Raw genomic sequence first — 40814 nt, 5'->3', positions numbered from 1 at the left:
CTTCGGCGGCGGATCGTCATAAGGAAATTTTTCACGAAAATCATAAGGATAGAGTAAATGTTTAATATACAATACGACTGCAGTAATTATAACACATTCCGGGTAAAACATTATATATTTCATATTCCGTTATATCCCCGCATAGTCAGAAAAGCGCAGTGCGTACCTGCCACTATAGCCGTACTGTAACGATAACCACGCCACATAATTAAAAAAATCTGTATATGTTTCGATGTCTTCATAGACATTCATAATTTGTCCGGTTGTACTTTTTACTTCAAAAATTTTGTCCATACCTGTCCTCCCACATATAATACTCATATTCTTTATTTTATTATAACATTATTTGTTATAGTTGCAATGGTGGTGCCTAGTATATGCAAGGAATATCTAATCATACTTATCAGGATCTGATTCAGGATCTATCGTTCATCATCAGGAAAACCGAAAATAAGTGCAAATTTCACGTTATCAGAGTTGGAGCATCTACTATACAAAAAACGTACTATGCTTAGAAAGGTATATTAAAAATGAAGACTTTAGATGAACTAATTTGCTTTGTATGTAGGACTTCTATATAATTCATTTGTAGTGTCACTTGATATTTTTTCTTTTAAAAGCCAATATGGCTTTCCGGAGAAAGGTGAAAATTTATGACGAATGAGATGCTTATTTGGAATGAAAGAATACGGCTTTTTGAATCCGGAAAAATCGGTGGTACGGGAAGAATGATAGAACTTCATGCGGAAGATGGCACGGTGAAAAAAATGGAAGAGCCAGAAAAAATTCACAGTTACAGCCGGTGGCAGGAATACGGCTATCAAGTGAAAAAAGGAGAAAAAGCGGTCAGCACCATTGAAATTTGGAAGTATGCACAGAAAAAAGGAAGATTCAGACAAAGACGGAGAAGATGCTGAGGGAAGCGAAAGAGTGTTTAAAAAGAAAGCATTTTTCTTTCGGTTTTCACAGGTAGAACCAATACGGAGGGCAGAAGATGAATGTGAAAAAGTATGATGTTAGAGTAAGGGAAAGCCGGATACCGTATCTTGTAGCGGTAGGAAAGACAAGGATTACCGATGAAGATATGTACTAGTCTCCAAAACGGATAGCAGATGTGATAGGGACGGTATACCATGCGGACCGATTGCCGGAAGAGCATATGTTTTTGCTGTCGTTCATAACCATCCGAGTGGAGACCCAAGTCCAGCAGATGCAGATATTAAAATAACAGAACAAATTGCCATGGCTGCCAAGGTATGCGGCGTCGATATGTGCGACCATATCATTATAGCCGGGGCACGGAAAAATGCGTATTTTAGCTTTCGTGAGAATACGGGTATTTTGCAATAATTCGCACAGGCTAAGTGATGCGGGTACAGGGGAGCCCCTGTGCCCGCGAGGGAACCCCCGATGCTCCCCGGCCCGCCTGGGCCGCGCCCGTTCCCTCGACCCTCCCGTAAAAACTTTTTGCTAAAAAGCTATCAAAAATCCATATATATTTGACAATTATTGCGGAAAAGAGTATTATTCAAATTGGATTTTGTTACAAAGATAAGGTCAATAAAATTAAGCGCATATATAATGAGAATATGGGATTCCTTTTATGTTACAGTGGGACCACACACTTTCAAAGTGTATTCGCATGAGGGGAGAAATACCATGAAAAAGAAAAAGTTACTGTCGTATATCTTGTCTACAAGTCTATTGATTTCTCTTACATCCAATCCAGTTTTGGCTATGACTGGGGGGGCAAATATCGATCAAGAGATAACATCTGTACAGGAAAATCAAGATAATAATTCCAATCAAAACAAAAAAGATCAGGAGTCAGATTCAAAGGATATTTCAGATTCCAAAGACCAGGATGATGAACCATCATCGGATACTCCGGATAAATCGGAAGAAGACTCTGATAGCGGGGACAAAGAATCTGATCAGGACAAGGGTTCAGATAAATCTGAAAAAGGATCTGCTGCTGATGATCTGAATAAAGATCATAAACAGGATGATCCGGAATCGGAGTCAGATAAAGGCAAGGATTCCACAGATTCTGACAAATCAGATAAGGAAGATGATAAAGATCCGGTAAAAGAAGATTCATCTGAGAAAAAGGATGATGTATCCGATTCAGATTCCACAGATCAGGAAAAGAAAGATACTGAGAATGAAGATAAAACTGGTGAGAAACAGGAAGATGATTTAGAAACATCTTCTGGTAAGAGTGATTCTTCATCAGAGACCAAAAAAGAAGAGGAAGAAGCAGATCCGGATTGTGCCCAGTTGGAAGGCTGCGTGAATGGGAAACACGATAAGGATTGTCCTTTGTATGAAGAAGATGTGGATTTGCTTCCAGATCTGGAATGTGCGCATCTGGAGGGATGTGTTGGCGAATTCCACGACAAGGATTGCCCGCTTTATGAGGAGACGGATCCTGAGAAAGAATGTCAGCATCTGGCTGGCTGCGTGGATGGTAAACATGATCCAGATTGTCCATGTTATAAAGAAGCAGATCCGTTGATGCTTGCTCGTGGCGTTCAGGTATCGGATGTAATCTATCTTGATGCGTCCGGAGACGATACAAATAATGGTACAAGCGCAGAGACAGCTGTTCAGACCTTAGAAAAAGCTTATGAAATAGCTGAGGATGGAGATACCATTTATTTGCTTTCTGATATTGTGTTACATCAGCCAACGGTATTAACGGGTGATAAGTCTGTGACCATTGAAAGCGCTTCTGATGATGAAACACATACAATTACATATGCAAGTGCCACTTCACCTAAACCAACAGATGAAAATTACATGATCAAGATAGGTAATGAAGCAGGCACCCAAGTTCAAACGCAAGTGGTACTTGCGAATTTGGTGATAGATGCTAAAACCCAGGATATGCGGTGTCTAAGAGTTTGCTCTGGCGCCAGTCTGACTCTGGAGGATGGCGCAACCGTAACAAATGGACGGGCAATCTCTCAGGATGCAGACACGGGATGTAACGACTGGGGCGGTGGTATTGTGGTAGATGGCAATGCAACGCTGACGATGGAAGATGGATCTGAAATTACAAATTGTTCTGCAGAGTGGGGCGGCGCAGTTTACGTAAGCGGTGAAATGGTAATAAATGGAGGCGAGATCAGCAATAATACAGCAGTTGGAGATATTTTTAAGATTAATGGAGCAAATAGATCTGCAAGTGCACATGGTGGTGCTATTATGGTCCGGGCATGTAAGGCAGATTATGATAACACTTATAATGAACCGGCGAAACTTATCATGAATGGAGGAGAGATTAAGGATAATGCGGCTACTGCGGATGCCAGTGCATTTGGTGGTGCTATAGCAATCCTTGGGGCACCACATGCATCGAATAAGCCAAATGTGTTTGAAATGTCAGGAGGCTTAATTTCAGATAATCATGCGGTTGATGGTGGTGCGATATCTGCTTATATTGCGGATAATTATTGGCAGGGAAATGTAGAGATTCAGATTTCAGATGATGCTACTATAGAAGAAAACAAAGTAAGACGTTCTGGTGGTGCCATCTATTTGAATAGCAATAATGCAGGAAACTATACAAATAAACTGGAAATAACAGGTGGTACTATTTCTGAGAATAAGGCTGTCAATAGTGGAAGCAAAGGCGGCGGTATTTATTTATCGGGACAGGGTGACTTGCTATACCTGGTAGATGGTAAAATTGAGAATAATGAGGCAGGTATGGGTGGAGCCATCTCGATTAATTCATCAGGAGAGAAAAAAGCGAAAGCCTGTGTACTTGGGGGTACAATTGCGGATAACAAAGCTACAGACGGATATCCAGCGCAAGATACTCAGCCGGAACGGTATTATTATGGCAATGCGATTGATCAGAATGGTGAGTTGTACCTAAATGGCATAAGTGCGGATATCCGTGGAGACATCCGGATTAAATGTGATGCAGTTGGAAGTAGTATTTTCACAAATCGCTTTGTAACATTAGTTGGCGCGTCGGAAGATATGAATGATTATGAACTTTCTTCTGATCAGGCTGGATCGGTAGATGGAAGAGCGGTTGTTGTGCCTGGTAATGTTACGTATGATGGAATGGATTATGAGGTTGCGGATGCTGAGCCGTATGTGTCCCATTTTAAGCAGAACCATAAGAGAATCGTTACTAATACGGATTATAAGAATCAGGTTCCAACAGGTACGAATCATGAAAAGAGCCTGGTTCTGTATGGAAAACATGCTGTGGAAATCACCCCGATGGATATTACCAGTTACGTCGGTGGAAATGGGTATGATGGTGTGATTGGTTCTGATGGTCAGTTTGCTACAAATGATCTTCCAGAGATCGGATTTTACCTGACACTTCCGGATGAATTAAATGAGCTGCTTGGAAGTACGCAGGAAGAACCGAAAGACCTTAGTGACTATGTTGCCCTGACTTATAACGACAGTTCTAACCGCACAACGCGTGACTGGGCTTTACAGTTATATGGAGAAGAGGACAGCAGTCTGGCAAAGGTAGATGGCCAGCATGTTTATATTTACAAGCTGATGTCGAGTAAAATAAATGGCACGGCTGAGCAGATACCGCTTCGTATGCAGTTTACGGATGAAGCTGGCAATGTTATGGTAGATTCCAAATTCCCTGTCAATGATACAGACCAGTTCCGTGACTATAAAGTTGATTTTTATTCCGGAGATTTGGATGCAAAGTTTTATAACGTTACCGTCCAGGTTAATGGCAGCACGCAAACATATCCGGTCATTTTGAACAGCGGAAGTTTGAAAGTACGTGGAAACAAGGATCAGACCTATCGGGATATTTCCGATACCATGCCAAGTGTGGATCCGCAAAACAAAGGAGTTATCCTGGCAGAGACAGCACAGGATAATACGCAGTATTTCATTAATAAAAGCAATGTGAATGCAGACCCTGTAGGAGTAAAACTTCTGGTTGATCACAGCCTTGATGATACGCTGTTGACTGCTTACCTGAATCAGAATAAAAATGCGGATGGTAAATATGTTTATCAGTTCAGGTACCTTGACCTGGTTGATACACATAACGGAAACGCATATATGACGATGGCAGGTGGTCAGAAGATGAACATTTACTGGCCGGTTCCGGAAGATGCGAAAGAAGATTCTACATTCCATATTGTGCATTTCGGAGGATTGAACCGAGAGAGCAATGCGGATATGAATGATTTACTGAGAAATCATATTCCGGAAGAATTATCCAGTGAAAAAGTTTTCATTGACGGTCAGGCGTTCATTAAGTTTTCGGTTGGAAGTTTTTCACCGTTTGCCTTGATGTATGAAAATGGCAGCACATCCGGTAATGGAGGAAATTCCGGTAACAGCGGCACATCGAATGGAAATAATGGTTCTTCTGGTGGAGAAAGCAGTTCATCTGGCAGTGGAAGCAGCGGTGGTCACAGTTCCAGCGCTGGATCCGTTACTGCAGGAACCACACAACAGGAAAAGCCGGAAGAAACTAATCTGGCAGAAAATGTATCTGCAGTGGATAATACAGACGAGATAAAAGAAGAAAATCAGGTTGAAACTGCACTTCCAAAAACAGGTCAGTCAGATAACTGGTCTGCAGTGCTTCTTTTCAACAGCGCAATCCTTCTTCTTTTCACCTGTTTTTTTAAGAAAAAAGAACACTAACAAAAAAATGAAGCTGGGCAGCAAAAGTTGCTGCTCAGCTTCTTACAAAGCAAAAGAGCGTATATATTGCGAGAATATGTGATTCCTTTCTTCATTGGGACTATTTAATTTCAAAATACATACATTCGGAGTAAGAAAGGAATAATATGAAAAAGAAAAAATTATTATCGTACATCTTAACTACAAGTCTACTGATCTCTCTTACTGCTAATCCGGTATTATCCATGGCCGAGGAAACAAATCTGAGCCAGGAAATTACGGTTGATCAAGATAATCCTGATCAAGATTCTAAATCCCAGAACATTTCATCAGAAAAAAATGCAGACTCAAAAGATAAAAACGAGAACGATGGATCAGACCGTGGTGATGAAATAGAACCGTCTGAAGATGGAAAAACAGAAGATCTGCAGGAAGATGAAGACAAAGCCAATTTATCTTCTGGAAAAGATGAAAAGCCGGATCTGAATGGATCGGATGGTGACCAATCAGAAGAATCGAAGAAAGATTCGATAAATGATTCTTCTGAGGAAGACTCTGATCAGGCAGATGCAGACTATGGCAGATTGGACGAAGATGAAAATATTGATCCTGATTTTAGTCAGCCAGTTGAAAATCCAGAGGAATCTTCTAGTGCTGCAGGTACTACTGCAAATTCTGGAAGTACTTCGGGCGGTTCTGGAACATCGAAAAAGAATGATGCTGATTTAGATGAATGTGAGCATTTAGAAGGTTGCGTGGATGGCAAACATGATCCAGAATGCCCGTTATATGAAGGAGAAGTGGAACTGCCGTCAGAAGCCGAATGTGCGCATCTGGAAGGGTGCGTTGGTGAACTTCATGACAAGGACTGTCCGCTCTATAAGGAGCTGAATGCTGCACTTTCAGCAAAACTTCCTTTGGCAGTACAAGAAAATATTTATGAAGATGTTTATATCACTGTTGATGGAGTCGAGTATCGGTTTGATTTTTATCCAGATACTCACGAAGCAACATTGACAAGGATAACAAATCCAAATGCAACTACAGACGTTGAAATACCGGAAAAAGTAAGTTATCACAATGAAAATGAGAGCGATGATGAAGAATATACGGTAACAAAATTAAGCCTTAGCTTTTGGGCGCCTACGTGTAAAAATGTTACTAAGCTGAATATACCAGACACCGTAGAAACATGTAACAGTTATTTTAGATGTTTTTCTAACTTAGAAGAAATTACAATTCCAGGATCGGTAAAAACATTTTCCGGAAGCTTTCAATCTATGAACCATTTGAAAACTATAACTTTTGAAGAAGGTGTAGAAGAACTTGCCGGAAATTTACCGTTAAGGAATTGTGCTGTAGAAACAATTCATTTACCAGATAGTTTAAAAAGAATCACTGTACCTGGTGCGTTTTCTGGTGCTTCAAAATTAAAAACGATAGAACTTCCAGAAGGAATTGATATTCGTGAAGGAAGCTTATTTGCAGAAGATAGTTCACTTGTTTCAATAACATTGCCTGCGTCAATTACAAAAATCAATGATTCCATGTTTAAAGATTGCAGTAGTCTGGAGACTGTAACTGCAGAAGGAACCATTACAGAAGTAGGTCAAGAGGCATTTGAAAATAACACAAAGCTGACCAATATTCCAGATCTTAGTCAGGTCACATCCATGGGGACTTTTGCATTTTCTGAATGTAATAATCTGAAAGGCGAAGTTAATTTAGCAAGTTTGAATGATATTCCATATCGTGCTTTTTTAAATACACCCATTGAATCGGTTGTTTTGAGTGACAGTCTGCAGAAGATTGATGATGAGGCATTTTCAGGTACTAAAATAGCCTCGATCACATTTCCGGAATCACTGACAGCCATTGGAAGTAAATCTTTTGCAAATACTCTGCTGAACCAGGATACCTTAATCATTCCGGATAATGTGGCAACGATTGGATCGTCTGCGTTTTCTGGCGCAACCATCAAAAAACTTGTTTTGGGAAGTGGTTTGACTAATACATCAAATAATGAATTTGCAGGGATAGATGGATTGGAGTCTGTAACGGTTCAAAATAGTTCAGATGTATTGAATCTTTCCAATGCAGGTCTGCCGCAAAATGTAACCATAAATTATACGATTCCATCTATTTCAGATACAGTAGGTGATACGATTTCCAGTGAGGCAGGTGCTCCAAGTCTGCAGAAAGCTGTAGACACTGCAGCGGATGGAGAAACCATCAAAATTAAAAAAGATATTAAGCTGAGCAGTCAAGTTACGATTCCACAAGGAAAATCGATTACAATTACTTCTGATGATGATTATACGATTGTCGGCGTAAAAGACGGTACTAAGCCGGAAAATTTATTTGAAGTGTTAGAAGGAGCAAATGTTATTTTTGCCGGGAAACTTATTTTATCAGGTAGGTATAATGATAAGAGCATTATAAAGAATCATGGTACCGTAACGATTACAGATGACGTAACCGTTCGGGATGCAACCATAAAATATGATGAAACCGGTGCGCTGGAAAATAGTGGGACCAATGCGAAACTTGTTATTTCAGGCGGGCAAATCACAAACAACAAAATCATAAATCATGCGGAGTATAGTGCGACAGTCCTGATCAAAGATGGTGCTGCTTTTGAAATGACTGGTGGCAGCATTCAAGATAATAATTCTGTTAATGCAAATTACTCCCATTCCACTGGTGGCGTGTTCTTTTTTGGTGCGAGCAAAGGGGAAATGTCAGGAGGACGCATTCAAAGGAATATTGGACATCGCGGCAGCGTTGTAGTTCTTAGCAATGACCGCGATGCTGATCAGCAAGCAGCGTTTACGTTATCTGGTGATGGATTGATCACAGAAAACAGTGGTACTTCCGGTAATAATGTTGATGCAGGTGGGGCTGTATTTATAGAAAATAATGCAGTATTTGAGATGACCGGTGGAAAGATAACGAATAATCATTTCATTCAAGGCGGCGGAGTTTGTGTCGTGGATGATGGAGTACAAGACAGCACAATTGAAGAATATGGCACTGCGTTTGTAATGAATGGAGGTACAATATCTGGAAATCACGCATCCACTGGTGGCGGAATTTATAGTTTTTCTAACGGAACCGTTCTCAATTCTGGAAAAATAGTAAATAATACGGCAGGTATTTCAGGCGGAGGTATTTATTCCGAGGGAACACGTAATAACGGCTACAGTTCTATGCATTTATATAATGCGATTGTTACAAATAATACAGCCCAACAGGGAGGTGGCCTGTGGTTTTGCGCAACTGGTACCACAACCCTGAATATCAAAGATGGTATTGGCATCTTTGAAAATAAAGCGGTGGAATCAGATGATAAAGCAGCCGGTGATGATCTGGTATTTAGTGTTTTCGGTAATGGCGATCCTGACTATACAGCTACATTATCAAGTCGTATGTTAGGTGGCGGTGCGATCCAGTGGTATCCGGATGGCAAAATATATAATGGAGTCACCTCATCTTATCCAAGCGTGATTTCTGATATACGCTATAATAAAGATGATCCAACAAGTACAGCATTGGAGTCTGGAAAACTGGCAGATATTCAGACGAGTCAGGCTTTAAAAACGATAATGTCTGCGGATGCACAGAATCTGGCAGAGAATGAAGCACAGTTATTCATAGAGGGAAATACAGCAAAATATGGCGGAGGCATCGGTGCAAACGGAGGTATTATTGTAGGAGAAGATGATACGATTGATATATCGGTCAAAAAGGTCTGGAACAATGCCCCGCTTCCGGAACGCCGGATTCGGTCACGGTTCGCCTGATAAATGAGGGACATGTGATTGACCGGGCTGTTTTAAATGCAGCAAATAACTGGGAGTATCAGTTTGAGGATCTTCCGGAAGGATATTCTTATTCTGTATCAGAAGTTGTTCCTGCAGATTATACGCCAACGGTATCTGGAAATCAGACAGAAGGATTCCAGATATTGAATACCTATACTCCTGGAACACCTGCAGAACCGGAAAAACCGGATAATGGAGGAACAAATCCTGGAAATTCAAATCATGGATCAGGAGGTTCTGGTTCAAGTGGCTCTGGCAGTTCAGGAGGATCTGGAAGCAGTACAAGAACGGCACAAGTTGTTGAAACAACTCCGGTTGAACCGGTAAAAGAAGATATACAGCCGGTTCCAGAAGATATTCAACATGAAGATTTTGCTTCCGAAGCTAATATTGCGCTTCCAAAAACCGGACAGGCACCTAACCAGTCCGCACTTGTATTTTTCTCCAGCGCATTGCTTTTACTTGTTACATTGATTTTCAAGAAAAAAGAAGACTAATAAAGAAACTTATGATTTTCAGATCCTTATGGGGCTGGTAATAGGAAAGTGCTTGTGTGAGAATATCCATCAAGCACTTTCTTAGTGTTGCGTTAACATATCAAGCAGTATAATCATTACGGACTGTTTGTCAACAAGATTTACAATTTTGTTTTATGGGGGAAGGGATGAAAACGATGAAAAGATCGACGATGTTGTTTTATGTTATGTTTTTTGGGACTCTTGTTATCGTTCTCATTTCCTGCGTCAGCTGCGGATACAGCAGAAAAGGTTGTACGGGTTGGATGGTATGAAGATTCTTACAATGTTACAGTGGGATTTTTAACTTGTACTTCACGATCATGCAAATTTATTTGAATCTTAATATTGATTATATAAAGAAATTTGTGTATAATTTTGTTATCATATAAGGGGGTGTTTTTATGCCAACAATCAAATCCAGTGCTGATCTAAGAAACAATTACAATGAGATTTCAACTCATTGCCACACTTACACTGAGCCAGTTTTTATCACTAAAAACGGAAAAGGTGACCTTGCCGTGATGAGCATTGAAGCCTACGAAGCACTAACAAGCCGCTTTGAGTTATACGATCAGATTAATGAAGGAATGGATGATATTAAATTCGGAAATACACGACCGTTTTCAGACGCATTATCAGAGATCCGGAAAGGACGTCGTAGATGAGTTATACAATCCACATCACTGCAACAGCAGAGAGAGATCTTCTGAAAGCAGCCGACTATATAGAATTTTCCCTTAAAAATCCGGATGCTGCAGACCACTTACTGGATACTGCAGATGAACAAATTTCTTCTTTAGCTGAAATGCCTCAGAGATATCAGCTCGTAGATGATCCGGTCTTATCCAGTTGGGGAATCCGTTTCATAAAAGTCAATAACTATCTGGCATTTTATACTATAGATGAAAATAAACAGTTAGTAATCATCGTGCGTTTTCTGTATCAAAAAAGTAACTGGGCTTTTATCCTTCATCACGGGGTTCCGCTTCAATAAAACCAAATGGCCAACTTAAAAAGAAAACAGGCTATCTCTTCGGAGATAGACCTGTTTTTTTATGGATTTTTCAAAAAGGGCGTGTGAAAAAATGATTTCTCATTTTTTTACACGCCCTTTTTGGTTATACAATAAGATATGCAACACGCAGTTCAGAAAATTCCTACCTACGACAATTTCCAGATATCCTTGTTGTACTGTGCGATTGTCCGGTCGGAGGAGAAGAATCCAGCCTTGCTGATGTTAACGAGCATCTTCTTCGCCCATTCGGTGCGGTCGGTGTAAGCGGCATAGGCCTCTTCGCGGGTCTTTACGTAATCCTGGAAATCCGGGAAGGTCATGAACCAGTCTTTGTTTAACAGCTCTTTGTAGAGACGTTCCAGGTTTTCTTTCTGGCCGATCTTAAGCAGTTCTTTTCCGACGATGAAATCGACAGCGGCTTTTAAGTCTTTGTCTTTCTCGTACCAGTCTTTGGACGTGTAGTCACCGCGCTCGTAGCGGGCAATGACCGTCTCGGAGGATTCGCCGAAGGTGAAGATATTATCTTTGCCGACCAGCTCTGCAATCTCTACATTTGCGCCGTCCATGGTGCCAAGGGTCAGGGCACCGTTTAACATGAATTTCATGTTGCCTGTTCCAGATGCCTCTTTGGAGGCCAGGGAGATCTGCTCGGAGATGTCGCAGGCCGGAATGAGCTTTTCAGCCAGGGTTACATTGTAGTTTTCCACCATGAAAACTTTCAGGTGTGGACTTACCTTTGGATCTTTGTTGATAAGTTCCTGCAAACATAAAATTAAGTGGATAATGTCCTTTGCAATAACGTAAGCGGGAGCTGCTTTGGCACCAAACAGTACGGTAATTGGTGTTTTCGGGATCTTTCCGGCTTTGATCTCTAAGTATTTGTGGATGACATAGAGGGCATTCATCTGCTGGCGTTTGTACTCGTGCAGGCGTTTTACCTGGATATCGAAAATGGAATCCGGGTTTAACACCAGCCCCTGGGTCTCTTTTAAATAGGAAACCAGCTGTGCTTTCTTTTTGGTCTTCACCTCCAGAAGCTTGTTCAGTACAGCCGGATCGGACACGAAAGCGCCCAGTTTTTCCAGCTCCATGGCATCTTTTTTCCAGCCTTCCCCGATGAGAGAGGTGATGAGGGCAGAAAGCTCTGGGTTGCAGGACATGAGCCATCGGCGGAAGGTGATGCCGTTGGTCTTGTTGTTGAAGCGCTCCGGATACAGCTTGTAGAAGTTGTTCAGCTCCGTATTTTTCAAAATCTCGGTGTGCAGGTAGGCAACGCCATTGACGCTGTAGCCGTAGTGGATATCCATATGAGCCATGTGCACCAGTCCGTTCTGGATGATGTAGGTGCTCTCGTCCTTTACGGTAGCGCGGATGCGGTTGTCCAGCTCGCGGATGATCGGCATCAGCTGCGGAACTGCTTTTTCCAGGAAAGAGATCGGCCATTTTTCCAGGGCTTCTGCCAGAATGGTATGGTTCGTGTAGGCGCATACTTTGGAAACGATGGAGATCGCTTCATTCATTAAAATGCCGTGCTGGCCTAAAAGGCGGATCAGCTCCGGAATGACCATGGACGGATGGGTATCGTTGATCTGAACGGCAGCGTACTCAGCAAGGTCATGCAGGTTGGAACCGCGGGCGATACACTCGTCTAAGATCAGCTGGGCTGCATTGCTGACCATAAAGTACTGCTGGTACACGCGCAGCAGGCGTCCTTTGTCATCGGAATCATCCGGGTAGAGGAAGAGGGTAAGGTTTTTCTCAATCTCGGTTTTATCGAAGTCGATGCCATCTTTGACAATGCTCTCGTCCACGGATTCCAGATCAAAGAGGCGCAGGCGGGTGGAGTGGTTGTCGTAGCCGGTCACATCCATATCGTAGAGGCAGGAGGTAACTGTAAAGCCGCCGAACGGAACCTGGTAACTGGTCCCGGTTTTGGTCAGCCAGCTTTCTTTTTCCATCCACGGGTTCGGGGTTTCCTGCTGGAGATGCTTTTTATCAAAAACCTGCTTAAACAGGCCGTAATGGTAGTTTAAGCCGACACCATCGCCGTTTAAGCCGAGGGTGGCGATAGAATCTACAAAGCAGGCAGCCAGACGGCCAAGACCGCCGTTTCCAAGAGATGGCTCCGGCTCCAGTTCCTCAATCTCTGCAAGGCTCTTGCCAGCAGCTTCCAGTTCTTTTTTGACTTCATCGTAAAGCCCGAGGTTGATGAGGTTGTTGGAGAGCAGCTTGCCGATCAGAAACTCTGCGGAGATGTAGTAGAGTTTGCGCCTGCCGGAAGCAGGCTTCTGACTGGAAGTGTCCGGTTTCCCGGCAACATCGTTTTCTTTCTCTTTCGCAAGTTTTTTTACCTGCTCCAAAAGGCAGAGGTAGATTTCCTCATTGGTGCAGGAAGCCAGTGGCTTCTTATATTTTTCTTTTACAGCGTTTGTCAGATTCATGATGGTTAAAAACTCCCTTCTCTGAAGTGTGAGGCATGTTGCTGTTCGCAGGTAGGAATTTTCTGAACAGTAACGAATGGATCACAGAAACAAAAATTTGTTTTTATTATAACAAAGTCATGCCGGATTGTGCAACCCAAATTGCAGACAGAAAGCCAGGCAAAAACCAAGTGAAAAGTCAGATTGCCAGTTCGGCATGAACAGGCAGTAAAATTAAAAATCTCCAGGTTTTACAGAGTCTGGCAGCATGGACCGATAGCGGCGTTTTCCTTTCTGCTGCTGATAATCCGCCTGAATGTGTTCGCAAAGTTCCGGACTGGAATACAGCTGTTTTGCAGCAGTAAATAAAATCCGTGCTGCATAGTGCATCCCCTTATGGGCCAGAGGACTTTTTCCCTGGCTACGATCTGCCAGGTATGCAGGGCGCAGCCAGTGGCTGCGGTTGCGACACCAATGAGACCGGTGGGAACCTGCCAGCTCACATCGCCTACATCGGTACTGCCAAGGTTGATGGTCTGGTCTGCAGGAAGAATCTCTGTATCAATCGAAGCGAGGGCAGAAGCAGCTTCTTCTCGCATGGTCTGGTCTATGGAAGCAGCGTCAGCGGTGCCGGACAGCTCCGGCAGCAGCATAAACTTCGCTGCATACGCATAATCTTCCTCCGTATACTCGGGTTTTTCCGTTTCCTGCATCGCCGCCATCATTAGCTTTTCCATAGCCGGAACCGATAACAGATCTGCATAAGCACTGACCGTCCGGTAAGAAACCTTGGTTCCGGTCATCAGTGCAGCCCCTTTTGCCACGTCGCTGACGCGGTCATAAAGCTCGGCAACGTAGGAGCTTTCCGGTGCCCGCAGGGCGTAGAGAAGGGTGGCAGCGGCAGGAACGATGTTCGGTGCGTCACCGCCGTCGTTTAAGTAGGCGTAGTGCATGCGGGCATCCGTTTTTACATGTTCCCGCAGGTAATTGACACCCACATTCATCAGCTCACAGGCATCCAGAGCGGAGCGGCCGAGCTCCGGGTGGGCGGCAGCGTGGGCGCTTTTTCCGGTGAAGTCGAAGATGACGCGGATATTGGCCAGAGCTTCTTTGATCAGGCCGGTTTTGGAACCAGGGTGCCAGGCCAGGGCAAAGTCCAGAACGTCAAAACAGCCGGAGCGGGTCAGGAATGCTTTTCCGGCACCGCCTTCCTCTGCCGGGCAGCCGTAATAGATCACGGTTCCGCTAAGCTGTTCTTCTTCCAGCCAGTCTTTGATGAGGCAGGCAGTCTCCATGGTGCCGGTACCGAGCAGGTTGTGTCCGCAGCCGTGACCTGCTGTGCCGGGGCGGTCTGACTGGCGTTCACAGGCATTGGCCGTCTGGTTCATGCGGGGTAGGGCATCGTATTCGCCCAAAAGTCCAATCACGGGGTGACCGGAGCCGAAGCTTGCGGAAAATGCGGTGGCAATACCGCCAAGATTTCGCTCTATAGTGAAACCATTTTTTTTCAGAAAATCAGCCTGCAGTGTGCTGGAACAAAATTCCTGGTAACGGGTTTCCGCAAAGTCCCAGATCTGGTCGCTGATGGATTCAAATTGCTGTTCAAACTGTTGTCTGTTCATGATGAAAAGAAACCTCCGGCTATATGATTTTTGTCTGAATCTTTACCATATTTTCTGTGCCATATTATAGCATTTCTGTTTGGGTTTGAAAACCGGGACTTTGCCGGCGCTTCGCATTTCAGAACGGCAAAAGCTGCTGTCCAGACGGTATTGTACGGAAGTTTCAGTTCAGAAAAATTCCGTCGCGGAACAGTAACATTTTGTATCTGTTGTTGTGTACATTTTCGTTATATAACATTTACAGAAACGAAAAAAGTTGTTACAATAAAATGATAATCAGAAAAATAGTTAGGCTGACTATCTAAAAAGGAGCGTGCAGATGATGGGAATGGAAAACAATGTATATGGGGAACTTTTGCTGGGCCTTCAGTTGGAAAACCAGAAAATTCTTCTGACCAGCCTGCAGGAAGACGGTACACTGGAAAAGCATATTTATGAGCCGGGAAGAGAGGAAGAAGCTGTCGAGGCATTGGCACAGCAGGCAGCGTTTGAAAAGAAGGTATGCATTCTGGGATTTGAGCAGGAGCAGAAGCGTGCACAGGGCAGCGAACCGTACCGTACGAAAGAAAACGGGCAGGATGACAGACCAGATTGTGCGAAAAACACCTGTCATGGTAGCGGAACGGATGATGCGAAAGACGCCGGACAGAATGGGAAAAAGTGGATCGCGGAGCCGTTTTGCAGGGAAAACCGTATGCTGATCTTTGGCGGCGGTCATGTTTCCCTGGCTCTTGCAGAGTTTGCAGCCCGCACCGGGTTTTCCGTGACGGTGACCGATGACCGGCCAGCCTTTGCCAATAAGCTGCGTTTCCCAACCGCAAAGGAAGTGCTCTGTATGGATTTTGAAGCGGCAATTGAAAAGCTTGGTGTCAATTCATCGGACTTTGCGGTTCTCTTAACAAGAGGCCATCGTCATGATGGTGTCTGCCTTAAGGCACTGGCCAAACAGCCGCAGACCGCATATCTTGGCATGATCGGTTCCAGAAAGCGCGTCCGGGAATTAAAGGATACGCTGGAGGAGGAAGGCATCAGCAGAGCGTGGCTGGACTGGATCCACACTCCGGTCGGACTGGATATCGGTGCAGTGACACCGGAGGAGATCGCAGTGGCAATCCTTGCAGAGACCATTCAGGTAAAGCGCAAACCGGAGACAGAGGGCGGCAGAAAGGTATCCCAGTCGGATATTGATATGGAAGTCATTCATGATCTGGCAGAGCCGGATGAAAAGTTCGCGGACCAGAAAAAGCAGTGATCACTATTTTGGGCACCAAAGGTTCGACACCGAGAAAAGCCGGAGCCAAGATGATCGTTTATGAGACCGGCCTTATTCAGGGAACCATCGGCGGCGGCTGTGCGGAGGCAAACCTGATGCAGCATGCCAGAGAGGTTATCCGCGATGGTATTTACCAGATCCGGCATGTGGATATGACCGGGAAAGCAGCAGAGGAAGAAGGCATGGTCTGCGGAGGCGTGATGCAGGTATTGATCGAACGGGATGATTTCTAAAAAAATGTTAGGAAAACTTTCAAAAAATTAGATAAGTGATTGCATTTCCAGGTAAAACAGATTACAATAGAAGCATCTGAAAAGCCGGTTTGCCGGAAGGCAGGCCGGTTAAAAAAGTGAATCGTTATTTTTTTGAAAAAATAACGGTGGTTCTATAGAATAGCCTGGTAACCAGAAGGACGTGAAACAGTTACCGGTTTCAAATATTCACATGGAGATTGGGAGGAGCTATACATGAAGCTGATAAAAACAGTCGATGCAGAGGGAGCAGTTCTCTGCCATGACATCACACAGATCATCCGCGGTGTAACAAAAGATGCGGTGTTTCGTAAGGGCCATATTGTAACCAGAGAAGATATTCCGGTACTTTTGAGTGTCGGAAAAGATACCCTTTATGTATGGGAAAAAGAAGATGGCATGCTTCATGAGGATGAAGCAGCCGAAGTGCTTTGTGAAATCTGCAAGGGTGAGCATATGGACCGTTCCCAGCCGAAGGAAGGCAAGATCGAGCTGACTGCGGCCTGCGATGGTCTTTTAAAGATTGACGCAAAGGCTTTAAAAGAGGTCAACGCCTTTGGCCAGATGATGATCGCCACCCGCCATGGCAATTTTGCCGTGAAGAAGGGGGACAAGCTGGCAGGTACCCGCATTATCCCGCTGGTCATTGAAGAAGAAAAAATGAAAAAGGTCAAGGCACAGACCATGGAACTGACTGGTGGAAAGCCAATCCTGGAACTGAAACCGTTCCAACACAAACAGGTTGGAATCATCACCACCGGAAACGAAGTGTTCCATGGACGCATCCAGGACACGTTCACACCGGTGATCGTGGACAAGCTGGCGGAGTTTAATGCCGAGGTGACCGATCATGTGACCTGGGATGATGACGATAAAAAAGTAACAGCCAGTATCCTCGACATGATCGAAAAGGGCGCGGACATTGTCATCTGCACCGGAGGAATGAGTGTAGATCCGGATGACAAGACTCCGCTTGCGATCAAAAATACCGGTGCACGCATCGTATCCTATGGTGCGCCAGTGCTTCCGGGAGCCATGTTTTTACTGGCTTACTATGACCGCATGGAACAGGGAAAGAACCGCAGAACCGTCATTATGGGACTTCCGGGCTGCGTGATGTATGCAAAGCGCACCATCTTTGACCTGGTACTTCCGCGTGTCATGGCAGATGATGAGGTTACGGCGGACGAGCTTGCAGCGCTCGGCATGGGGGGCTTATGCTTAAACTGTCCGGTCTGCACGTTCCCGAACTGTGGATTTGGAAAGGGGTACTGATATGGAATTTACCCATTTTGATGAACAGGGCAATGCCCGCATGGTGGATGTCACCGAAAAAGGCGAGACGGTCCGCGAGGCGGTTGCCAAAGGCCGTATCCGCGTGAGTGCGGAGTGCTTTGGGAAAATTAAAGAAGGCACCATGGCAAAGGGGGATGTGCTCGGCGTGGCACGCATTGCCGGGATCATGGGAGCCAAGCGTACTTCGGAGCTGATTCCGCTCTGCCATATTTTAAATCTGACAAAGCTGAATGTGGATTTTGTCATGCATCCAGAAACCTGCGAGATCGAGGCGATCTGTACGGCCAAGACCACAGGAAAGACCGGCGTGGAGATGGAGGCACTTACCGGTGTATCCGTGACGCTGCTTACCATTTACGATATGTGCAAGGCTGTGGATAAGGCTATGGAGATCGGAGCGATTCATCTGGCTGAGAAGACCGGAGGAAAGAGCGGGCATTTCATAAACCCCAAAGAGCAGGGTGGTGAGCAGGCATGAAAGATGCCCATGGAAGAGAAATCAAATATCTGCGAGTTTCTGTGACAGACCGCTGCAACCTGCGCTGCAAATACTGTATGCCAAACGGGATCGAGTGTGTGGGACACAAGGATATCCTGAGCTTTGAGGAAATCCGGAAGATCGCAGCGTGCGGGGCAAAGCTTGGCATTACCAAGATCCGCCTGACCGGCGGGGAGCCGCTGGCGAGAAAGGGATGCCCGCAGCTGATCCGCATGCTGAAAGAGATTCCGGGCATGGAAAAGATTGCCATGACGACCAACGGGACTTTGGTGAGAGCGATTCTCCCGCAGCTTGTGGAGGCAGGACTGGATGAGATCAACATCAGCCTGGATACGCTGGATGCGGAAGCGTTTGCCCAAATTACCGGACAGGATCTTCTGCCGGAAGTACTTAAGAGTATCGATGCGTCACTTGAAGCGGGGCTTAAGGTGAAGGTCAATGCAGTATCCATGCCGGATACCGACTGGCGGCGTATGGTCTCGCTGGCAAAGGAAAAACCGGTTGATGTCCGCTTTATTGAGCTGATGCCCATTGGAGCTGGAAAACAGTCGAAGGGACGCAGCAACGAGGAACTCTTAGAAGAGATCAGCAATGAATACCCGGAACTTCAGGCGGATAACAGCGTACACGGAGCCGGTCCGGCTGTCTACTATAAGATCCCAGGGTTTCAGGGAAGCATCGGGCTGATCAGTGCCATGCACGGAAAATTCTGTGCTTCCTGTAACCGGGTGCGTCTGACATCGACCGGCTTTCTAAAGACTTGCCTTTGCTATGAGGACGGCGTGGATCTGCGAAAAATCCTGCGGAAAGCAGAGGATGGAAAGACAGCAGAAACCGGAACGGGCAGGGAATGGAACAAGGCTGTGGATGAGAGCGTGGAGGGGAATGCCGTGGTGAGAGCATCGGGCATGGAAAATCCAGACATGGAGAATCGGGAACTTCTGGATGCCATGGGCCGTGCCATATACGGCAAACCTGCCGGACATTGCTTTGAGCATCCGGATCAGATCACGGAAGCGCATGGTATGAGCGCAATTGGAGGATGAGAAAATGGAATTTGGAAAAGAGGGGGTAGTGAAGGCCATCTGCATCAGTCCGGCCCGGGGAACGGAAAAGCATACGATCCCGGAGGGACATTTCATTCCGGATTTCGGAATCGAGGGCGATGCGCATGCTGGAACATGGCATCGTCAGGTGAGTCTTCTTTCCTATAATAAAGTAGAAGAGTTCAATAAAAAAGGAGCAAACGTAGGGGATGGCGCATTTGGTGAGAATCTGGTGGTGGATGGAATTGATTTTCGTGCCCTGCCGGTTGGAACCAGGCTTTATGCCGGAACCGTGGAGCTTCGCATGACCCAGATCGGCAAGGAATGCCACAGCCACTGCGCGATCTATCACCGTGTGGGCGAGTGTATTATGCCGAGGGAGGGTGTGTTTGCCGAGGTTGTAAAAGAGGGAATCATCCGCCCGGGAGATATTATGCGGGTGGAAGCGCCAGATGAGAACCGTCCGTTTACGGCTGCGGTGATCGTGCTGAGTGATAAAGGCTCCAAAGGCGAGCGGGAGGACTTAAGTGGTCCGGCAGCCGGGGACATGTTAAAGGAAGCTGGTTATGATGTCGTGGAGCGCTTTGTGATCCCGGATGAGCCGGAGGTGCTAAAACATCACCTCGTGCGTCTGGCAGACAGCCGACAGGTGGACCTGGTGGTGACCAGCGGCGGAACCGGATTTTCCATGCGGGACCAGACACCGGAGGCAACTCTGGCGGTGGCTGACCGGAATGCGCCGGGTATTGCAGAGTATATTCGTATGAAATCCATGCAGATCACAGACCGCGCCATGTTAAGCCGCGGCGTATCGGTCATCCGGAAAAAGACGCTGATCGTCAATCTGCCGGGAAGTCCGAAAGCCGTGAAAGAGAGTCTGGGCTTTATCCTGGGCGCACTGGATCATGGGTTAAAGATTCTGCGTGGGACTGCGTCAGAGTGTGCGCGGAAATAGATACCGGGAACAAGTTACAAATCTGGTGATTCATAAGAATTCACATAAATTATTGCAAAAACAAGGGAGAAGCAGACAATGAAGAAACAGTTCGCAGTTGTAATGGCAGCTATGATGGCAGCAGGAATGATGGCAGGATGCTCCTCCAAACCGCAGGAGACTACCGCAGCAGCAACCGAAGCAGAGACTGCTGCAGAGGAGACCACCGGAGCAGAGACTGAGGCAGAAACCGAAACCGAAACAGAGGGTGAGGCAAAGGCGAATCTTGGCGAGCAGGGCATTCTGGTTGCGGCAGCAGCAAGCTTAAAGAATGCATATGAGGATGAACTGATTCCGATGTTTGAAGAGCAGTATCCGGGTGTAACCGTGGAGGGAACCTACGACAGTTCAGGAAAGCTTCAGACCCAGATCGAGGAAGGTCTTGAGGCAGACGTATTTATGTCCGCAGCAGTTAAGCAGATGAAAGCTCTGGACGAGGAAGGCATGATCGCGTCTGATACCATCGTGGACCTGTTAGAGAATAAGATTGTTCTGATCGTTCCGGCTGGCAGCGACAGCAAGATTGATTCTTTCGAGAAAATCGGCGATGCCGCATCCATCGCTCTGGGCGATCCGGAGAGTGTTCCGGCAGGCCAGTACGCAAAAGAAGCGCTGACAAACTTAAATGTCTGGGACAGCATTCAGGATAAGGTAAGCTTCGGAACCAATGTAACCGAGGCATTAAACCAGGTTGCAGCAGCAAGTGCTGACGCAGGTATCGTTTATGCAACCGATGCAGCAAGCATGGCAGATCAGGTAACCGTTGTTGCAGAGGCACCGGAAGGAAGCCTTGAGAAGAAAGTCATCTACTCGGTAGCAGTCGTAAAAGCAACCGCTCATGAGGATGCGGCGAAGGCATTTGTAGATTTCTTACAGACTCCGGAAGCAATCAAGGTATTTGAGGCTTACGGTTTCACAGCAGCAGAGTAACAGGCCGGAAAGAATGCCGAAAGCATGTGCGGCAGAAAGGAGAAAAAGATGGACTGGTCCCCAATTCTGATATCCATGAAGACAGCCAGTGTTTCCATTGTGATCACATTCTTTCTTGGAATTCTGGCAGCCTGGTGGGTGGTTGGCATGAAAAATGAGCGTATGAAGGTCATCCTGGATGGAATTTTAACCCTTCCATTGGTGCTCCCGCCTACCGTAGCAGGATTTTTCCTTTTATATCTGTTTGGGGTGAAACGTCCCATCGGAATTTTCTTTTTACAGTATTTTGGAGTCAAGATCGCGTTTTCCTGGGTGGCCACGGTGCTTGCGGCAGTGGTGATGTCTTTTCCGCTTATGTACCGTTCGGCCAGAGGAGCTTTTGAACAGGTAGACCCGAATCTCATGGCAGCGGCCCGTACCCTTGGTATGAGTGAATGGAGCATTTTCCATAAGATTCTGATTGCCAATGCCATGCCGGGAATTGTCAGCGGAGGTGTCCTGGCGTTCGCAAGAGGACTGGGGGAGTTTGGAGCAACCGCCATGATCGCGGGCAACATTGCAGGCAAGACCAGAACCCTGCCTATGGCAGTGTATTCTGAAGTGGCAGCCGGAAATATGGATGAGGCATACCGGTATGTTGCGATCATTGTTGTTATTGCCTTTCTTTCCGTGATCTTAATGAACCGGGCGGCACTGAGAGAATCAAAAAAGCGTGGCCAGTTCCGGTAATAAGGAGCAGAGTATGAATGAACAATTATTAGCAGTTGATATCCGGAAAAAGCTGCGGGAGTTTGAGCTGCAGGTTCAATTTACTTCCGGCAAAGGCTGCCTTGGAATTCTGGGACCTTCCGGCTGCGGAAAGAGCATGACATTAAAATCCATTGCAGGGATCGTGGAGCCGGACAGTGGTTCCATTGTGCTGGATAACCGAACGCTTTATGACAGCAGCAGAAGACAGAATCTGAAACCGCAAAAACGGCGTGTAGGCTATCTCTTTCAGAATTATGCACTGTTTCTGAATATGTCCGTGGAGGAGAATATCCAGACAGGACTGAAAACGGGAAAACGTTATGATGAAGCACAGCAGAAAAAACGGACAGCCGAGATGGTGGAGCGTTTCCGCTTAAGCGGACTGGAAAAGTGCTATCCGGCTCAGCTTTCCGGCGGACAGCAGCAGAGGGTGGCGCTGGCGAGAATCTTGGCCTATGAACCGGAAGCACTGCTTCTGGATGAGCCATTTTCCGCGATGGATACCCATTTGCGGGAACGACTGCGCCTGGAACTGGCCAGTGTGCTTTCTGAGTATCAGGGAGCATCGATCATGGTAACCCATGACCGCGACGAGGCTTACCAGCTTTGCGATAATTTGCTGCTGTTTAGCAGAGGACGTGTGATCGCGGCAGGAAAAACGAAGGACATCTTCAACGATCCGGGCAGTGTAGAAGCTGCAAGGCTGACCGGCTGCAAGAATATTTCTCGGATCGAGAAACTTGATGATCACCGGGTGCGTGCGCTGGACTGGGATAATCTGGAACTGGTGACAGAAAAAACGGTGGCAGAGGATATCACATCAGTGGGAATCCGCGCCCATGACTTTGAGCCGGTGGCAGATCAGGAGACGGGAGTGGAAATAGAAAACCGGATCCCGGTGGGAAATCCAAAAATCTCCGAGATGCCGTTTGAATGGTATATTACCCTGTCAAACGGAATGTGGTGGAAAATTGGAAAGACCATCCACACACATAGTGCAGATGGCCAGATTCCAAACTATGTGAGGGTTGCACCGGAGGCGATTCTGCTGCTGAGAGGGTAAGTGATGCGGCCAGTCATATGTGGAATTCAGAATACTGGGCCTGCATATGTGAACAGTAGAGTTTTTAATGGTATTAATGCGGATAAGAACCAAAATATTTATCAAAGAGCTGGGCAGTGACTGCTTTCAGCTCTTTTTCCATATCCTGATAACGTGAGAGAAAATCCTTCGCTTCCTTTGTCAGATGGGAGGAACCACCGGCTGCACCGCCGGATCTTGACTGAATCAGGGAATAGCCCAGATATTTTTCGGCTTTTTTAATGATCTTCCAGCCTTTACTGTAAGACATTTCCATTTCCCGGCAGGCGGTCTGCATGGAATTGGTCTGGTCCACCAGAGTGAGAAACTCTGCAACGCCGGGGCCAAAAAAGGTATCGCTCTTTGCAAGGCGGAGCCTTACGGATGGCCGGAGCGGAAGGTCTGTGGGAGAAATGGATTCATCGAAGGTTGGTTTTGGTCTGCGGCCCATGAAAATGCTATGTCCTTTCTAAATGCAAGTTTACGTTCTATTTTTTAGTATAGCACGCTGTGATCGTCCGGGCAATTTTTTCTCGACAAAAAGCAAAAAAACTGTTACTGTATATGGGTAAATTGTTACCTTCAGAAAGATAAGGAATTGATATGAAAGAAACCAATAAGATTGAATTGCGCGGGGATATTTCTATTCCGTTTTTAAAAAAAAGCCGCTTTACAGGAAGCTTCAAAGGAATGCGTTACGTGCTCATCAAGCATGACAATGAGCTAGAGCCTGCTACGGAAGAAACACCGGCAAAAACGGAGACCGTGATCCGCGCCATCATCTGGCCAGAACCGTTTAACTTTGAAGTGACGCCGGATGAAAAAAAACATCACAAGGATTTTCCGTTCACCACAGATGGAATCTGGGAGGCAGTGGACTGGCTGAACGCAGAGCACGAAGCCGGGCATTATTGACCGGAAGACATCTCTAATACTGAACCACTGCATCTCCATTTTTATATCCAAAATAGACACTGATTGCTCCTTTATCAGAGGAGTTCTCAAAATAGATCACGATATTCGCCTTTCGGAAATCTCTGTCTCCCCGATATTCGCCCTTTCCAAAGAAAATACTTTTTGTGCCGCCATCCACGGAAGTTCCCTTGCCGCATGGCTTTTTCGGACAGGTGTAGTAGATCTGTCCGCTGTCCGGATCATAGAAAAACGGGTTTGCATTTCCACTGGAAGAGCCCTTCAAATGTGGATAGTCTGCCTCCCATATATATGTTTTCGGATTTTTTCCGTCTGCATCCGTTACCGTGAATTCTCCCAATGCGGAAAGATAGCGGGCTGCAGAATACGCACTTCTCAGATTTGCTACATCTGTTGTTTCCCGGCTTTTTTCAGCCTGGCTTGTAAACACCGGAATAGAAACACTGACTAAGATTCCAACGATAGCCACAACTACAAGAAGCTCTGCCAGTGTAAATCCTTTCCATGAATGTAATTGTCTTCTCATCATGCACTCCATTTGTCAAATTTTTATGATCCCAGCAAATGTTCCAGCGTACGGAATCGATACTCCATACTTCCAGACCATCCCGAAACACTGGCTTTATTGTAGCACAATGGCTGGAACTGGATAGAGAAGATCTGCTTTTTATGCAACGATTGTGCACTGCCCAAGGTTGCTATTTCCCTTGCAAAATGCTAAAATCGAACTACACACGGACAGTGGAATTTGTGGGGATTTATTCTCTGTCTGTGTTCATAAAAATGTGAACGGGGGTTCATGAAAAAAGGGAGATTGTATTATGAATATTTCACAAATTACCGGGATTTACTTCAGTCCTACCGGCACGACCAAGAGCGTGACAGAGTGGATTACAGGGCAGATCGCGGCAGATAAACAAAAAACGGATGAGGTGGACTTAACCGATGCCATTCCTTCCCGCCCGGACTATACCTTTACCGAGCACGAACTTGCAGTAGTCGGTGTGCCGGTTTATGGAGGACGTGTGCCGGAAACAGCAACAGAGCGACTGAAAAAAATGCATGGAAAGCGGACCCCGGTGGTGCTTGTGGTTACGTTTGGCAACCGGGCATATGAGGATGCACTGCTGGAGCTTTCTGATATTTTAAAGGAGCAGGGCTTCATTCCGGCAGCAGCGGCAGCTGTGGCAACGGAGCATAACATTGCAAGAGTGTATGGCACTGGCCGACCGGATGAAAACGATAAAAAAGAGATGGCTGCTTTTGCGCAGGCGGTAAGACAGAAACTGAAGAACACAGCCGGAAGCACAAAGCTGCCGGAGCTTTCCATCAAAGGGAACCGCCCGTATAAGCCTTACGGAACGCTGCCTTTGAAGATCAGCGTATCTTCTGCCTGTGAGAGCTGCGGGCTCTGCGTCAGCAAATGTCCGGTTCAGGCCATTTCCAGGACGGACCCGAAGGTGACGGATGAAACGGCCTGCATTACCTGCATGCGCTGCGTTCAGATCTGCCCGAAGCACGCAAGGAAGCTTGGAACCCTGGTGACTCTCGCTATCCGCCAGAAATTAAAGAAAGTTTGCACGGACAGAAAGGGTGCAGAGTTTGTACTATGAAGCTGGAAAATGACTTAGACACCGATGACATACGGGGGCTGGTCCTTCGTCTGGCACTGCCATCCATGCTGGCTCAGTTCGTCAGTGTGTTTTACAGCATTGTAGACCGTATGTACATAGGAAACATCCCAAAAATCGGAGAGGTGGCTCTGGCCGGTGTCGGTATCTGCGGTCCCATTGTAACCCTGGTTTCGTCCTTCGCTATTTTGGTGGGGGTAGGCGCGCGCCGCTTATGAGTATCCGCATGGGGCAGAAGAATGAAAAGGGAGCAGGACAGATCCTTGCTAATTGTTTTCTCATGCTGACGGTGATGTCCCTGATTTTGACCGTCTGTGTGCTGGGACTTCGGGAAAAGCTGCTCTGGTGGTTTGGCGCAGGCGAGACAACGTTTCCGTATGCGTTATCTTATATGACCATTTATCTGTGCGGCACGTTTTTTGCATTGATGACAACGGGCATGAACCAGTTTATCATCTGCCAGGGCTTTGCGAAAGTCGGTATGAAAGCGGTTGTGATCGGTGCAGTGGCGAATATCATCCTAGATCCGGTATTTATTTTCGGACTGAACCTGGATGTGCGCGGTGCGGCACTGGCTACGGTACTGTCGCAGATGTGCTCCTGCGTTTATGTCCTGCGCTTCCTGTTTGGGAAAAAGGTACCGATCCGCATTACCTTTCACGGGTATGATCCGAAACTGATGCTGCAGATCGTCAAAGTCGGTTTCTCCCCGTTTATCATCATTGCGCTGGACAATGTGCTGGTCATTTCCCAGAATATGGTGATCCAGCGTCTGGGAGGCCCTGGTCAGGGCGATGTCCTTTTAACTTGTGCGGCCATTGTCCAGAGTTTTATGCTGATCATTACCATGCCGCTTGGCGGTATTACTTCTGGTACACAGACCATTCTTGGGTATAACTTCGGGGCGAAGCGTCCGGACCGCATCTGGAAAGCGGAGCGGTGGATCGTCACCTGCTGTCTGGTATTTAACGCGATCATGTTCCTGGCGGCACAGTGCATTCCGGAGGTTTTTGTGCGGATCTTCACCCGCAATGAGGAATACGTGGCATTAAGTGCCTGGGCCATCCGGGTTTCCACGCTTGGCGTGCTCCCGCTGGCGATTCAGTATACCGTGGTCGATGGTTTTACTGGAATGGGCATTGCAAAGGTAGCGATCACCTTGTCACTGTTTCGGAAGTTTATTTACTTTGCGTCCGTCGTGGCAGTTCCGGTGCTCACCGGGGTGACGAATGTATTTTTTGCGGAAACCATTTCTGATTTTGCCGGTCCGGTGTTTTCCACGATCATGTTTCTCTGTGTGTTTAAGCGGGTTGTTGGGGATCCGAAGACTGTTGGGAGAACAGAAAAAGCCGGATGACGGAAAGAAACAAGCATTTGCGGCAAGAACGACTGCAAAGTCTGCTGTTGTCTGGCCAACAGCAGACCGTGACAAAATGACAGCCAAAAACAGCCATACTTTTTTCTGTATAGTATCGCATGTAGCCAGTTGCGGAATAAGATACTATAAGGAAAGAGGGTGATCTCTCATGCGAGAGGAGCTGTTTCATATTATTTTAGGAATTTTGATCCCGTTTCTGGGAACGACCATAGGAGCGGGCTGCGTATTTTTTGTACAGAAGGAGATCAAGTCGGTCATCCAGAAGATGCTTCTGGGATTTGCCTCCGGCATCATGGTGGCTGCTTCGGTGTGGTCGCTTCTGATCCCAGCTATGGAGATGTGCGAGTCAGCAGGAAAGCTGGCCTTTATCCCGGCGGCAGTGGGCTTTTCCATTGGTATGCTTTTTTTGTGGATGTTAGATAAGCTGATCCCGCATCTTCATATGGGAAGCGATACGCCGGAGGGACCAAAGAGTAACTTAAAGAAGACAACCATGCTGGTGTTTGCGGTAACACTTCATAACCTGCCGGAGGGCATGGCGGTGGGCGTTGTATTTGCCGGGCTTCTGACCGGAAGTGCACCGATCACCGTGGCAGGAGCATTTGCCTTAACCATCGGCATTGCGATCCAGAACTTTCCGGAGGGAGCCATCATTTCCCTGCCATTGCACAGTGAGGGGCAGTCGAAGCTTCGTGCGTTTATCATGGGAACGTTGTCCGGTGTGGTGGAGCCGATCGGGGCATTGGTTACAATTTTATGCGCAAAGGTTCTGGTGCCGATCGTGCCTTACATGCTGGCGTTTGCAGCAGGAGCCATGATCTATGTGGTTGTGGAGGAGCTGATCCCGGAATCCGCACAGGGCGAACATTCAGACATGGGAACCATGGGATTTGCGGTGGGGTTCCTGATCATGATGATTCTGGATGTGGCGCTCGGGTGATTCTCAACCCGATATAGACCGGTGCAACGCATTTGCAAGGCTGCTGTGCTGGATGCAAAATGCAATGGAACGTGCAGAAAAGCAACAGAATATACTGAAAAAGGCAACAACATACAGCAATGCAAAATTGAAAAATGGCAGCAAAGTAATATAAGCCGGAAAGCCTTTAAACACGCGCTTCCCGGCTAATACATAATAAGGAGTGTATAGAATGACACAGGAAGAGGTTTTAAAGAATGCAAGGACCTGTCTTGGTTCGTACTGTAAGGGATGTCCGGTCTGCAATGGCCGCGCCTGCAAGAATACCATGCCGGGCCCGGGCGCCAAGGGCGAGGGCGACACGGCAATCCGCAATTACGATAAGTGGAGAGAGATCCGCGTACAGATGGACACGCTCTGCGAGAATGGTCCGGTGGATACCAGACTGGAACTTTTTGGAAAACAGTTTGCCTATCCGTTCTTTGCGGGTCCGGTGGGCGCTGTGAATCTGCATTACGGGGACAAGTATGATGATGCAGCGTATAATGATATTCTGGTGCGTGCCTGCGCGGAGGCTGGCATTGCAGCATTTACCGGCGACGGAACCAACCCGGAGGTGATGCGCGCGGCTACCGCGGCGATCGGAAAGGCAAACGGACTTGGCGTGCCGACCGTGAAGCCATGGAATGCAGAAACGGTAGCAGAGAAGATGAAACTGGTAAGAGAATCCAAAGCCTTTGCGGCGGCCATGGATATTGATGCGGCAGGTCTTCCGTTCTTACAGAATTTGACTCCGCCTGCAGGCAGCAAGACCGTAGAAGAACTTTCCGGTATCATCCGCGAGGCAGGAGTTCCGTTTATCGTAAAGGGTGTTATGACCGTGAAGGGCGCATTAAAGGCGAAGGAGGCCGGTGCATCTGCGATTGTGGTATCCAATCACGGCGGACGTGTCCTGGACCAGTGCCCGGCAACTGCGGAGGTGCTTCCTGAGATCGCAGAGGCTGTGGGCGGCGGTTCCATGAAGATCCTGGTGGATGGTGGTATCCGAAACGGCATTGACATCTTCAAGGCACTGGCACTTGGTGCTGACGGTGTGCTGATTGCCCGCCCGTTTGTCACCGCGGTATATGGCGGGGCAGAGGAAGGCGTCAGGGAACTGGTGAACCGTCTGGGAAGCCAGTTAAAAGACACTATGGCTATGTGCGGCGCACACAGTCTGGCTGAGATCACGAGAAATATGGTGCGGAACGATTGAAATGTCTTCTAATTGCGGACATATGACCGTTTCCGAAAGGAAAACAACATTAGGTATAACTGAAAAGAATATTACACATTCCTTTTATATAGTTGACAAATAGTACCAGGATTGTTATCATAAAGAGAACGTGACAGAAGGGAGAACACTTATGGATCGAATCGTGTTATCATTGTTAGTAGACAACACATCAGGTGTCTTAAGCCGTGTAGCAGGCTTATTCAGCCGCCGTGGCTACAACATCGAGAGTCTGACCGTTGGTGTCACTGCAGATGAGCGGTATTCCAGAATGACAGTCGTTGCTTTTGGCGATCAGAACGTTTTAGAGCAAATCGAAAAACAGCTCCGCAAGCTGGAGGATGTCCGCGATATCAAGGAATTAAAACCGGGTCATTCCGTTTACCGGGAACTGATTATGGTGAAAGTACGGGCCAACGCGAGTCAGCGTCAGGCAGTCAGTGCCATTTCCGATATTTTCCGCGCAACCATCGTGGATGTAGGCAAGGATTCCCTTACCGTCATGCTGACCGGCGACCAGTCCAAGCTGGACGCACTGATCAACCTGCTGGAGGATTACGAGATCTTAGAGCTTGCAAGAACCGGACTGACCGGCTTATCCCGCGGCTCTGATGACGTGCGGTATCTTCCGTAAGCAGAAATTCCGTGAAGACACGGACTTATTACAAGGGACTTTAAGTGTCAGAAACTTCAGGGGCGGACTGAGAGTCGTCGAAGCGCTGGCGCATGAAGCATACAGGCAGCTGGAGGGAACCTGCTTTCTAGTTACCACACAACTATGAATCTAAAGATTCTTGAGGAGGAAAAGAAGATGGCAAAGATTTATTATCAGGAAGACTGTAACCTGTCCTTACTGGATGGAAAGACCATCGCTATCATTGGCTACGGCAGCCAGGGACATGCACATGCATTAAACTTAAAGGAGTCCGGATGTGACGTTATCATCGGTCTGTACGAGGGCAGCAAGTCCTGGGCAAAGGCTGAGGCACAGGGCTTTAAAGTATATACCGCAGCAGAGGCTGCAAAGAAAGCAGACATCATCATGATCCTGATCAACGATGAGCTGCAGGCTGATATGTACAAGAAAGACATCGAGCCGAACCTGGAAGAGGGCAACATGTTAATGTTCGCTCATGGCTTCAACATTCATTTCGGCTGCATCAAACCGCCGGCAAATGTCGATGTTACCATGATCGCTCCGAAGGCACCGGGCCACACCGTTCGTTCCGAGTACCAGGAGGGCAAGGGTACTCCGTGTCTGGTAGCTGTAGAGCAGGATTACACCGGCAAGGCTCTGGAGAAAGCTCTGGCATATGGCCTTGGTATCGGCGGCGCAAGAGCTGGTCTTCTTGAGACTACCTTCCGTACCGAGACTGAGACTGACCTCTTCGGTGAGCAGGCTGTTCTTTGCGGCGGCGTTTGCGCTCTGATGCAGGCTGGTTTCGAGACCTTGGTTGAGGCTGGCTACGATCCGAGAAACGCTTACTTCGAGTGCATCCACGAGATGAAGCTGATCGTTGACCTTATTTACCAGTCCGGTTTCGCAGGCATGAGATACTCTATCTCCAACACTGCTGAGTACGGCGATTACATCACCGGACCGAAGATCATCACCGAGGATACCAAGAAGGCTATGAAGAAGATCCTTTCCGATATCCAGGATGGTACCTTCGCAAAAGAGTTCCTGCTTGATATGAGCCCGGCAGGCCGTCAGGTTCACTTCAAGGCTATGAGAAAGCTTGCTTCTGAGCATCCGTCTGAGAAAGTCGGCGCTGAGATCCGTAAGCTGTACAGCTGGAACGACGAGAGCGGAAAGCTCATCAACAACTAATCAAATTCTCATACAGAGATTACAAAAAGGAGTCTCCGCATTGCGGAGGCTCCTTTTTTGAGCAGAATAAAAGCTGCACATGGGACTTTGCCTGAAATGCAGCTTTGCTTGTTACAGAAAAAAATTATTTTGGTGGTGGAAAATCACAGATTCCGGCTGTCCTGTGCCCGACAGAATCGGATAAATGTATCTAACGCCTTGGAAGTGCGGTTACTCTGCCATAAAAATCCAATGGTGCGCTTGTGGATCGGGGTGTCGAGCTTTAACTGCACAAGTCGTCCGGAATCCAGATCTTCTTTTACAAACTCTTTTATGACACATCCGATTCCCAGACCAATGCGGGCAAACTCGATGAGCAGGTCCATGGTGGTGACCTCCAGAAGGTTGTTTGCAATGATCTGGTTGAGCGTCATGTAGTCATCGATGTAATGGCGGGTAATGTTGTTTTTGTCAAGCAGCATGAGGTTGCCGCTCTGGAATACATTGGTGTCGGCACCTTCCCGGAGCTTTAAGTTTTCCAGATAGGCCGGGGTGGCGACGAAAATATCCTCAATATCCATAACCGGAATGAAATCCATGTTTTTGGCTGCTTTCTGTTCCACGACCAGGCCAATGTCGATGCGCTGCTGCTCTAACATGGACAGTGTCTGGATGGTAGGCTGGCTTTCGATGGTGATCTTAATATGCGGGTACTGCTCGATAAAACCTTTCAGATATTTTACCATGATAAAACGGCATAAGGTATTGCTGACTCCGATGCGGATGTGCCCCATGTTGAATTCACGGATACGTTTTAATTCCATTTCTCCTTTGGTGAGTTCATCGAAAGCATCGCGGGTATGTTCGAAGAGCACCTGTCCCTCTTCGGTGAGCTGTACCCCGCGGGAATTCCGGGTAAAGAGCACCGTGTTTAAGCTGTCTTCCAGCTTGCTGATGGATTTGCTGATCGCAGGCTGGCTGATGTAAAGTTCTTTTGCGGCGCGGGAAATATTTCCGGCCTTTGCCACGGCATAAAAAATGCGGTATTGTGATAAATTCTGGTCCATATCGCGTAATCCCCCTAATAGAATGATAGACTCTCCGGTCTGTGCCTAAGACAGAATAGAATCATATCGCTTACTTTATAACTAACTGTTATGATACATATGAGTATTATCTATTGTCATTATATCAGTAGTGATGATATAATTCAATAAGTGACAAAAAATGCCTGTATGCGGAAGCAAAACCAGAGTGTGAAAAAACATCCACCAAAGCATGCACGGCCAGAAAGAAAAAGAACTGTCAGGAGGACATTATGTCAGTCGGAAAAATTTTTAAATTTCACAATGACCTGGATACGGATCAGATCATCGCATCCCAGTATCTGTTACTTCCTACCATCGACGAGATGAAGGATCATACATTTGAGTCTTTAGACCCGGACTTCCCGAAAAAAGTAAAACCGGGCGATTATGTAGTAGGCGGCGAGAACTTTGGCTGCGGCTCTTCCAGAGAGCAGGCACCGAGCGTGTTAAAAGCGCTGGGCGTTCAGGCTGTGGTTGCAAAATCCTTTGCCCGCATTTTCTACCGCAATGCCATTAACATTGGTCTTCCGGTCATCGTCTGCAAGGACCTTCCGGATGCAGTAAACACCGGGGATGAGATGGACCTTTCCCTCACCGAAGGTGTTGCAAAAGCAAACGGAAACACCTATTCCTGCACCAAACTGCCGGCTTATATGCAGCAGATATTAAGCCAGGGCGGACTGATCGCATCACTGAATAAGGAGGAAGACTAAGCCATGGGAATGACAATCGCTGAAAAAATCATCGCTCTTGCAGCCGGTGTGCCGGAGGTAAAAGCAGGAGATATCCATACCGTAACCTTAGACCGCATGATGAGCAACGACGGAACCACACATTTAACCGTCGATATGTACCATAACAAATTAAAGCATCCGCATATTGCTGATCCGAAGAAGATGGTCTTCATCGTGGACCATAACGTACCGTCTGACAGCCCGAAGACCGCTGCTTCCCAGAAAAAAATGCGCGACTTCGCAAAAGAGAATAACATTGATTTCTGGGAAGGCAAAGGTGTGTGCCATCAGATCATGATGGAACACTATGTCTGCCCGGGTGAGCTGATCTTCGGCGCAGACAGCCATACCTGCACCTACGGTGCGCTGGGCGCATTCGGTACCGGTGTTGGCTGTACCGACCTGCTTTACGGCATGGTAACCGGAACCTCCTGGGTACTGGTTCCGGAGACCGTGAAATTTAATCTGGTTGGAAAGCTGCCGGAGGGCGTATATCCGAGAGATTTGATGCTTACCATCATCGGTGAGATCGGTGCAAATGGCGTGAACTATCAGGTAATGGAGTTTACCGGTGACGGTGCGAAGACGTTAAGCGTCAACGACCGTATGGTACTCTGCAACCTGGCCGTAGAGGCAGGTGCAAAGACCGCGATCTTCGAGGCAGATGAGATCGCCCTGGAGTACTTAAAGGCAAGAGGCCGTGAGCCGAAGGCTGTTTTCAAGAGCGATGCCGATGCGGTTTACGCAAGAGAGTATACCTTTGACCTTTCCAAAATCCAGCCGGTTGCAGCACGTCCGGACTTCGTGGATGATGTTGTGCCTGCAAAAGAGGTTTGCGGTGTCCGCATTGACGAGGCATTCCTTGGCTCCTGCAACAACGGACGTATCGACGACCTCAGAGTCGGTGCAGCCATTGTAAAAGGAAAGAAAATTTCTGACCATGTACGTTTCCTGGTTGTTCCGGCCAGCCGCGAGGTTTATTTACAGGCACTGGATGAGGGACTGATCCAGACCTTCATGGAGAGCGGTGCGATCGTGATGAACCCGAACTGCAGCGTCTGCTGGGGAAGCTGTCAGGGTGTGATCGGCGAGAATGAGGTTCTGATCAGCACCGGTACCAGAAACTTTAAGGGACGTGCCGGACATCCGAGCTCCAAGGTTTATTTAGGTTCCGCAGCAACCGTGGCAGCATCTGCCGTGAAGGGCGAGATATGTACGGCTGATATGTTATAAAAAATGAAAGAGGATAAAAACTATGGCACAGTATACCGGAAAGGTCTGGGTCCTGGGCGATGACATCGATACCGACATCATCATCCCGACCGAATACCTGGCCTTAAAGACCATTGACGATATGAAACAGTACGGCTTTTCCCCGCTCCGTCCGGAGCTTGCGGGTCAGATCAAGCCGGGAGATATCATTGTAGCAGGCAAAAACTTCGGCTGCGGCTCTTCCAGAGAGCAGGCACCGGAGGTTATCAAGGCACTTGGCATTCCCTGCATCATCGCCAAGTCCTTTGCGCGCATTTTTTACCGCAATGCCTTAAACAACGGACTGCTCTTACTGGAACAGCCGGAGCTTCATGATGTGGTAAACGAGGGCGATACCATCACCGTTACCGTGAATGAAGCTGTTGATTATAATGGAAAGAAATACCCGATCGCTTCCCTGCCGGAGAACTTAATGGAGATCATCGAGGCCGGCGGTCTGGTCAAAGCCATGCGCAAACGCAACGGGCTGGATTAGAGTAGGAGGAAGCTATGGGACAGACAATCATTGAGAAAATTTTAGCACATAATACCGGCAAGGATGTAAAGCCGGGCGATATTGTTACCGTAAACGTAGACCGCGTGATGTTAGATGACATCATGATCCCGTTCATCGTGGACAAGTTCCACGAGATGGGCTTTGCAAAAGTATGGGACCCGGATAAGGTCGTTCTGATCTACGATCATCTGGTACCGGCAAGCCAGCAGGACGACACCCGTCATTTCCGCATAGGCGATGCATTCGTAGAGCAGTATGGCATCAAAAACATTCACAGAAGTGACGGAATCTGCCACCAGCTGATGACGGAGGCAGGCTATGTAAAGCCAGGACATGTCGTATTTGGTACCGACAGCCACACCACGACCTACGGCTGTGTAGGCGCATTCTCCACCGGAATCGGCTACACCGAGATGGCTTCCATCCTGGGAACCGGAACTCTCTGGGTAAAGGTGCCGGAAACCATCAAAGTTGTCATTGACGGCGAGCTGCCGGAGGGCGTTATGTCCAAAGATGTGATCCTCCGCCTGATCGGAGACCTGGGCGCAGACGGTGCAACCTACCGTGCCCTGGAGTTTACCGGCTCTGCAGTGAAGAACATGAGCATTGCCAGCCGCACAACCATGGCGAACATGGCAATTGAGGCAGGAGCAAAATGCGCGCTGTTTACCCCGGATGAGAAGACCGAGGAGTACTGTGAGATTAAGCTGGATGACTTTCAGAAGAGCCTGGCAGGCGACCCGGATGCAGTTTACTTAAAAGAACTTCACTACAAGGCGGAAGATTTTGTCCCGGTTATGGCATGTCCTTCCCAGGTAGATAAGATCCGCAATGTCAGCGAGCTGGAAGGCAACGTCATTGACCAGGTGTTTATCGGTTCCTGCACCAATGGCCGTCTGGAGGACCTGCAGGCAGCAGCAGAGGTATTAAAAGGCAAGAGCGTGGCTCCGTATGTCAAGCTCATCGTTACCCCGGCCAGCCGCAAGGTATACCAGGAGGCAGCAGCATGCGGCGCGATCAAAACCTTAATGGAGGCAGGCGCGATCGTAACCCATCCGGGCTGCGGACTCTGCTGCGGCCGTACCGGCGGTATCTTAAGCGACGGCGAACGCGTTGTGGCAACCAACAACCGCAACTTCTTAGGACGTATGGGAACCTCCAAAGTAGAGATTTACCTGGCATCCCCGAGAACCGCTGCAGCCTGTGCTGTAGCTGGTAAGATCGTGAGCCCGGTATAAACATGGAAACAAAGTAACTTAATTTTTGCCTGGAAATGCAGCCCGGTTTGAGCTGCATTTGGGGCTCAATATGACTAGGGAAACCGGCTTACGGCTGTCCCGTTGCATGGAGATTATGTATATGAAAGCACAAAAACAGGAAAAAACGAATGTCATGCGTCTTTTAGATGCAGCAGGCATTTCCTACCGTGTCCAGGAGTATGAGGTGGATGAGAACGACCTTTCCGGCATCCACGTAGCAAACCAGATCGGCGAGGACCCGGACAGTGTGTTTAAGACCCTGGTGTTAAAGGGTGAGAAGCGGGGCTATCTGGTCTGCTGCATTCCCGTGGCAGAGGAGCTGGACTTAAAAAAGGTAGCCAGGGCTGTGGGCGATAAAAAAGTGGAGATGCTTCCCATGAAAGAGCTTCTCCCGACCACTGGATACATCCGTGGTGGCTGTTCCCCGATCGGCATGAAGAAAAAGTTTCCTACTTATATAGAAGAAACAGCAATTTTATTTGATGAGATCGCAGTCAGCGCAGGTATCCGCGGTGCGCAGGTCATCTTAAATCCGGAGGATCTGAAGGCCTACACCGAGGCAGAATATGCCAGTCTGACGGTTGAATGACCACACTCTTCCAGCATGTTTGCCGCTGTGAAACAGCGAAAATTGCGGATCTGCCTGGCAATCTGCTGGAGTTTCATGGAAAAAAAGAAAAGATAAGTTTACATAAAAAAGAACCGACAATGTTCGGCTCTTTTTTTATAACGGTATAATTAACAAAAATGTAATAATTGCGTAATAGTTCGGAAGAAAAATGAAACAAAAAAATGGCTGTTTAAGCGGAAAAACTTTGTGAAAAGCTATAGAAAAGAGCAAATTCCTGAAAATTCCGGGTGGCATTTATGACAAAAGTGTGAAAAACTTATTGACAGTTCCACTTGTCCCCCACTATAATATCGCCTGTCACAAGAAAAAAAGTGATTTCAGGACTCAACTCCCACTTTGAGCCGAAAAAATGCCATATTTAGGGAATCACTTGTCTGAAAGAAGAAAGGAGCATATCCATGTATCCATGGTGTTCATTTCTCCAGACGGTTTGCCAGTTTGTAAAAAACATCTTCACTCCGGTAGTGAACATGACCAAGCGTTTATACCGCAGTGCGGCAGTCATCATGGCTGGAACTGCAGTGGTAGCCGTTATGACTTTTTCTTCCGCTGGATTTGCGGCGGGCGGACACAACGCCCTGACTGCTTATGCAGAAACTTCTGACGGGGAAGTTCCGGACACGGAAACACTGGACGAAGCGATGGAAGAGATCGCTGGAGAAACGCAACTGTTAACGGAAGCAAAGGTGCAACTGCGTCTTACAGATCCTGACAATTTGAGGAGCGGGCAGCTCCTTGTGGGTGATACCATAGCAAGGGATATACAGGAACAGGATGCTATGCGTCAGGAACAGAAGGCTGTGATCGAAGCAAACGCAAAAGAGACGGAGCGGATCGAGGAGGAGCGCCGCAGACTGGCTGAGGAAGAAGCAGCCAGAAGGGCAGAGGAAGAGCGCAGGCATGCAGCAGCAGAGGCTGTGCGGGCGTCATCGGTCATCTCTTTCTCGGATCAGGACTATGAGGTTTTGAAACGGATCGTAGAGGCTGAGGCAGGTGGCTGCGACATGAAGGGCAGGATCCTGGTAGCCAATGTCATTTTAAACCGCGTGCGCGACGGGGAATTCCCGTCTACCATTACCGATGTGGTTTACCAGCGGTCCCAGTTTTCGCCAGTTAGCGATGGACGGTTAAATAGCTGCAGCGTGTCTGAAAAAACGGTGGAGGCAGTCAACCGTGCACTCTCCGGGGAGGATTACTCCCAGGGAGCATTGTTCTTTATGAACCGGATCCGGTCCCGTTCCAGTAATGTCAGCTGGTTCGACCGTAGTCTGACCTATCTGTTCCAGCACGAAAAGCATGAGTTCTTTCGATAAAAAGAAGAATCCGGCTGAAGAAATATTCAGCTGCGAAAATGAAAAGAATCATAAACATTGTTAAAAAACAGACAGAATCTGCCATAAGGCAGAAAAACGAAAAGAGAGTCCAAATGGATTCTCTTTTTGTGCATAAAGGAAAACTTAAAAAAACACTGTATACATAATCCAAAACTTATGGGTTACATGAGGATTTTATTATGGAAATTTTATTTCCAAATATTGACTTTTTCTTCACACAATGAGATAATAAACGCGAATTTCGGTAAAAATTGATATCGAGGAAAGTGAAAGAGAGGTTGAATGAAGATGGCAAATATCGATTTAAGTCAGTATGGTATTACCGGAACCACAGAGGTGGTTTACAATCCTTCTTACGAAGTGTTATTTGAGGAAGAGACCAAAGCAGGTCTGGAAGGCTATGAGAAGGGACAGGTCAGCGAGCTTGGCGCTGTCAACGTTATGACCGGTATCTATACAGGTCGTTCACCTAAAGACAAATATATCGTGATGGATGAGAACTCCAAGGACACCGTTTGGTGGACCTCCGACGAGTATAAAAACGACAACCATCCGGCAAGCAAAGAGGCTTGGGAAGCTGTTAAGGAAATCGCTAAGAAAGAGCTTTCCAACAAGAGACTGTTCGTAGTAGATGCATTCTGCGGCGCAAACAAAGACACCCGCATGGCAATCCGCTTCATCGTTGAGGTTGCATGGCAGGCACACTTTGTAACCAACATGTTCATCAAGCCAACTGAGGAAGAGCTGAAAGACTTCAAGCCGGACTTCGTTGTTTACAACGCATCCAAGGCAAAAGTTGAGAACTACAAAGAGCTTGGCTTAAACTCCGAGACTGCAGTTGTCTTCAACATCACCAGCCGTGAGCAGGTTATCATCAATACCTGGTACGGCGGCGAGATGAAGAAGGGTATGTTCTCCATGATGAACTACTATCTGCCGTTAAAGGGCATCGCTTCCATGCACTGCTCTGCTAACACTGACTTAAACGGTGAGAACACCGCTATCTTCTTCGGTCTGTCCGGAACCGGTAAGACCACCCTTTCTACCGACCCGAAGCGTCTCCTCATCGGTGATGACGAGCACGGCTGGGACGACAACGGCGTATTCAACTTCGAGGGCGGCTGCTACGCAAAGGTTATCAACCTGGACAAGGATTCCGAGCCGGATATCTACAATGCAATCAAGAGAAACGCTCTGCTTGAGAACGTTACCCTGGATGCAAACGGCAAGATCGACTTCGCAGATAAGAGCGTAACCGAGAATACCCGTGTATCTTACCCGATTGACCATATTAAGAATATCGTACGTCCGATCTCCGCAGCACCGGCGGCTAAGAACGTAATCTTCCTGTCCGCAGATGCATTCGGCGTACTTCCGCCAGTATCCATTCTGACTCCGGAGCAGACCCAGTACTACTTCCTGTCCGGTTTCACTGCTAAGTTAGCAGGTACCGAGCGTGGTATTACCGAGCCGACCCCGACCTTCTCTGCTTGCTTCGGACAGGCATTCCTGGAGCTGCATCCGACCAAGTACGCAGAAGAGCTGGTTAAGAAAATGGAGAAGAGTGGTGCAAAAGCATACCTGGTTAACACTGGCTGGAACGGTACAGGCAAACGTATCTCCATCAAAGATACCCGTGGTATCATCGATGCAATCTTAAACGGTTCCATCAACGCAGCACCGACCAAACAGCTTCCGTACTTCAACTTCGAGATCCCGACCGAGCTTCCGGGTGTAGACACCGGCATCCTCGATCCGAGAGACACCTATGCAGATGCTGCTGAGTGGGAGACCAAGGCAAAAGATCTGGCACAGCGTTTCACCAAGAACTTCGCAAAATACGAAGGCAACGCAGCTGGTAAGGCTCTGGTTGCAGCTGGTCCGCAGATCTAATCGCGAGATTAATTTCATATTGCAATATTCATGGAAAGGCTGCCCTTGTGGCAGCCTTTCCTGCTTCACAGGAGGCAAGGGCGGAGTGTTGACAAAGCATCGGTAAAATCCTGTTGCTGGGCACGCGTGCGTGAACAGAAAACAAAGCAAAGGCACTTCTGTGGATTCCAGAAGAAAAGAATGTGCATCGGTTGTATTTTCTGCTATACTGGAATCATAAATAAAAAAAGGAGACGAGGATGAAAAAATATATATTCTTTGATTTGGACGGAACTCTCACGGATTCGGCGGAAGGAATCACCAATTCCGTCGCTTACGCATTAAAACGCAACGGTATTTTTGTGGAAGATAAAACATCGCTGAATGTGTTTGTAGGACCGCCGTTGGTGGAAAGTTTTATGAAATATTATCACTTCGACCGTGAAGAAGCGAAAAAATCCGTGGGGATTTACCGGGAATATTTTGAGGAGAAAGGCATGTTCGAGAATGCCGTATATCCGGGAATTCCGGAGCTGCTTGCCGGACTGAAAAAAGACGGATACAAGCTCTACGTGGCAACCTCTAAACCGGAACCGTATTCCGTAAAGATCATCGGGCATTTTGGACTGGCAGAGTATTTTGAGATGGTCGGCGGTGCAGACATGAACGAAACACGAGTCCATAAAGGCGATGTGATCCGTTATGTTATGGAAAGCTGCAATCTGACCAACCCGGACGAGATTGTAATGATCGGAGACCGGGAAAATGACATGAACGGTGCAAAGCAGAATGGAATCGAATCCGTCGGCGTTCTTTACGGATATGGAAGCCGCGAAGAACTGGAAAATGCCGGAGCCTGTCATATCGCAAACGATGTGCAGGAGCTGGGACGCGTACTGCGGACCTTATAAACAATATTGCACAGTAAATATCAATAAGTCCGAAAGCCCCCGCCCCGCCATGCGTAACCGCATTCACGCGAATTTTCGCCCGTTTTGCTCCGCCGCCTATTGACCGTTCCTCCGCTA

At 47.3% G+C, this 40814-nt stretch carries 38 protein-coding genes; 32 read left to right on the top strand and 6 right to left on the bottom strand.

From position 1 onward, the window contains the following. Positions 1-129: 129 nt before the first annotated feature. Entirely contained in the window at positions 130-294 is a 165-nt protein-coding gene (locus DXA97_RS20330) for a hypothetical protein (protein WP_154106756.1), read from the bottom strand. Between the two features lie 359 nt (positions 295-653). On the opposite strand from DXA97_RS20330, the gene DXA97_RS16500 reads away from it, so the two are divergent. The 7 genes from DXA97_RS16500 to DXA97_RS16470 all read left to right on the top strand — a co-directional run bounded on the left by DXA97_RS16500 (position 654) and on the right by DXA97_RS16470 (position 10973). Further along, positions 654-917 (top strand): hypothetical protein, encoded by a 264-nt coding sequence (locus tag DXA97_RS16500; RefSeq protein WP_118721146.1) that lies wholly within the window; start codon positions 654-656, stop codon positions 915-917. Between the two features lie 211 nt (positions 918-1128). After that, a complete protein-coding gene (locus DXA97_RS22445) occupies positions 1129-1350 on the top strand; it encodes a JAB domain-containing protein (RefSeq protein WP_118721145.1) in 222 nt (73 codons plus the stop codon). A gap of 309 nt (positions 1351-1659) precedes the next feature. Beyond that, positions 1660-5658, top strand: coding sequence for a hypothetical protein (locus DXA97_RS16490; protein ID WP_118721144.1), 3999 nt, complete (start codon positions 1660-1662; stop codon positions 5656-5658). Between the two features lie 146 nt (positions 5659-5804). Further along, on the top strand, positions 5805-9440 hold the full coding sequence (locus DXA97_RS16485) for a leucine-rich repeat protein (protein WP_118721143.1): 3636 nt from the start codon (positions 5805-5807) through the stop codon (positions 9438-9440). 14 nt (positions 9441-9454) lie between these two features. Next, positions 9455-9958: a Cna B-type domain-containing protein gene (locus DXA97_RS16480; protein WP_118721142.1), complete on the top strand. Its 504-nt coding sequence runs from the start codon at positions 9455-9457 to the stop codon at positions 9956-9958. Between the two features lie 422 nt (positions 9959-10380). Continuing rightward, positions 10381-10644 (top strand): type II toxin-antitoxin system prevent-host-death family antitoxin, encoded by a 264-nt coding sequence (locus tag DXA97_RS16475; RefSeq protein WP_118721141.1) that lies wholly within the window; start codon positions 10381-10383, stop codon positions 10642-10644. Continuing rightward, positions 10641-10973 (top strand): type II toxin-antitoxin system RelE/ParE family toxin, encoded by a 333-nt coding sequence (locus tag DXA97_RS16470; RefSeq protein WP_118721140.1) that lies wholly within the window; start codon positions 10641-10643, stop codon positions 10971-10973. Before DXA97_RS16475 ends, DXA97_RS16470 begins: the two co-directional genes overlap by 4 nt. 167 nt (positions 10974-11140) lie before the next feature. On the opposite strand, the gene DXA97_RS16465 is transcribed toward DXA97_RS16470, so the two are convergent. Next, positions 11141-13435 carry a glycogen/starch/alpha-glucan phosphorylase gene (locus DXA97_RS16465; RefSeq protein WP_118721139.1) on the bottom strand — a complete coding sequence of 765 codons (2295 nt, stop codon included), beginning with the start codon at positions 13433-13435 and terminating at the stop codon, positions 11141-11143. 230 nt (positions 13436-13665) lie between these two features. After that, positions 13666-15036, bottom strand: a complete 1371-nt coding sequence (locus DXA97_RS16460) for an amidohydrolase (protein WP_118721138.1) — start codon at positions 15034-15036, stop codon at positions 13666-13668. Between the two features lie 319 nt (positions 15037-15355). On the opposite strand from DXA97_RS16460, the gene DXA97_RS16455 reads away from it, so the two are divergent. From DXA97_RS16455 to DXA97_RS16415, 9 genes are all read left to right on the top strand, one after another. After that, on the top strand, positions 15356-16288 hold the full coding sequence (locus DXA97_RS16455) for an XdhC family protein (protein WP_118721137.1): 933 nt from the start codon (positions 15356-15358) through the stop codon (positions 16286-16288). After that, the gene (locus DXA97_RS16450) at positions 16285-16542 is read left to right on the top strand and encodes an XdhC family protein (protein WP_118721136.1); all 258 of its coding nucleotides are present in this window, start codon (positions 16285-16287) and stop codon (positions 16540-16542) included. Before DXA97_RS16455 ends, DXA97_RS16450 begins: the two co-directional genes overlap by 4 nt. A gap of 234 nt (positions 16543-16776) precedes the next feature. Further along, positions 16777-17835, top strand: coding sequence for a molybdopterin-binding protein (locus DXA97_RS16445; protein WP_118721135.1), 1059 nt, complete (start codon positions 16777-16779; stop codon positions 17833-17835). 1 nt (position 17836) lies between these two features. Then, complete coding sequence (gene moaC, locus DXA97_RS16440) at positions 17837-18334, top strand: cyclic pyranopterin monophosphate synthase MoaC (RefSeq protein ID WP_118721134.1); 498 nt, start codon at positions 17837-17839, stop codon at positions 18332-18334. Further along, on the top strand, positions 18331-19401 hold the full coding sequence (gene moaA, locus DXA97_RS16435) for a GTP 3',8-cyclase MoaA (RefSeq protein WP_118721133.1): 1071 nt from the start codon (positions 18331-18333) through the stop codon (positions 19399-19401). The genes moaC and moaA overlap by 4 nt, the downstream gene beginning before the upstream one ends. A gap of 4 nt (positions 19402-19405) precedes the next feature. Then, positions 19406-20356, top strand: a complete 951-nt coding sequence (locus tag DXA97_RS16430; RefSeq protein WP_118721132.1) for an MOSC domain-containing protein — start codon at positions 19406-19408, stop codon at positions 20354-20356. A gap of 78 nt (positions 20357-20434) precedes the next feature. Beyond that, positions 20435-21325 (top strand): molybdate ABC transporter substrate-binding protein, encoded by an 891-nt coding sequence (modA, locus tag DXA97_RS16425; RefSeq protein ID WP_118721131.1) that lies wholly within the window; start codon positions 20435-20437, stop codon positions 21323-21325. Positions 21326-21373: 48 nt separating this feature from the next. Next, entirely contained in the window at positions 21374-22054 is a 681-nt protein-coding gene (gene modB / locus DXA97_RS16420; protein WP_118721148.1) for a molybdate ABC transporter permease subunit, read from the top strand. A gap of 13 nt (positions 22055-22067) precedes the next feature. Beyond that, positions 22068-23138 carry an ATP-binding cassette domain-containing protein gene (locus tag DXA97_RS16415; RefSeq protein ID WP_118721130.1) on the top strand — a complete coding sequence of 357 codons (1071 nt, stop codon included), beginning with the start codon at positions 22068-22070 and terminating at the stop codon, positions 23136-23138. 73 nt (positions 23139-23211) lie between these two features. Here the strand turns inward: DXA97_RS16415 and DXA97_RS16410 are convergent, their stop codons facing one another. Beyond that, positions 23212-23607 (bottom strand): LysR family transcriptional regulator, encoded by a 396-nt coding sequence (locus tag DXA97_RS16410; protein WP_118721129.1) that lies wholly within the window; start codon positions 23605-23607, stop codon positions 23212-23214. Positions 23608-23759: 152 nt separating this feature from the next. Here DXA97_RS16410 and DXA97_RS16405 point away from each other — a divergent pair, with 152 nt between their 5' ends. Next, entirely contained in the window at positions 23760-24071 is a 312-nt protein-coding gene (locus DXA97_RS16405; protein ID WP_118721128.1) for a hypothetical protein, read from the top strand. A gap of 13 nt (positions 24072-24084) precedes the next feature. Here the strand turns inward: DXA97_RS16405 and DXA97_RS16400 are convergent, their stop codons facing one another. Further along, positions 24085-24615 (bottom strand): type II secretion system protein, encoded by a 531-nt coding sequence (locus tag DXA97_RS16400; protein WP_118721127.1) that lies wholly within the window; start codon positions 24613-24615, stop codon positions 24085-24087. A 295-nt stretch (positions 24616-24910) separates the two neighbouring features. Between DXA97_RS16400 and DXA97_RS16395 the strand changes: the two genes are divergently transcribed. The 7 genes from DXA97_RS16395 to ilvC all read left to right on the top strand — a co-directional run bounded on the left by DXA97_RS16395 (position 24911) and on the right by ilvC (position 31121). After that, positions 24911-25702: an EFR1 family ferrodoxin gene (locus tag DXA97_RS16395; protein ID WP_118721126.1), complete on the top strand. Its 792-nt coding sequence runs from the start codon at positions 24911-24913 to the stop codon at positions 25700-25702. Then, complete coding sequence (locus DXA97_RS22440) at positions 25699-25938, top strand: MATE family efflux transporter (protein WP_347561676.1); 240 nt, start codon at positions 25699-25701, stop codon at positions 25936-25938. Before DXA97_RS16395 ends, DXA97_RS22440 begins: the two co-directional genes overlap by 4 nt. Next, the gene (locus tag DXA97_RS16390) at positions 25935-27077 is read left to right on the top strand and encodes an MATE family efflux transporter (RefSeq protein WP_347561675.1); all 1143 of its coding nucleotides are present in this window, start codon (positions 25935-25937) and stop codon (positions 27075-27077) included. Before DXA97_RS22440 ends, DXA97_RS16390 begins: the two co-directional genes overlap by 4 nt. A gap of 169 nt (positions 27078-27246) precedes the next feature. Further along, positions 27247-28038, top strand: coding sequence for a ZIP family metal transporter (locus DXA97_RS16385; protein WP_118721125.1), 792 nt, complete (start codon positions 27247-27249; stop codon positions 28036-28038). A 211-nt stretch (positions 28039-28249) separates the two neighbouring features. After that, positions 28250-29272 carry an alpha-hydroxy-acid oxidizing protein gene (locus DXA97_RS16380; protein ID WP_118721124.1) on the top strand — a complete coding sequence of 341 codons (1023 nt, stop codon included), beginning with the start codon at positions 28250-28252 and terminating at the stop codon, positions 29270-29272. A gap of 151 nt (positions 29273-29423) precedes the next feature. Next, on the top strand, positions 29424-29924 hold the full coding sequence (ilvN, locus tag DXA97_RS16375; protein ID WP_118543263.1) for an acetolactate synthase small subunit: 501 nt from the start codon (positions 29424-29426) through the stop codon (positions 29922-29924). Between the two features lie 177 nt (positions 29925-30101). Beyond that, positions 30102-31121: a ketol-acid reductoisomerase gene (gene ilvC / locus DXA97_RS16370; RefSeq protein WP_118707168.1), complete on the top strand. Its 1020-nt coding sequence runs from the start codon at positions 30102-30104 to the stop codon at positions 31119-31121. A gap of 143 nt (positions 31122-31264) precedes the next feature. Here ilvC and DXA97_RS16365 read toward each other — a convergent pair whose 3' ends face one another. After that, on the bottom strand, positions 31265-32167 hold the full coding sequence (locus tag DXA97_RS16365; RefSeq protein WP_118721123.1) for a LysR family transcriptional regulator: 903 nt from the start codon (positions 32165-32167) through the stop codon (positions 31265-31267). 251 nt (positions 32168-32418) lie between these two features. On the opposite strand from DXA97_RS16365, the gene leuD reads away from it, so the two are divergent. The 8 genes from leuD to DXA97_RS16325 all read left to right on the top strand — a co-directional run bounded on the left by leuD (position 32419) and on the right by DXA97_RS16325 (position 40697). After that, a complete protein-coding gene (gene leuD, locus DXA97_RS16360) occupies positions 32419-32901 on the top strand; it encodes a 3-isopropylmalate dehydratase small subunit (protein WP_118721122.1) in 483 nt (160 codons plus the stop codon). A 3-nt stretch (positions 32902-32904) separates the two neighbouring features. After that, complete coding sequence (locus DXA97_RS16355) at positions 32905-34155, top strand: aconitase/3-isopropylmalate dehydratase large subunit family protein (protein WP_118721121.1); 1251 nt, start codon at positions 32905-32907, stop codon at positions 34153-34155. A 22-nt stretch (positions 34156-34177) separates the two neighbouring features. After that, the gene (locus tag DXA97_RS16350; protein WP_118721120.1) at positions 34178-34669 is read left to right on the top strand and encodes a 3-isopropylmalate dehydratase; all 492 of its coding nucleotides are present in this window, start codon (positions 34178-34180) and stop codon (positions 34667-34669) included. A 14-nt stretch (positions 34670-34683) separates the two neighbouring features. Then, the gene (locus DXA97_RS16345; protein ID WP_118721119.1) at positions 34684-35928 is read left to right on the top strand and encodes a 3-isopropylmalate dehydratase large subunit; all 1245 of its coding nucleotides are present in this window, start codon (positions 34684-34686) and stop codon (positions 35926-35928) included. Between the two features lie 115 nt (positions 35929-36043). Next, positions 36044-36538 carry a Cys-tRNA(Pro) deacylase gene (gene ybaK / locus DXA97_RS16340; protein WP_118721118.1) on the top strand — a complete coding sequence of 165 codons (495 nt, stop codon included), beginning with the start codon at positions 36044-36046 and terminating at the stop codon, positions 36536-36538. A gap of 440 nt (positions 36539-36978) precedes the next feature. Further along, positions 36979-37893, top strand: a complete 915-nt coding sequence (locus DXA97_RS16335; protein ID WP_118721117.1) for a cell wall hydrolase — start codon at positions 36979-36981, stop codon at positions 37891-37893. A 309-nt stretch (positions 37894-38202) separates the two neighbouring features. Next, positions 38203-39807, top strand: a complete 1605-nt coding sequence (pckA, locus tag DXA97_RS16330) for a phosphoenolpyruvate carboxykinase (ATP) (protein ID WP_118721147.1) — start codon at positions 38203-38205, stop codon at positions 39805-39807. 239 nt (positions 39808-40046) lie between these two features. Next, positions 40047-40697, top strand: coding sequence for an HAD family hydrolase (locus DXA97_RS16325; RefSeq protein WP_118721116.1), 651 nt, complete (start codon positions 40047-40049; stop codon positions 40695-40697). The last annotated feature ends 117 nt before the right edge of the window (positions 40698-40814 follow it).

The sequence above is a fragment of the Clostridium sp. OF09-36 genome, assembly GCF_003481985.1.
Lineage (GTDB): Bacteria > Bacillota > Clostridia > Lachnospirales > Lachnospiraceae > Brotaphodocola.
The sequence above is the reverse complement of the archived record's forward strand: the minus strand, read 5'-3'. Positions and strand labels throughout refer to the sequence as shown.

What these genes read in the sequence shown, in the direction of transcription:
- DXA97_RS16490 (WP_118721144.1), top strand. Translation starts at nt 1,660, where the DNA reads ATGAAAAAGAAAAAGTTACTGTCGTATATCTTGTCTACAAGTCTATTG.
- DXA97_RS16405 (WP_118721128.1), top strand. Translation starts at nt 23,760, where the DNA reads ATGAAAGAAACCAATAAGATTGAATTGCGCGGGGATATTTCTATTCCG.
- DXA97_RS16390 (WP_347561675.1), top strand. Translation starts at nt 25,935, where the DNA reads ATGAGTATCCGCATGGGGCAGAAGAATGAAAAGGGAGCAGGACAGATC.
- ilvC (WP_118707168.1), top strand. Translation starts at nt 30,102, where the DNA reads ATGGCAAAGATTTATTATCAGGAAGACTGTAACCTGTCCTTACTGGAT.
- ilvN (WP_118543263.1), top strand. Translation starts at nt 29,424, where the DNA reads ATGGATCGAATCGTGTTATCATTGTTAGTAGACAACACATCAGGTGTC.
- DXA97_RS16430 (WP_118721132.1), top strand. Translation starts at nt 19,406, where the DNA reads ATGGAATTTGGAAAAGAGGGGGTAGTGAAGGCCATCTGCATCAGTCCG.
- DXA97_RS16355 (WP_118721121.1), top strand. Translation starts at nt 32,905, where the DNA reads ATGGGAATGACAATCGCTGAAAAAATCATCGCTCTTGCAGCCGGTGTG.
- DXA97_RS16415 (WP_118721130.1), top strand. Translation starts at nt 22,068, where the DNA reads ATGAATGAACAATTATTAGCAGTTGATATCCGGAAAAAGCTGCGGGAG.
- DXA97_RS16345 (WP_118721119.1), top strand. Translation starts at nt 34,684, where the DNA reads ATGGGACAGACAATCATTGAGAAAATTTTAGCACATAATACCGGCAAG.
- DXA97_RS16365 (WP_118721123.1), bottom strand. Translation starts at nt 32,167, where the DNA reads ATGGACCAGAATTTATCACAATACCGCATTTTTTATGCCGTGGCAAAG.
- DXA97_RS16485 (WP_118721143.1), top strand. Translation starts at nt 5,805, where the DNA reads ATGAAAAAGAAAAAATTATTATCGTACATCTTAACTACAAGTCTACTG.
- DXA97_RS22440 (WP_347561676.1), top strand. Translation starts at nt 25,699, where the DNA reads ATGAAGCTGGAAAATGACTTAGACACCGATGACATACGGGGGCTGGTC.
- DXA97_RS20330 (WP_154106756.1), bottom strand. Translation starts at nt 294, where the DNA reads ATGGACAAAATTTTTGAAGTAAAAAGTACAACCGGACAAATTATGAAT.
- DXA97_RS16455 (WP_118721137.1), top strand. Translation starts at nt 15,356, where the DNA reads ATGATGGGAATGGAAAACAATGTATATGGGGAACTTTTGCTGGGCCTT.
- DXA97_RS16470 (WP_118721140.1), top strand. Translation starts at nt 10,641, where the DNA reads ATGAGTTATACAATCCACATCACTGCAACAGCAGAGAGAGATCTTCTG.
- DXA97_RS16460 (WP_118721138.1), bottom strand. Translation starts at nt 15,036, where the DNA reads ATGAACAGACAACAGTTTGAACAGCAATTTGAATCCATCAGCGACCAG.
- DXA97_RS16325 (WP_118721116.1), top strand. Translation starts at nt 40,047, where the DNA reads ATGAAAAAATATATATTCTTTGATTTGGACGGAACTCTCACGGATTCG.
- ybaK (WP_118721118.1), top strand. Translation starts at nt 36,044, where the DNA reads ATGTATATGAAAGCACAAAAACAGGAAAAAACGAATGTCATGCGTCTT.
- moaA (WP_118721133.1), top strand. Translation starts at nt 18,331, where the DNA reads ATGAAAGATGCCCATGGAAGAGAAATCAAATATCTGCGAGTTTCTGTG.
- DXA97_RS16465 (WP_118721139.1), bottom strand. Translation starts at nt 13,435, where the DNA reads ATGAATCTGACAAACGCTGTAAAAGAAAAATATAAGAAGCCACTGGCT.
- DXA97_RS16335 (WP_118721117.1), top strand. Translation starts at nt 36,979, where the DNA reads ATGTATCCATGGTGTTCATTTCTCCAGACGGTTTGCCAGTTTGTAAAA.
- modB (WP_118721148.1), top strand. Translation starts at nt 21,374, where the DNA reads ATGGACTGGTCCCCAATTCTGATATCCATGAAGACAGCCAGTGTTTCC.
- DXA97_RS16445 (WP_118721135.1), top strand. Translation starts at nt 16,777, where the DNA reads ATGAAGCTGATAAAAACAGTCGATGCAGAGGGAGCAGTTCTCTGCCAT.
- DXA97_RS16385 (WP_118721125.1), top strand. Translation starts at nt 27,247, where the DNA reads ATGCGAGAGGAGCTGTTTCATATTATTTTAGGAATTTTGATCCCGTTT.
- DXA97_RS16380 (WP_118721124.1), top strand. Translation starts at nt 28,250, where the DNA reads ATGACACAGGAAGAGGTTTTAAAGAATGCAAGGACCTGTCTTGGTTCG.
- DXA97_RS16475 (WP_118721141.1), top strand. Translation starts at nt 10,381, where the DNA reads ATGCCAACAATCAAATCCAGTGCTGATCTAAGAAACAATTACAATGAG.
- modA (WP_118721131.1), top strand. Translation starts at nt 20,435, where the DNA reads ATGAAGAAACAGTTCGCAGTTGTAATGGCAGCTATGATGGCAGCAGGA.
- DXA97_RS16500 (WP_118721146.1), top strand. Translation starts at nt 654, where the DNA reads ATGACGAATGAGATGCTTATTTGGAATGAAAGAATACGGCTTTTTGAA.
- leuD (WP_118721122.1), top strand. Translation starts at nt 32,419, where the DNA reads ATGTCAGTCGGAAAAATTTTTAAATTTCACAATGACCTGGATACGGAT.
- pckA (WP_118721147.1), top strand. Translation starts at nt 38,203, where the DNA reads ATGGCAAATATCGATTTAAGTCAGTATGGTATTACCGGAACCACAGAG.
- DXA97_RS16350 (WP_118721120.1), top strand. Translation starts at nt 34,178, where the DNA reads ATGGCACAGTATACCGGAAAGGTCTGGGTCCTGGGCGATGACATCGAT.
- DXA97_RS16410 (WP_118721129.1), bottom strand. Translation starts at nt 23,607, where the DNA reads ATGGGCCGCAGACCAAAACCAACCTTCGATGAATCCATTTCTCCCACA.
- DXA97_RS16400 (WP_118721127.1), bottom strand. Translation starts at nt 24,615, where the DNA reads ATGAGAAGACAATTACATTCATGGAAAGGATTTACACTGGCAGAGCTT.
- DXA97_RS16395 (WP_118721126.1), top strand. Translation starts at nt 24,911, where the DNA reads ATGAATATTTCACAAATTACCGGGATTTACTTCAGTCCTACCGGCACG.
- moaC (WP_118721134.1), top strand. Translation starts at nt 17,837, where the DNA reads ATGGAATTTACCCATTTTGATGAACAGGGCAATGCCCGCATGGTGGAT.